A 56,532-nucleotide genomic window follows, 5' to 3' on the forward strand; every position below is an offset into this window, starting at 1 on the left:
GGTGTGAAAGTCGAGTTTCCTCGGCTGAGCCGAGGGAAGGGGTCCTTCACGCGCGGTCGCTGTGACTGCTGCGACTGGTGTTATCGCTGAGGCCGCGGGTGGTGATCGTGTAGTCCGTGAAGGTAGGGAAGGAGGCCTTCACGGACTTGCGATCAACTGCCAGGCTCAGCGGCGCGTGTCCTCCGGCGCCGGAGTCCGGCTCGCGAGCTTCGCCGACCATTCGGTCACCCGCCGCGCCACATCCTGCGCGGTGAGCCCGACGCGGGCCAGCACCTCCTCGCGCGAACCGTGGTCGTGGAACACCTGCGGCACCGCGAGATCGCGCAGCGGCACGTCGCATTCGGCGTCGCGGAACAGCGCCGCCAGCGCGGAGCCGAAGCCACCGTGCCGCCCGCTGTCCTCGACGGTCACGACGAGCTTGTGCTGCTCGGCCAGCGCCACCAGTTCGGCCGGGGCCGGGACGACCCAGCGCGGGTCCACCACGGTCACGCCGATGCCCTGGTCGGCCAGCCGGTCCGCGGCGGCGAGCCCGAGCATCGCGAACGCGCCCACCGCGACGAGCAGGACGTCGGCGTCGCCGGCGGGCTTGCGCAGCACGTCCACCGTGCCGACGCGTTCCACGGCGGGCACCGAGTCGATCACGCCGCCCTTGGAGAACCGCAGCGCCGTCGGCCCGTCCTCGACCGCGACGGCCTCCCGCAGTTCCTCGCGCAGGGTTCCGGCGTCACGCGGAGCGGCGACCCGCATCCCGGGCACCATGCCCAGCAGCGACAGGTCCCACATGCCGTGGTGGCTGGGGCCGTCCGGGCCGGTGATGCCCGCGCGGTCCAGTACCAGCGTCACCGGCTGGCGGTGCAGCGCGACGTCCATCAGAACCTGGTCGAAAGCCCGGTTCAGGAAGGTCGAGTAGACGGCGACCACGGGGTGCTTGCCGCCCATCGCGAGCCCGGCGGCCGAGGTCACCGCGTGCTGCTCGGCGATCCCGACGTCGTACCAGCGGTCCGGGTACGCCTCGGCGAACTTGTGCAGCCCGGTCGAGCGCAGCATGGCCGCGGTGATCGCGACGACGTCCTCGCGGTCGGCGCCGATCTTGACCATTTCGTCGGCGAAGACCCCGGTCCAGCTCGGGCCCTTGACCGGCGGCAGGCCGGTTTCCGGGTCGATCGGGTCGGTCTGGTGCATCTGGTCGGCCTGGTTGGTGACCGCGGGCTCGTAGCCGTGCCCCTTCTCGGTGACGACGTGCACGATGACCGCGCCGCCGAAGTCACGGGCGCTCTGGAACGCCTTCTCCAGCGCGGCGAGGTCGTGCCCGTCGACCGGGCCGAGGTACTTGAGGCCGAGGTCGGAGAACATCATCTGCGGGCTCAGCGCGTCCTTGAGGCCCGCCTTCGCCGCGTGCAGCGCCGCGTAGATCGGCTTGCCGACGACGGGCGTGTGCCGCAGCAGCTCCTTGCCGCGGTCCAGCACGCGCTCGTAGCCCGGCTTGAGCCGCAGCGACGCGAGGTGGTCCGCGACGCCGCCGATGGTCGGCGAGTACGAGCGGCCGTTGTCGTTGATGACGATGACGACCGGGCGGCGCGGGTTCGCGGCGATGTTGTTGAGCGCCTCCCAGCACATGCCGCCGGTCAGCGCGCCGTCGCCGACGACGGCGATCGCGTGCCTGCCGCCGCCTTCGAGTTCGAACGCCTTCGCCAGACCGTCCACATAGGACAGCGCGGTCGAGGCGTGGCTGTTCTCGACGAGGTCGTGCTCGCTCTCGCAGCGCGCCGGGTAGCCGGTGAGGCCGCCGAGCTGGCGCAGCTTGCCGAAGCCGTCATGACGACCGGTGACGATCTTGTGCACGTACGCCTGGTGGCCGACGTCCCACACGATCGCGTCGTCCGGCGAATCGAAGACGCGGTGCAGCGCCATGGTCAGCTCGACCACACCCAGGTTCGGGCCGAGGTGACCACCGGCGAGCCGCACCTTCTCGACGAGGAAGTCCCGGATCTCCGCGGCCAGCTCGCCGAGCTGGTCCTGGTTCATCCGCTTCAAGTCGGCCGGTCCGTGCACGGACTCGAGCAACGTCACTCTCCCACCTCGCCTGGTTCCTCTTCCGCCGTTCCGACCAGTCTACGGAGGTCGCCTGAGAGTCTTCCGTCCGCCGCGTCACGGGTCACATGTCAGAAAATCACCACTCGACACCCAAGGGTGTGAACATGGTCTCTTTTGCCAAGTAGCGGTCACGTCGCGTGGCCGCGATAATCGCTGATCGACGGTTGAGCAGGAGCCGGTTCGGAGGGCTTGATGGCGGACTTTTTCATCGGTGGCGAGTGGGTCGACGCGGTCGGCGGTGGTCGCCGGGAAATCCGCTGTCCCGCCGACGGGTCGCTGGTCGCGGAGGTCGCCGAGGGCACCCGTGAGGACACCGAAGCGGCCATCGCCGCCGCGCGGAAGGCGTTCGACACCGGTCCCTGGCCGCAAACGCCCGCCCCGCAACGCGGTGATCTGCTGCTGAAGGCCGCCGACCTGCTCGACCGCGACGCCGCCGCCTTCGCCCGTGCCGAATCGCTCGACACCGGGAAACGGCTGGTCGAGAGCGAATACGACATGGCCGACATCGCCGCGTGCCTGCGTTACTTCGGCAAGCTCGCCGCGAACGACGCGGGCCGTGTGGTCGACACCGGCAACCCGGACGCGTTCAGCCGGATCGTGCACGAGCCGGTCGGCGTCTGCGGGCTGATCACGCCGTGGAACTACCCGCTCCTGCAGACCATCTGGAAGGTCGCCCCGGCGCTCGCGGCGGGCAACACCTTCGTCCTCAAGCCCAGCGAGCTGACCCCGCACACCTCGATCATGCTGATGAAGCTGCTGACCGAGGCCGGTCTCCCCGGCGGCGTCGCGAACCTCGTGCTCGGCGCCGGCGCGCAGGCCGGAGCACCGCTCTCGGAGCACCCCGACGTCGACCTCGTGTCGTTCACCGGTGGCCTCGCGACCGGCAAGATCATCGCCGCCTCCGCGGCCGCGACCGTCAAGAAGGTCGCGCTGGAACTGGGCGGCAAGAACCCGAACGTCGTGTTCGCCGACTCGGATTTCGACACCGCCGTCGACTACGCGCTGACCGCGGTGTTCCTGCACTCCGGGCAGGTCTGCTCGGCGGGCGCGCGCCTGATCGTCCAGGAGGAGTGGCACGACGAATTCGTCGACGAACTCGTCCGCCGCGCCGAACTGATCCGACTGGGTGGACCTTTCGACCCGAAGGCTGAAACCGGTCCGCTGATCTCGGCCGCCCATCTGGAAAAGATCGAACGCTACGTCGCCGCGGCGCTCGAAGAGGGCGCCGTCCTGCGCACCGGCGGCAAACGCCCCGACGATCGCGAGCTCGCGAAGGGGCACTACTACCTGCCGACCATCCTCGACAACGTGAAGCAGGGCAGCAGCGCCGTCGTCGACGAGTCGTTCGGCCCAGTGCTCACCGTCGAGACGTTCACCGACGAGGACGACGCCGTCCGCATCGCCAACGACACCCACTACGGCCTCGCCGGTGCGGTGTTCACCTCGGACGCCTCCCGCGCGCAGCGGGTCGCGAACCGGCTGCGGCACGGCACGATCTGGATCAACGACTTCCACCCGTATCTGCCGCAGGCGGAATGGGGCGGCTACAAGCAGTCCGGCTTCGGGCGCGAACTCGGCCCGACCGGGCTCGCCGAATACACGGAGGCGAAGCACATCTACCAGAACCTCCGGCCCGCTCCACAGCGCTGGTTCTCCGGGGAGCCCGCGTCCAACTAAAGAGGGGAACATTGCCGATGAGCAATCCTTCCGACGACGGCTTGGCCGGTTTCGGCTACAAACAGGAACTCGAAAGAACGCTCGGCAATTTCCACACCTTCGCCGCCGGGATCAGCTACATCTCGATCCTGACGGGCACCTTCCAGCTGTTCTACTTCGGCTTCAGCTTCGGCGGACCGGCGTACTGGTGGTCTTGGCCGATGGTGTTCATCGGCCAGCTGATGGTGGCGCTGTCGTTCGCCGAACTGGCGGCGCACTATCCGGTGGCCGGGTCGATCTACAACTGGTCGAAACGGCTCGGCAGCCCGCACGTCGCCTGGATGGCCGGGTGGATGATGCTCACCGCGTCGATCGTCAGCATCGCCGCCGTCGCGCTCGCTTACCAGATCACGCTCCCCCAGATCTCGTCGTTCTTCTCCTTCTCCGGCGACAGCGCGGTGAACGCGGTCATCCTCGGTACCGTCCTGATCCTGTTCACCACGCTGGTGAACGCCTGGGGCGTCAAGCTGATGGCGCGGATCAACAGCGCCGGGGTGTTCATCGAGCTGATCGCCGCGGTCCTGCTGATCGTCGCGCTCGCGGTGAACATCACGCGCGGTCCCGAGGTCGTCATGCAGACCAACAACACCGGCGCCGACCAGCCGTGGGGATATTTCGGAGCATTCCTGGTCGCTTCACTCGCGTCGACCTACGTCATGTACGGCTTCGACACCGCCAGCTCGCTCGGCGAGGAGTCGCACGACCCACGCAAGAACGCGCCCAAGGCGATCCTGCGCGCGCTGATCGCTTCGTTCGTCATCGGCGGGCTGATCCTGCTGCTGGCGCTGATGGCGGTCGGTGACATCAACAACCCGGAGATCGCCACCGGCGGGCTGCAGTTCATCGTGCTCGACGTCCTCGGCAGCACGATCGGCACGATCTTCCTGCTCGCGGTGGTCGTGGCCATCACGGTGTGCAACCTGGCCGTGCAGTCGGCGTCGATCCGGATGATGTTCGCGATGGGCCGCGACAACAACCTCCCGGCCGGGAAGCACTTGGCGAGGGTGTCGCCGAAGACCAAGACGCCGGTGATCCCCGCGATCGTGTCCGGTGTGATCGCGGTCCTGATCCTGGTGGTCAACGTCGGCCAGCCGCAGATCTTCACGGTGATCACCAGTATCGGCATCATCATGATCTACCTGGCGTACCTGCTGGTCACCGTCCCGATGCTGGTCAAGCGGCTGCGCGGGCAGTGGCCCCCGCCGAAAGGGAAAGGCACCCAGTACTTCTCCCTCGGCAAACTGGGGTTGCCGGTCAACATCCTCGGCGTGCTGTGGGGCGGCGCGATCGTGGTGAACCTGGCCTGGCCGCGGCGTGCGGTCTACAACGCGACCGAGCCCTATCACTGGTACCTCGAATGGGGGGCCGTGCTGTTCGTCGGCGCGGTGGCGGTCGTCGGTTTCGCGTATTACTGGTTCGTCCTGCGGCACAAGAGCGGCGTCCTGGCCGATCACGCCGCGGAAGCACATCCCGAGGAGGCAGCACAGTGACCGGAGAGTTCGACTACATCGTCGTCGGCGGCGGGACGGCGGGTTCGGTGGTCGCGGCGAGACTCTCGGAAGACCCGGACGTCACGGTCGCCCTCCTGGAAGCCGGACCGTCCGATGTGGACGATCCGGCGGTGCTGGAACTGACGAAGTGGATGGCCCTGCTGGAATCCGGCTACGACTGGGACTACCTGGTGGAGCCGCAGGAATCCGGCAACTCGTTCCTGCGCCACGCCCGCGCGCGGGTGCTCGGCGGCTGCTCGTCGCACAACTCGTGCATCGCGTTCTGGGCGCCGGCGGAAGACCTCGACGAATGGTCGTCGCTCGGCCTGCCCGGCTGGGCCGCGAAGGACATCTTCCCGCTGTACCAACGTCTTGAGACCAACGACGGCCCCGGCGACCACCATGGCCGCTCGGGTCCGGTGACCATCCGCTCGGTGCCGCCGAACGACCCGACCGGTGTCGCGCTGCTGCAGGCGTGCGAGCAGGCGGGGATCCCGAGGACGGAGTTCAACTCGGGCAAGACCGTGACGCACGGGGCGAACTGGTTCCAGATCAACGCGCGCGAGGACGGCACGCGGTCGTCGGCCTCGGTGTCGTACCTGCACCCGATCATCGGCAAGCGGCCGAATCTGGAGATCATCACCGGTGCCCGCGTCCGGCGGCTGCTCTTCGACGGCAAACGCTGCACCGGCGCGGAATACCTGGCCGACGACCTGATTCACGGCGTCCAGCTGCGCGCGCGGCGCGAGGTGATTCTCTCGTCGGGTGCGATCGACACGCCGAAGCTCCTGATGCTGTCGGGAATCGGCCCGGCCGAGCATCTGCGCGAGGTCGGCGTGGACGTACTGGTGGACTCCCCCGGCGTCGGCGAGAACCTGCAGGATCACCCCGAAGGCGTCATCCAGTGGGACGCGCTGCAGCCGATGACGACCGAATCCACGCAATGGTGGGAGATCGGCATCTTCACCACCACGGAGGAAGGCCTCGACCGGCCGGACCTGATGTTCCACTACGGCTCGGTGCCGTTCGACATGAACACCCTCCGGCAGGGCTATCCCACCACGGAGAACGGCTTCTGCCTGACCCCGAACGTCACGCGTTCGCGGTCGACCGGGACCGTGCGGCTGCGCAGCCGCGACTACCGGGACAAGCCGAAGGTGGACCCGCGGTACTTCACCGACGAGCACGACATGCGCGTGATGACCTACGGGATCAAACTGGCGCGCAAGATCGCCGAACAGCCCGCGCTGGACGAATGGGCGGGCACGGAACTGGCGCCCGGCAAGGACGTCAAGACCGACGACGAGATCGCGGACTACCTGCGCAAGACCCACAACACGGTCTATCACCCCTCGTGCACCGCGAAAATGGGCGGCGACGGCGACCCGATGGCCGTCCTGGACGCCCGGCTGCGCGTGCGCGGCGTCGAAGGTCTGCGAGTCGCCGACGGTTCGGCGATGCCGTTCCTGGTCGCGGTGAACCCGTGCATCACGACGATGGCGATCGGTGAGAAGTGCGCGGACATGCTGAAGGAGGACGCGCGCTCCTAGCACTCACTCGTTCGGCCCCCTGGTTTCGGCCAGGGGGCCTTCTTCTTGCCCGAAAACCGGTGGAGCGGCCGCCGTCGGGCCATTACCGTGCTGCCGGACCACGTCGCCGATCCGAAGGCCTGCCGTTGTACACCCTGTGAGACCTCCCGAGCGCTGATTTCGTCGCGCGTCGCGCCTTTCGCGCCGCGCTTCCTTTTGCTGCGGACTTCTCACTGAACGGGTGTACTTCCCATGCTCGAAAACTGGGTGGTCGTTCCCACCTGCCTGCCAGTCGTCCTCCGCCGTTGCCATGCCTGCGGGTCCGGGCGTTTCCGGGCGAACGGCAAATTCCGCGTCAACGCCAACCACAAACTCATCGACGTCTGGCTCCTCGTGCACTGTGTCGCGTGCGGGGACACCGCGAAACTCACCATTCTGGAGCGGGTGAACGTGCGCTCCGTCCGGCCCGACCTGCTGGAGCGGCTGCACGAGAACGACCTCGGCCTGGCCGCCGAACTGCTCCAGGATCCGGCCGTGCTCCGCCGTAACCACGTCTCCCTTGATTGGGAGGGCGCCTGGCAGCTCGATACCGGTTCCTTGTGTCATGGGGACTTTCGCGATGTCTCGGTTCGTTTCGAGGCCCGGATTCCGCTTCGGCCCGTGCGGCTGATCGCCGAAGGGTGCGGTCTTTCGCGGGGTGAGGTCGAGAGGCTGATCGAGGAGGGGAAGGTGGTTTCGGCGGTGCGGTTGCGGGGGAAGGTTTCCGGGGACTTCACTTTTACGCTGAAGCGCTGATCTTGGGTGTCGTGAGCGTCACGACGCACAGCGCCCGAATCACCCATCAGTGGCAAATGTGCAATTACCGTTGTCGCTTGAAATCACGAATGATTCCCATGGCGATTTTCGGTAATATGGAGATGTGCCCGAGACGACCATTCCCGAACTGCCGCAGGAGTTGTGGCGCGCCGGCAAGGTAGAGCTTGCCCACGGCGTGACGCACCTGCTGCAGGTCATGAGGGTGGCCTCCGCCAGTCTGGGAAAGCACCTGGCGGAGATCGAGTCGCGGGGTGCGGAAGACCTGTTCGGCCACGGGAGCGCGGCATCGTGGTTCGCCGAAGTCGCCCGGATCTCCCGAGGCGACGCACAAGACATGGTGAACCGGGCCTTGGCCCTGAACGCCACGTCGGGCGTCGGTGGTGAGGGTGCCGTGTTCGCGCCCGCGACCGCCGCCGCGGCCGAGGACGGCGCGCTCGGGGAGCAGCACATCGACCTGATCCTGGAGATCCTGCGCAAGATCCCATCCGACGTGCCCGTGGAGGACCGAGCCGGGGCGGAGAAGATCCTCGCCAACCTCGCCCGGGACGCCGGACCAAAACAGATCGCCGAGGCCGGAGCCGATCTGCTCGCACACCTCGACCCCGACGGGAACGAGCCGAAAGACCCCGAGCCCGCCCCGCCGCGCCGCGAGGTGTTCGTCGAGCGCCGCAAAGACGGCTTCTGGAAGCTCTCCGGCCTGCTCGACCCCGAGACCGGCGCCCGCACCGCGGCCGCGCTCGACGCCTATGCGGCGAAGCGGCCGGTCGACGAGTTCGGTCAGGCCGACCATCGCACCCTGCCCCAACGCCGGGGCGACGCGTGGGCCGAACTACTCGACCTCGCCATCGCCTGCCCCGACCAACCGGCGACCTCCGGCTACCGCACGCTGGTGCACGTGACCGTCGGGCTCGACGACCTGAAGACCGGCCTCGGGACCGCGTGCCTCGACTTCGTCGGCCGGATCAGCGCCCGCGAAGCCCGGCTGGCCGCCTGCGACTGCCTGATGATCCCGGTGGTGCTGGGCACCTGCGGGGAACCCCTCGATGTAGGGCGGATGAAACGCTTCGTCACTCCCGGCCAACGCCGGGCCCTGAACATCCGCGACGGCGGCTGCGCCTTCCCCGGTTGCCATCGAGCGCCGAAGCACTGTCACGCCCACCATATTCGGCACTGGGCCGACGGCGGCCCGACCGACCTGCGGAACCTGGTCCTGCTCTGTTCCTTCCACCACCGGCTCATCCATCACGGTGACTGGCAGGTCCGGATGGCTCCGGAGGGGAGACCGGAATTCGTGCCGCCCCAATACCTCGACCCACTACAGGTGCCACGGCGCAACACCCTCCACCGCGTCGTGACCTGACCCCTGTTTCCGAGGAGCCCGCCGACCGCACCGGCGACGGGCTCCTCGGCATGCCCATCGCCCGAAATCTCAGATCAGAACAGTGGCCGGAGTCCCCCGATCACCGGTGATCTGCTCTAGCGCCCAAGCTCTGCCGAACTCGGCCAGCGCCGGACCCGACCAGTAGGCGGGAATCCTGATTCCGGACCACAGCGGCATTTTCGGCCCGCTCAGGGTTCCGTGACTGACCTGGACGCGGACCGCGCCTTCCACCCAGGTGAAGACGAAATGGGCGTACATGAACATCCATGCCTGCCTGCCCATCGCGTCCCGCACGAGGACCGGCCCTTCGGACTGGTACGGCGCCGTGTAGATGACTTGTCTCCGGCCGTTGCGGTAGCTGATCTCCTGGGCGGTGACTCCCGGAGGAAGCATCAACGGTTCCACTCGGTCAGTCCTCCACGATGGTGATCGTGCCGTGCCCGTCGCAGCCGACACAGCCTTTTCCGTCGCAATCACCACATACCGAAGTAAGATAATCCATTGTCCGGAAATCCGTTCGCGTCGAAGGAGAAGTGCCCGAAGTACCCGAATTACCTCGTGAACACGAGGCTCAAGTTAGCGAGCACGACGACACCCGGACAAGCCGAACGAAGCCACTCCATTCCGACGGATTACAAATCCGGAATTATTGCAACAACGCAACACATTCGACGTGGTGGGTCATCGGGAAAGCGTCGAAAGCGCGCAGATCCACCAGCCCGTATCCGTGCTCCTTGAACAGCGCGATGTCGCGCGCCAAAGCGGCCGGGTCGCACGCCACGTAGACGATCCGGTCAGGGGATCCCTCCACAATGGACTCCACGACCGCCTTGCCCGCGCCCTTGCGCGGCGGGTCGAGGACGACGACGTCCACCGGTTTGGGCGCGTCGGCCAGCAGGTGCTCGACGCGGCCGGAGCGCCAGCGGACCTGCGGGAGGTCGGCCAGGTTCTCCTCGCCGTCGGCGACGGCACGCCGGCCGGATTCGATGGCCAGGACCCGTCCGCGCGGGCCGACCTGCGAAGCGAGCACGGACGCGAAGAGGCCGACGCCGGCGTACAGGTCCCAGGCCACGCCGTCGCGCGGCGCCTCCGCCCATTCCGCGACAACGGCGGCGAGCGCGTCCGCGGCGGCCGGGTGGACCTGCCAGAAGCCGTGGGCGTCCAGACGCCAGTCGCGGCCGGCGGCGTGCTGCACCGCGATGCCACCTGCCAGCTGTCGTGACCGGGTCTTCCCGTGGACCGTCGAAAGGTCGCGAAGGTGCACTTGCCCCTCGCCGTCCTTGGTGACCTCGATTTCGCTGCCGGGCCGCCAGTTACGCGACACGACGTCGTCCAGCGCGCCGGGGACGGTGATCGGGCAGTCGTCGATCGGGATCACGCGATGGCTGTGGTGCGCCCGGAAGCCCGCCTTGCCGTCCTTGCCTGCGACGAGCCGCACCCGGCTGCGCCAGTCCAGCGGGCCACCGTCGAGCGCTTCGACGACGACGTCGCGCTCGATCCCGGCGAGCCGCTTCAGCTGCTCCATGACGACGGCGGCCTTGAGTTCACGCTGATGCTTGGGCGTGGCGTGCTGCCAGTCGCAGCCGCCGCACTCCCCCGGCGCCGCGAGCGGGCACGGCGGCTCCACGCGTTCGGGCGATGCCTGCAGGACCTCGATCGCGTCGGCGCGGCAGAACGAGCCGCCCTTGTCCTCGGTGATCGAGGCCAGGACCCGCTCGCCGGGCAGCGCGTGCCGGACGAACACGACCCGGCCCTCCGTCCGCGCGACGCAGTGCCCGCCGTGCGCGACCGCGCCGACCTCCAACTCGATCGTTCGTCCGAGCCAGGTGCCGGTCGACGCGTCCACACTCATTCTGCTTTGTCCTTAGTTTTCTCGGGTTGCTTGACGACCGGGGTGAACCCGCGCCGCACGTCACCGGCCGCCGGGCGGGCCTTCCGGTCGCGTTTGATCGCCTTTTCCGACGATTCGAGCTGCCACGGCACGCTGGTCACCATGACGCCGGGCTGGAACAGGAGACGTCCCTTCAGCCGCAGCGCGCTCTGGTTGTGCAGCACCTGCTCCCACCAGTGCCCGACCACGTACTCGGGGATGAACACGGTCACCACGTTGCGCGGATTGTCGCCGCGGACGCGTTTCACGTAGTCCAGCACCGGTTTCGTGATCTCGCGATACGGCGATTCGATCACCTTCAGCGGCACCTTGAAATTGTGGTCGTCCCATTCCTGGACGAGTTTGCGGGTCTCGACGTCGTCGACGTTCACCGTGACGGCTTCGAGGACGTCCGGCCGCACCGCCTTGGCGTAGGAGACCGCGCGCAGGGTCGGCAGGTGCAGTTTCGAAATCAGCACGATCGCGTGGTTGCGCGAAGGCAATACGGCCGGTTTCCGGTCCATTTCGCGCAATTCCTCGGCGACCCGGTCGTAGTGCTTCCGGATCGCGGTCATCAGCACGTAGATCGCCACCATGGCCGCGATCGCGATCCAGGCGCCGAGGAGGAACTTCGTCACCAGCACGATGATCAGCACGGTGCCGGTCATGGTGAGGCCGATCGCGTTGACCGTCTGCGAACGCCGCATCCGCCGCCGCACCGCCGGATCGGTCTCCCTGGCCAGCAGCCGGTTCCAGTGCCGGATCATGCCCGCCTGGCTCACCGTGAACGAGACGAACACACCCACGATGTAGAGCTGGATGAGCTTGGTGACCTCGGCGTCGAACGCGATGATCAGCACCAGCGCGAACGCCGACAGGAACAGGATGCCGTTGGAGAAGGCCAGCCGGTCGCCGCGGGTGTGCAGCTGGCGCGGCAGGTAACGGTCCTGCGCGAGGATCGAACCGAGCACCGGGAAACCGTTGAACGCGGTGTTCGCGGCCAGCAGCAGGATGATGCCGGTGGCGAAGGAGATGTAGTAGAACGCGGGGGTGAAGTCGGCGAACACCGCCTGCGCGATCTGCGCGACGATCGTCTTCTGCTCGTAGCCGGCCGGAGTGCCGGTGAGCTGCGTCTCCGGGTGCTCGGCGAATTTGACGTCGGTGATGATCGCCAGCGTGATGATGCCGACCAGCATCGTCACCGCGAGCACACCCATCATCAGCAGTGTGGTCGCGGCGTTCTTCGATTTCGGCTTCTGGAACGCCGGGACACCGTTGCTGATCGCCTCGACCCCGGTCAGCGCCGCCGCACCGGAGGAGAACGTGCGCAGCAGCAGGAAGAAGAAGGCGAAACCGGTCAAAGAGGCTTCTTCGTGCAACTGGAAGTCGGCGCTTTCCGCGCGCATGTCGGCGCCGGAGGCCGCCTCGATCAGGCCCCAGATCACCATGCCGAGGATGCCGATGATGAACCCGTAGGTCGGGATCGCGAACGCTTTGCCCGATTCGCGAACTCCGCGCAGATTCAGCGCGGTCAGCACGACCACGATGATGACCGCGGCGATCACCTTGTGCTGCGCCACCCACGGAATGGCGGAGCCGATGTTCGCCACGCCGGACGACGTCGACACCGCGACGGTGAGCACGTAGTCGACCAGCAGCGCGCTGGCCACGGTGAGGCCGAATTTACCGCCCAGGTTGGTGTTCGCGACTTCGTAGTCGCCACCGCCACTGGGATAGGCGTGCACGTTCTGCCGGTAGGACGCCACCACGACCAGCATGACGAGCGCGACGGCGACGCCGATCCACGGCGCGAACGCGTACGCCGACAAACCGGCGACGCTGAGGGTGAGAAAGATTTCCTCAGGCGCGTAGGCGACGCTCGACAACGCGTCGGACGCGAAAATCGGCAGCGCGATGCGCTTCGGCAGCAGCGTATGCGAGAGGCGGTCACTCCGGAATGGACGTCCGAGGACGAGCCGCTTCAATACGGTCGGGAACTTCGACACCGCAGAAGACTAACGGTCGCCCCCCAAGGTAGGTTCGGCGCTGGTATGTCTGGGTACCTGCGGACGGGTGAACGTCCGACGACTAAGGAGGCAGGGCGTGCACGTGGTGATCATGGGATGCGGCCGGGTAGGCGCATCCCTGGCCGCGGCGCTGGAGCGGCTGGGGCACGAAGTCGCCATCATCGACAAGACCCAGCAGGCGTTCCGGCGGCTCGGCAGTGATTTCCACGGTCAGCAGGTGGTCGGCGTCGGCTTCGACCGGCAGGTGCTGATCGAGGCCGGGATCGAACGCGCGGGGGCCTTCGCGGCGGTGTCCAGCGGCGACAACTCCAACATCATCTCGGCGCGGGTGGCCAGGGAGAACTTCGGCATCGACAAGGTCGTCGCCAGGATCTACGACCACAAGCGCGCGGCGGTCTACGAACGGCTCGGCATCCCGACCGTGGCGACCGTGCCCTGGACGACCGACCGGTTCCTGCGCACCCTGCTCCCCGACGGCGTCGCCTCGGAGTGGCGCGACCCGTCGGGCAGCGTGGCGCTGCTGCAGCTGCCGCTGAACGAGGGCTGGGTCGGGCACAGCGTGCGTGATCTGCAGGACACCACCGGCGCGCGGGTCGCGTTCATCATGCGGTTCGGCACCGCCGTCCTGCCCGACACCAAGGCCGTGATCCAGGCAGACGACGTCGTGTACGTCGCCGCGAAATCAGGCACTGTCAGCGACGTGACCAGCGTCGCCGCTCGCGAACCGGAAGAGGAGAACTGATGCGGGTCGCGATTGCCGGGGCCGGCGCGGTCGGCCGGTCGATCGCCGCGGAGCTGATCGACGGGCGTCACCAGGTGATGCTCATCGAACGCGAGGCCGACCAGTTCGAGCCGCACACCGTCGAACAGGCGGACTGGGTGCTGGGCGACGCGTGCGAGGTCTCGATCCTCGAGGAGTCCGGGATCGAGGAGTGCGACGTCGTGATCGCCGCGACGGGCGACGACAAGGCGAACCTCGTGGTGTCGCTGCTCGCGAAGACCGAGTTCGCGGTGCGCCGGGTGGTGGCGCGGGTCAACAACCCGGCCAACGAATGGCTGTTCAACGACGCCTGGGGCGTCGACGTCGCCGTCTCGACCCCGCGGATGCTCGCGGCGATGGTCGAGGAGGCGGTGAGCGTCGGTGATCTGGTGCGGCTGATGACGTTCCGGCAGAGCCAGGCGAACCTCGTCGAACTCACTCTCCCGGAGGAGACGCCGCTCGCGGGCAAGGCGGTCAGCGAGATCAACCTGCCGCGTGACGCGGCACTGGTGACGATCCTGCGGGGTGACCGGGTGATCGTGCCGCAGCCCGAGGACCCGCTGGAGCCGGGCGACGAGCTGCTGTTCGTGGCGACGTCGGACGTCGAGCCGGAGATCCGGACCGCGCTGGGTTATTAGTTGTCGACGGCGGGCGCCTGCGCGTACTTCGCGCGCAGGCGGGCCTCGATCTCTTCGTCGGTCTCTTCGCGCGGGGCCTCTTCGGCCAGCGCCTTGAGGTGCTTGTCCGACCGCCGCACCGCCCAGACGACGGTGAGCAGGCCGAGCGCGTACAGCGGGTAGCCCATGGCGATCTTCGCGAAGGCCAGCCAGCCGGTGTAGTCCTCGTCGTAGAGCCAGCGCTGCACGACGAACCGGGCGCCGAAGATCAGCGCCATGGCGGCGGTCGCGATCGAGTACGAGATCAGCGACTTCTTGTCCTTGCGCCAGGCGTGCCCGCTGCCGTTGAGCGCGTTCCACACCACGCCGGCGAGCGGCCAGCGGACGACGATCGACAGCACGAAGACGCCGCAGTAGACCAGGCTCGTCCAGATGCCGAACAGGAAGAATCCCTTGGCCGAACCGGTCCGGTAGGCGATGAACGCCGCGATCGCGACGCCGAAGAACCCGGAGATCGCGGGTTGCAACGGCTCCTTGCGCACGATCCGCAGCACGGTGATCGCCACCGCGCTGCCCACCGCGGCCCAGATCCCCACCGTGAGCCCGAAGATCGCGTTCGCGATCACGAACACGATGACCGGCAGCGAGGAATAGAACAGCCCCGACAGCCCGCCCATCTGTTCCAGCAAGGTGGGCTGGGGCTTCTTGTCTTCGGTCTTCTCTTCGCCGCCGACGGGTTCAGTCACGATGCGGGATCAACTCACAGGGCTCTGAAGTTCGTAATAGGGGTTGTAAAGCACCTTCTGACCATCACGTTCGGCCATCCGGCCGCGCACCTTGATGGTTCGCCCGGGTTCGATCCCGGGGATCCGGCGGCGTCCGAGCCAGATTAGCGTCACACCCTGTGTGCCGTCGAACAGCTCGGCCTGCAGGGTCGCCGCCTCGTTGGTCGGGCAGAGCTCCACGCTGCGGAGTCTGCCGAGCACCGTCACCTCTTGACCCGACCGGCAGTCGCAGGCGCGCTGCGCTCCGCCGGCCTCGGATTTTTCGGACAGATCGTCGGCGTCGAGATCCTCGACGTCGCTGGTCAGCTTACGGACCAGCCGGCTGAAGTAGCCGCCGTCTTTGGCGGACATAACGGTGCTCCTGTGCTCCGGGGCCCCCGACTTGAACGGCCCGTGCGTAATCCAGCGTAACTGTGCTCGGACCAGGACAACGGGTTTGGGAGAAGATCGCAACGTGACCTCCGCTATTCCGCCTACGACGGCAGTAGTACTCCCCGGCACCGGGTCCGACGAAGTGTTCGTGCGCGCCGTGTTCGACGGCCCGCTGCGGGCGCTCGGCATCCGGTTGCTCGCCCCGCCGCCACCTCCCGGCGAGAGGCTCGCGGAGGGCTATCTCGAGGAGCTGGACAGGCTCGCCGATGAGCACGGTCCGCTGCTCGTGGGCGGCATCTCGTTCGGCGCGCACCTCTCGGCGGAGTGGGCGGCGCGGAATCCGGGCCACTGCACCGGCCTGCTCGCCGCGCTCCCGGCCTGGAACGGCCCGGCCGGGCGAGCACCCGCGTCGCTCGCCGCGCGGCTGTCAGCGGATCTGGTGGCCGAAAACGGGGTCGATGGCGCGCTGGCGAAATCCTCCGACGGCGTCCCGGAGTGGCTCGCGGCGGAACTCGGCCGCGCGTGGCGGCGGCACGGCGACGGACTGGCGGCGAGTCTGCGCTCGGCGGCGGCCCACCCCGCGCCGTCGCTCGAAGACCTCAAGGGCCTCGACGTGCCCGCGGGGATCGGCGCGTGCGTGGACGATCCGATCCATCCGGTGGAGGTCGCCCGTGCCTGGGCGGAGGCCCTGCCGCGCGCCGAGGTCGGCGAGTCGACGCTCACCGCCCTCGGCGCGGACCGGGAATCACTGGGCCGGACGACCGTCCTGGCCTGGCTGAGGGCGCGTTAACCCTGCTGCTCGGCGATGTGCTGCGCGACGGCGTCGGGCAGCGTGATGGTCAGCGGGGTGCGGACCGGCATCGGCGCGTCACCGCGGTCGACGATGGTGTGCCGCACGATCTCCCGCAGCACGGCGGGCGCCTGCGACGCCTGCGACTGCGGCCCGGCGATGACGCCGCGGAGCATCCAGCGCGGGCCGTCGACCCCGACGAACCGCAGCGCGACGTCGCCGACGATCGCCGACAGCTCCAGCCCCCACTCCCCCATGCCGACCGAGACCTTGGCGCCGTCGGCCCGCAGCTGCTCGGTGAGCTCGGTGCTGACGTCCTTCCACAGGCCGCCGGACCGGGGCGCCGCGTAGCCGCTGACGGTGATCTGGCCCTGTTCGGTGACGACGTGCACCGCGCGGACGCCGCCGCTCTCCGGGTCCATCTCGACCTGGACCTGGGAACCGTCGGGCACCGGCACCTTCACCGAGCCGAGGTCGATCCTCGGGATGCCGTCCTCGGGCGCGTCGGCGAGGTCGAAGGGGCCGTCGGAGGTCTCCGACAGCTGCGACTCGATCTCTTCGTCGGCGTCGTCGGCAACTGGACGCTCGTCGACCTCGGGCGCGGCGTGCCGTCCGGTCGGCTTCGCGCGCTTGCGTCCGAAAATCCCCACTAGTTCTCCGTTCCTTCCCTGGCTCCGGCTCCCAGTGTGGCGTGTCCGCCCGTGGAGCCATACCCTCCCTCGCCGCGCTCGGACGGCTCGAGCTCGGCGACCTCGACGAACTCGGCCTGTTCGACCCGTTGCACGACCAGCTGCGCGATCCGGTCGCCGCGGGTGAGCACGACCTTCTCGGAGAGATCATGGTTGATCAGGCAGACGCGGATCTCACCGCGGTACCCGGAGTCGATCGTGCCGGGGGTGTTGACGACCGAGAGGCCGACGCGGGCGGCGAGACCCGACCGCGGGTGGACGAAGCCCGCGTAGCCGGGCGGCAGCGCGATCGCGACGCCCGTGCCGACGACGCCGCGTTCACCGGGCGCGAGCACGAGATCCGAGGTGGTGACGAGGTCGGCGCCCGCGTCGCCGGGGCGCGCGTAGGCGGGAAGGGGGACCGACGGATCGATCCGGGAAAGCAGTACCTGAACGGTGGACACGGGCGGCGAGACTACCCTGACGAGGTGGTTGAAAGTGTGAGCGCGGCCGAAGGCGGCGACGTCAAGCATTCAGAGCGGCTCTATGTCCCGTGGTGGGGCTGGCCGTTGCCGCTGCTGGGCGGCGGGCTGCTGGCGGCGGAGATCGACATGGGCTACCCCGGGCTCCGCGGGTGGCTGCCGTACGTGGTGCTGATCCCCGCGGTGATCGCGCTGATGATCTCGCTCGGCCGGTCCCGCGTGAAGGTGACCGGTGGCGACGAGCCGGAGCTGTGGCTGCGCGACGCGCACCTTCCGCTCGAGTTCGTCGGCGACGTCGACGTCATCGACAAGGAGGCCAAGCGCAAGGCGCTCGGCCGCGACGCCGATCCGGCGGCGTTCGTGCTGCACCGGGGCTGGGTCGGCCCGGTGGTGCGGGTCTGGCTCACCGACCCCGACGACCCGACGCCGTACTGGCTGTTCAGCACCCGGCATCCGGAGAAGGTGGCCGCGCTGCTGCGCCACCCAGCCTCGAAGTCCTAGAGCACAGGAAAGGGGGCCGGCCACCAAGGCCGGCCCCCTTTATTCCTGTTTCAGTCCCCGAAGCCCCTGTCGCGCCGTCCCCTGTGCCCGTAGGCTCAGGCGCAGTCGCGGCAGATGAGCCGTCCGCCACTCTCCTCCGCCAGCCTGCTGCGGTGGTGCACCAGGAAACAGACGGAGCAGGTGAACTCGTCGGCCTGCTTGGGCACGACCTTGACGGTCAGGTCCTCACCGGAAAGTCCGGAGAGGTCCGCGCCCGGCAGCTCGAAGTTCTCGGCGGTCGCGTCCTCGTCGACGTCCACGACGCCGGACTGGTTTTCGTTACGCCGTGCCTTCAGCTCTTCCAACGAGTCTTCGGCCAGCTCGTCGGCTTCGCTGCGGCGCGGAGCGTCGTAGTCGGTCGCCATTAGTCCCTCACCCCTGCGATGCTTTCGATGTCAGATGGCCCGGACCCGCGAGCGCGCGGCTCGTGAGTCCTTCGTGCCGCTGGTTAACGTCCCAGCGCCCCTGTTTGTGCCCGGCTGGGCAGTGAGCGAGGTCTCTCTTTTGCGCCTCTTACTGCCGCCTGAGCCCGCGAAGGGTAGCTCACGCCGATACCGTCTCTGCAACGAGTCAGACATTGCCGCGATTACGTCACCCAACAGGGGGAACCCTGCTGTAAAGACGCCTGTCGTCCGAATGGGTTGCGCCCGCGTCGGGTACCTCACCCCTTGGGCCCGGCCGCTTGCCCGGAGTGGCCATCGCGTGGTGCTATCCGGAGGCCCGCGCCGATCACCCTCGCCGCAACGCATAGGCTGATCGGACACGATGGTGAGATGAAGCACCGTCCGGGGATCCGGGCTTTGGGGAAGGGACTGGCAGGTGGCGTCGGGGAACGGCATCGGGGACCGCGGGGCGAGGCCGTATCGCAAGCACAATCCGCTGCCCGCGCTCATCGTCATCGGGGTGATGGCCCTCGGCGCGGTCATCGTCTGGGTGAACGTCGTGGCGAGCAAATCCGACATCGACGCCAGGGTCCGCTGCGATCCGCCGCCCGTGGCGCCGCAGGGTGTCACCTACACGCCGCTGGCGCACAACGGCCTCGACGACCGCGCGCCGGTCCCGCCGGACAAGGTCGCCGTCCAGGTGCTCAACGGCTCCCAGGTGCGCGGCCAGGGCGGCATCGTCACCAGCACGCTCCGGGAACTCGGTTTCTCCCAGATCGTCGAGCCGGACGTCGACCCGGCCTACAAGAACGCGGAAGCCAAGTGCCGCGGCCAGATCCGCTTCGGCGAGAACGGCGCCGCCGCGGCCCGCACGCTGAGCCTGGTGGTCCCGTGCGCCGAACTGGTCAAGGACAACCGCAAGGACGCTTCGGTCACCCTCACCACCGGCACCCTGCTCGGCGACGTCCGCCCGAAGGCGGAGGCGCGCCAGGTCCTCGACCAGCTCACCCAGTGGTCGAAGGCGCAGCAGGGCAGCGGCGGCGGTGAGCAGTCCGCCGGCGGTGGTGCCCCGGTGATCGACCAGGCACTGCTGAAGGCCGCTCGCGAAGCCTCCTGCTGACCCGCTTTCAAGCGCTATGAACGGTCCGTTCCTTGCAAATTTTGCAAGGAACGGACCGTTCATAGCATTCAGATCGTGCCCACACCCGAGTCGACGAGCGCCTGACGCAACGGCGTCGCGATCGACGGCGCCACCGCGAACGTCGCGTCCGGCCCCAGCTCGGCGTCCTCCCCCGGCAACGACACCTCAGCGCCCGCCTCGGCCGCGATGAGCGCCCCGGCGGCCCAGTCCCAGTGCCCGAGGCCGTGTTCGACGTAGGCGTCCAGCCAGCCCGCCGCGACGGCGCACAGGTCCAGCGAGGCGGCGCCGTTGCGCCGGACGTCCCGCACCCGGGTCGCCAGTTCCGCGACGAACCGGGCCTGCTTCGTCCGCCGTTCGACCTTGTAGGCGAATCCGGTGCCGACGAGCGTCAGATCGAGCCGGGAAGGGGCGTTGACCGCCAGCGGCCGTCCGTCGAGGAACGCGCCCTGCCCGCGGGCGGCGGTCCAGCGGCGCCCGCTGACCGGTTCGACGACGGCGCCCGCCACGGACACCCCGCCGACCTGCGCGGCCACCGAGACGGCGAACCACGGCAGCCCGTAGAGGAAGTTCACCGTTCCGTCGATCGGGTCGACCACCCAGGTCACGCCGTCGCCGGCGATCCCGCCGCCCTCCTCGCCGAGCACGGCGTCGTCCGGGCGCAGTTCGGCGAGCCGCGCGCGCACCAGCCGTTCCGACTCGTGGTCCACCGCGGTCACCACGTCGGTGTCGGCGGATTTGGTGTCCACCCGCACCTCGCGGCCCGCGTTCATCCCGGTCCAGGCCTCGCGGACCAGTTCGGCGGCCTCGCCCGCGACACGCTCGGCGACACCCTTCAGCAACGTCTCGTCAACTCCCACGTCCGCCATGTCACCACATCCGGTTAAAGTCTCCGAGGCAGGCTTCTGAATCGTGCGAGAAGGGACCACGTCCGTGGTGGAGGCGACCCGAGGGTTCGGTATCGACATCGGCGGCAGCGGGATCAAGGGCGCGCTGGTGGACTTGGCGCAGGGACAGCTGATCGGCGACCGGATCCGCATCGACACGCCGAAGCCGTCGACCCCGGAGGCGGTGGCGGACGTCGTCGCCGAGATCACCGGCCAGGCGGGCTGGGACGGCCCGGTGGGGGTCACCCTGCCCGCGGTGGTCAAGAAGGGGGTCGCGCACACCGCGGCCAACATCGACCGCAAGTGGATCGGCACCGACGCCGACGCCCTGTTCGCCAAACGCCTCGGCCGCGGCGTCGACGACATCGCGATGCTCAACGACGCGGACGCCGCCGGCATGGCCGAGATCCGCTGGGGCGACCCGGCGGCGCGGCGCGGCGTGACGGCGCTGCTGACCTTCGGCACCGGTATCGGCAGCGCGGTCTTCCAGGACGGCAAGCTCGTGCCCAACACCGAGTTCGGCCACATCGAGGTCGACGGCTTCGACGCGGAGAAGAAGGCCGCGGCGTCGGTGAAGGACAACGAGGAGCTGTCGTATCCCGAATGGGCGGAACGGGTGAACAGGTATCTCTCCGTGCTGGAAAACCTGATCTGGCCGGATCTGTTCATCGTCGGCGGCGGAGTCAGCAAGAAGTCGCACAAATGGGTCCCGCTGCTGGACATCCGCACACCGGTGATCGTCGCGTCGTTGCAGAACAACGCGGGCATCGCCGGCGCGGCGGCCGCCGCGGCGGAGGGCATCGAGCACTGACGCGACGGCGCTGACATCGGCCCCGCGGATGTCACTTCGGCGCGTCGCACGGCGTGTCGCGCCCGCCGGTCGGTGGTCCGCTCCGCGACGCTGTCACGTATCGTCGTTACAATGGAACACGGCCCCCGGCGGCGGCACTCACGAGAACGAGGGAAACCGCAGGCCGAGGGGTGTTCCCCGAAGTTTGAGGCAGCCGAGACCATCACGCCTCGGCTCGTCATGATCGACCGCTGCGAAAGGGCGTAAGTGGCAGCCGCAAGAACCGCAACCCGAAGCGGGACGAAGACAGCGACCGCAGCCGGCGAGCCGGCCGACGAGGCAGCCACCGACGCGGCGAAGCCCGCGGCGCGCAAGACCGCCGCCAAGGCGGCCGGCGCGAAGAAGGCCCCGGCGAAGAAGGCTCCGGCCAAGAAACCCAGCACCAAGAGTGCGAAGACCGAAGACGGCGACCCGGAAGACGGTCCCGGCGACCTCGACGAGGCCGACCTCGAGACCCCGGATCTGTCCGACCTCGAAGAGGTCGAGGTGGATGTCGTCGACGCGTCCGTCACCGAGGAGACGGACGAGGACGCGGAGTCCGAGGAGGACGTCGAAGAGACGCCCGCCCGCGGGCGCCGCACGTCGACCGACAAGAACGCCGGCAAGTCTTCCGACAACCCGGACTTCGTCTGGGACGAGGAAGAGTCCGAGGCGCTGCGCCAGGCCCGCAAGGACGCCGAGCTCACCGCTTCGGCCGACTCGGTCCGCGCGTACCTCAAGCAGATCGGCAAGGTCGCCCTGCTGAACGCCGAGGAGGAGGTGGAGCTCGCCAAGCGCATCGAGGCCGGGCTCTACGCCGCCGAGCGCGTCCGCAACGCCGAGGAGGAGGGCGAGAAGCTCGTCACCCAGATGCGGCGCGACCTCAAGTGGATCGTGCGCGACGGTGAGCGGGCGAAGAACCACCTCCTGGAGGCGAACCTCCGGCTCGTGGTCTCGCTGGCCAAGCGCTACACCGGCCGTGGCATGGCGTTCCTCGACCTGATCCAGGAGGGCAACCTCGGTCTGATCCGCGCGGTCGAGAAGTTCGACTACACCAAGGGCTACAAGTTCTCCACGTACGCCACCTGGTGGATCCGTCAGGCGATCACCCGCGCGATGGCCGACCAGGCCCGCACCATCCGTATCCCGGTGCACATGGTCGAGGTCATCAACAAGCTCGGCCGCATACAGCGTGAACTGCTGCAGGACCTCGGCCGCGAGCCCACCCCCGAAGAGCTCGCGAAGGAAATGGACATCTCCCCGGAGAAGGTCCTCGAGATCCAGCAGTACGCCCGGGAGCCGATCTCGCTCGACCAGACCATCGGCGACGAGGGCGACTCGCAGCTCGGTGACTTCATCGAAGACTCCGAGGCCGTCGTCGCGGTCGACGCGGTGTCGTTCACGCTGCTGCAGGACCAGCTCCAGTCGGTGCTGCAGACGCTGTCCGAACGTGAGGCGGGGGTGGTGCGGCTGCGGTTCGGCCTCACCGACGGCCAGCCGCGCACGCTCGACGAGATCGGCCAGGTGTACGGGGTGACCCGTGAGCGCATCCGGCAGATCGAGTCGAAGACGATGTCGAAGCTGCGTCACCCGTCGCGTTCGCAGGTGCTGCGCGACTACCTGGACTGAGCCCAGGGTTCACGGAAGACCCCGTCACCGTTTCGGTGGCGGGGTTTTTCGCGTCCGGTGTCGAATCGCGGCCCGCCCGTTCGACGCGTGGGTATGACGAAACCTCACGCCACCAAGAACCTCGACCGCTACGGATCCGCGGAACTCCCCTGGAGCCGCGCGCGGGACGTCCTCGCCGAGGACACCCCGACCGCCGACCTGACCTTCTTCGTGACGACCGTGCGTCCCGACGGACGTCCGCATTCGGCGGGCGTCGGCGCCGTCTGGGTGGACGACGCCCTGTACTTCAAAGGCGGGCCGGGCACGCGCCGGTCCCGCAACCTGGCCGCGAACCCGGCGTGCGCCGTTTCGGTGCGGCTGCGGGGAATCGACCTCACGATGGAGGGCGAGGCGCACCGGGTCACCGATCCGGCGACGCTGGAACGCGTCGCGGCGGTCTACCGGACGGGCGGCTGGCCCGCGACGGTGGAGGGCGACGCGCTCACCGCTCCCTTCAGCGCGCCCAGCGCGGGCGCCCCGCCCTGGTATCTCTACCGCCTCACCTTGCGCCGGGCCATCGGCGTGGCGGGCGCCGAACCCCATGGCGCCACCCGCTGGGACTTCACCCCGTGACCGGCCGGTTTGAGCCAAAGGGCGGCTTAGGCACGTACTGCCGATGTGTGGGCGGCCGTTTCGCGTGACTGAACGGACGACACACGTGATTGGACGGACGACTCGCGGCGGAACCCCGGTCGCGGTCGTGTCGTCCATTCAGTCACGCGTGTCGTCCGCCGGATCACGCGTGTCGTCCGGTTGGTCACAAGACTTGACCACCGCGGTACCGGTGTCCCCTCGCCGGCCTGAGGTACATGAAGTCCGGCTTCAGGGCCGGCCGGTCAAGGTGGTCCACGGGACGTGCACGGTCACCCGCTCCCGCAGTTGTTCGTTCATCAGCCACAGCTCCCCCGTCGCCGGCCAGTACGACAGGTTCTGCGAGTTCACCGGCGCCCGGCCGCTCAGCCGCGACGTCGACGTGCCGCCGACCCCGCCGTGCAGGCACGAAGGATGGTCGCCCGCCACCCCGGCGTACTCGGGGCACACCCCGGTCAGCACGAAATATCCGTTGCGCGACACCGCTCCCTGCATGCCCCACACCGGCGACACGAAGCCTTCCTTCGCGTGCACGGTGCCGTCGGCCGACAGCTTGGGCAGCCCGGTCGCGCGGTCGAACGGCCACCGCAGCACCCGGCCGCCGGCCGCGTTCGGGATGTGCTCCGCGGTCACGATCGAGCCGTCGCCGTGGTCGAACGACATCGTCGCGAGACACGGCCGCGTCCCGGGCGCGTTGGTGCAGGCACCGCCGCCGGGGTACCAGTACGCGCCGATCTGCGGCATCGCGTAGTCGTAGAACGCCGCGTGGTACTTGCCGTCCGGCCCTTTGCCGACGACGCCGGAGCTGTCGTCGACCTTCCAGAAATGCGTGGTGTCGAAGACCCGCACCACACCCCCGGTCGTCGCGACGAACAACCGGTTCCCGATCCAGGTCATGCCGTGCCCGTGTCCTTGCACGACGGCGAAATTGTCGTCCGACGTCGGTTCGACGAGCAGCACGTGCCGGTAGCCCAGCCCGGTCGCGTCCACAAAGGACAGACGGACCATGGTGTCGCCGGGGGTGTGCCAGGACGTCGCCACCACCCGTTTGCCTCCGACCTTCCCGGTCGCCGCGTCGGCGTCACCGGAGCCGGTGAGTCCTTGCGGGATCCAGTCGTTGGTCCTGTCGTCGTTGGCGTCTTCCCAGCAGAATCCGGCCGGTTTCAGCGCCGTCGCGAGATGAGTGGCGTGGCACAGCGGCCGTGCCTTCCGGTTCGCCGACGACAGGATCTCCGGCAGCCCGCGGGCCGGGAGGTGTTTCTCCAGCGCGGCGATCCGGGCGCCGTAGGTGCCGAAGGTCGAACCTGAGGTCCAGCGGAAACCGTCGACCGTGGCCGCGTCCATCTTCGGGAAGGCGGCCGCGGCGGAGGCCACGCCCGGGAGGAGCGCGAACACCAGCAGGAGTGAAGCGAGAAGTCCCAGCCTCTTCATGCCCGCGAGCCTTCCGGCCGCGCGCATACTTTCGATACAAACCTTGTCAGGACACGGAAAGCCCACGCTCGGCCAGGGATTCCTCGACGCGCAGCCGTTCGATCTCCCGGTCGAAGCCCTCCGGCAGTTCGCCCAGCCGGTGCTCGACCTCGACCTCACGGCAGGCCTGGACGAGCAGCGCGTCGTACGCCTGCCGGGTGCCGTACCGGCGGACGGCGGAAGCACCGGACGGGAGCTCCGCCAGCAGCCGGTGCACCCGGCGGAGGTCGGCGGCGAGTTTCTCGATGGGCGGCCCGGCCGGGAGTTCCGGTCGGCGGCGAGCGCGCCACCACCGCACTCCGGCCGGTACTTTCAGCGCGCACCAGAAAAGCACCGAAGGCGCCACGGCGACAACGGCGTACAGCGCGACAGGCCCGATGGCCATGGCTCATGGTAATCCCGCGCGGAGCGCCGGAGAACCCGCGAATCCGGGCTATATTCGCGACTGTGCTGACCGAGGGCTACCGCTACCCGGACGCCGGCGACCACGTCACCGGCGTGTTCATCCGACGGCACGAACCCTACGACGGCTACTGGACGGCCAGCGAGGACCGCGCGCTCGGGAAGGTCGCCGGGCGGCTCACCGCGATCCTCGGCCCACGCGACAGCGTGAAAGCACTCGACGCCGGTTGCGGCGAAGGCCGCCTTCTCCCCTGGCTCGCCCGGTTCTCCGCCGACGTCACCGCCGCGGATCCCGACCCGGACAGGCTGGCCAAGGCACGCGAGACCGTCGTCGAGGACACTGGGTTCTCCTTCGCCGTCTCGCCGATCACGGATCTGGACGGCGGCCCGTACGACCTCGTGGTGTGCAGTCACGTCATCCAGCACGTGCCGACCCCGGACGTCGGCCCGATCCTGCGGCGGCTGGCCGGGATCACCGCGCCCGGCGGCGTGCTGGTGCTCGCCTACAGCCGGTCGCCGATCGGGCAGGGCGCGTTCAGTCTCGACAGTGTCGAAGCGGGCGGCGAAGTCCGCTCACGCCGTGTCTCGCGCGAAGAGTTCGACAAGGCGCTCCACGACGGCGGCCCGGCGCTCCCGATCCGTTATCTGGACCCGGCGGAGATCGCCGACGACGCGGCCGAAGCGGGCTGGCGTACCGAGTGGGAGTGGACGTACCACGTCCTCGAAGATCTCGGTCCGGCCGACGAGCACATCGACCGCGACGAACTGGTCAACGCCTCCGGCCCGCTGCGCCGCCACCTCGGCCGGGACCTGATCACCCTGCTGCGCCGCATATGACCGCGGTGCTCCTCACCTTCGCGTGGGCGGTCCCGCTGTCGGAGCGGGAGGCCGGGAAGGTGCTGGACGGCGGACGGGACCGCGGCCTGCTGGCCCACCTCGACGGGAAACTCGGCGACGAGTGGACGGCGGCGGAGAACTTCCTGGCCAGTTACACCACACCGCCGCGAAGACGGGTGCTGCGCAAACGCAGGCTCGCGATCCGCGCCGGCGAGACCAGCCTGCCGTGCGAACTCGTCGTCACCTGGCATCCCGCGTATCACGCGATGACGCTGGTCCTCGCCACCACGATCACCGGCGCGGCGGCGGGCGGGCCCGCCGCCGAGTTCGACCTCGCCATCGCGATCCTGCAAAGCCTTCAGGGCCGGGAGGCGTCGAACGGGGAACGAGGGCTGCACGGCGCTTACGGCGAGAAGACGTTCCCGTCGCTGCTCAAGGCCGTCACCCATGTCTTCGAGGACCTGACCAAGGGCTGCGGCCTCACCGAAGGGCTCGGCCGCAAGGGCTGGTGTGTCGAGCTGCGCTCCCACGACGGGCATCCGCCCGCCCAGCGGGTCGCCTCCGACCCCCGGCCGTTCTACGGGCTGGCGACGAGCGACGAGGGCTGGCGGTTCGTGCCCCGCGAGGTCGCCAGGGACGCGCTCGGCCCGTCGTGGGGCACGCGGTCGTTCGTCGCCGCGTACACGATGGCGGGCGGGATCGTCTGTCTCAACAGCAAGGACGCCGAATACGTCGAGCACCAGGCCGAGCTGACGCGCGGCCCGTTCGGCGACGCCGAGCCGTATTTCGGCATCGACAGCGAGATCGGCGGGCTCGACCACGGGATGCTCTTCATCCTCGAACGGGTGCTGATCCGGATGGCGCTGGCCGACCAGTGGCTGGCGTCGATGAAGAGGACCGGGAGCCGCACCCGGCTGTTGCGCGGCTCGCTCGACGACATCCTCGAAATGCTGCATTCGGTGCTGCCGCCCGAGATCGACTCGCTGGAGCGCCGCCTGGTCACCAGCATGGGCGTGGAGCGGATCATCGCCCAGCTCGACCGCCAGGCCGAGGCGATGGACGAAGAGACCAGGTACGCCTACGAGAACACGGTGAGCGCGCGGGTCACGCGGCTCACCGTGGTGACCGTCGTGCTGACGGTCGTCACCATCGTCCTCGGGGTCCTGCAGGTGCTCGTCTCACTCTGACCGGCGGCGCTGCTTGCGGGCGCGTTCGGCGAACAGCACCCCCACCCCCGCGGCCACCATCAAGGCGCTTGCCACCACGTGCATCCCCGGCGGGAGCAGGTGGAGCTGGACGAACCAGCTCGGGTTGTTGCTCCCCAGCAACCTGTTGATCAGCCCGCCCCCGCCCTGCACCAGCAGGAGGATCCCCAGCAGTTCGATCATCGTCGTACCCCTTCCCCGACCTTGTCCTTGGGTGACAACTCCTGCCACAGCGGCCCGGTGGCGAACCAGATGGCGGTCACGACCCCCAGCCGTGGCAGCCAGCCCCACAACGGGTCGACCTGTGCGGTGCCACCCGCCATGGCGATCAGCAGGAGCAGCACCCCGGCGGCCAGCCCGCAGGCCAGCACGCATTTGAACCAGTCACGCCATTCGGCGCGCAGCTTCTCCCGGCCCCTCGGTTTGGGCGGCGGTGGCGGCCCGCCCGCGAACCGGTGCGCGAACCGCACGTCGGCCCACTTGATCATCGAATGCCCGAACACCACGCTGAAGCCCAGGTACACCGCGGCGAGGCCGTGCACGAAATTCGCCGTGGCCCCGTTGCGCAGATCGACGACGGTCGCGACCAGCACGACGATGTCGATCACCGGGGTCAGGAGCAGCAGCGCGACACCGGTGCGCTTGAGCTTGAGCGGATAGCGGGCCACGAGGCCGGCGAGGATGGCGACCCAGAAACCGATCTCCCCGCCGGCGATCACGGCCGCCATCGGGTTTTCCGCGATGAAGTCCCAGATCTTGTTCACGAGCCGAGTCTGTCCCGGGAGACGGCGGGGCCGCGTCGGCGTAGGGCACGAGATCACCGTCATCAGTTCGTAGGACCCCGTGACGGGTGCCGGTGTGCTGGGATGGAACGGTGCCCACGTTCGTCCCGCGCCTGAACCACCTCGCCGAATGGAAACAGGACCTCGTCATCGCCTTCGGCACCTGGGTCCTCGGCGTGCTGGTCTACCTCAGCGGGATGCACGTGCTGCTCAACGGCAAGGACGACACGCCACTGTGGATCCGGCTGACCGAGCTGACCGTGTTGTGCCTCCTGCAACTACTGCGCCGCAAGGTCCCTTTAGGACTGCTGTGCGGGCTCATCGTCCTCGCCGTGGACATCGTGTTCGGTCCCTCGCTGCCGATCTTCGTCATCTTCACCGACTTCCTCTACGCGACGACGCTGTACGGCTCACGACGGGTCAGCCGGGTGATGATCGGCGTCGTCGCGGTCGGGACGCTCGCGGCGGTCTGCCTGGCGCTCCTCTTCTCCGCGCAGTGGCGTACGGCGATCCTCGTCGCGTTCGCGTTCCTGCCGTTCCTGGTCACCCCGGTGTGGTGGGCGGCCAACGTCCGTCAGCAGCGGGACATCGCCCACAACGAGCGGGCGAACGCGGTCCAACTGGCCACGATCGGCGAACTGGACCGGAAGGCCGCCGTGGCCGGGGAACGGTCGAAGATGGCGCGGGATCTGCACGACGTCATCGCCGGGCATCTCTCGGCGATCGCGATCCAGTCCGAAGCCGCGCTGTCGATGGCCACCGCCGACCCGAAGCTGTCCAGGAAGGTGCTGGAATCGGTGCGGGAGAACAGTGTCAGCGCACTGGAGGAGATGCGCGCGATGATCGGGCTGCTGCGCGCGGACACCGAGATCGAGCCGACCGCGCCCGCCCGGCTGGCCGAACTGTCCAAACTGGTCGAATCGGCGCGGGCGAGCGGGCTGGCGGTCGAGCTCGGCGCGGTGCCGGACCCGTCCGCCGACCTGCCGGCCGCGGTCGACCTGACCGCGTACCGGATCGCGCAGGAGGCGCTGACCAACGCGATGAAACACGCTCCCGGCGGGCGGGCCGTCCTCGACGTCCGGTCGAGCGGCGGCATACTCACCGTCGAGGTGCGCAACGATCTTCAGCCGGGCCGTCCCGGCGACGGCGGGACCGGCCTCGGCCTGCTGAACATGCGGGAACGCGCCGCCGCGGTGGGCGGCACCTTCACCGCCGGGCCGTCCGGCGGTCGCTGGCTGGTCCGCGCCGAACTGCCTCTGGAGGGGTCTTGAGCGACGGGAACATCAGGGTGCTGGTCGCCGACGACCACGGCGCGATCCGGGCCGGGCTGATGATGATCCTCGGCAACGCCGAGGGCATCGAGGTGGTCGGCGAGGCCGCGGACGGCGCCATCGCCGTCCGCCAGGCGAAGGCGCTGAAGCCGGACGTCGTGCTGATGGACGTGCGGATGCCCGGGGTCGACGGCATCGCGGCCACCCGGGAACTGACCGCCGAAGGACTGTGCGAGGTCCTCGTGCTCACCACCTTCGATCTCGACGAATACGTCCACGCCGCGCTGCGGGCGGGCGCGGCCGGGTTCCTGCTGAAGTCGGTGGAGGCGTCACGGCTGATCGAGGCGGTGAAACTGGTCGCGGCGGGCGAAGGAGTGCTCGCGCCGCAGGTCACGCGGAAGCTGATCGCCGCGTTCGCCGCCGGGACCCGTGAACCTGCCGCCGTCCCCGCAGGGCTCGAAGACCTGACCGAACGCGAACGCGAGGTGCTGGCGTGCCTGGGCGGCGGCCTGTCCAACGCGCAGATCGGCACGCGGCTGCACATCGGCGAGACCACGGTGAAGACACACGTCTCCCGGGTGCTGACGAAACTGGGGCTGCGGTCACGCGTGCAGGCGGCGATCCTGGCGCAGGAGAACGGTGTCTTACTGGAGGAGTGAACTCCCACCACGACTGTCGCGCGTGGGCTGAAGGCTCCCTTCACCGCGTCTGATGCGGCGAAAGCTCCCTTCGCCTCCGCCGGGTACCGATCCCACCGATCTGCGAGGTGGACGGCGATCTTCTAGCGTGACCCTTCATGCGGCGAACTCTGGACGTGGACGAGGTCCTGAAACGGCAGGATTCCGGTGAGCTGAAACGCCGCCTGCACGGGCGCGACCTGATCGGGTTCGGGGTCGGCATCATCATCGGCACCGGCATCTTCACCCTCGCCGGGGTCGAGGCGAAGACCCACGCGGGCCCGTCGGTGACGCTGTCGTTCGTGCTCGGCGCCGTCGTGGCCGGGATGGCCGCCCTCTGTTACGCCGAACTCGCCTCCAGCGTGCCGACGGCCGGAAGCGCCTACACCTACGCCTTCGCCACCCTCGGCGAGACCTTCGCCTGGATCATCGGCTGGGACCTGCTGCTCGAATTCGCCCTCGGCGCGGCCGTCGTGTCCCGCGGCTGGTCCGGCTATCTCGCGAATCTGATGGGGCTCTCCCCCGACTGGTTCGGCGAAGACGCGAAGGTCAACATAGGCGCGGTCGTGATCATCGCCGTGCTGACCGTGATCGCCGTCCTCGGCATCAAGGAGTCGGCGCGGGTGACGAATCTGCTCGTGCTGGTCAAGGTCGCGGTGTGCGTGCTGATCCTCGCGGTCGGCGTGTTCTACATCCGCGGCGAGAACCTCACCCCGTTCATCCCGGCCGCGCAGCCGCCGACGGAGACCGCCGGGACACTGCATCAGCCGATCGTGCAAGCCGCGCTCGGGCTCGAACAGTCCGTCTACGGCATCGCCGGGATGGTGACCGCCGCGGCCGTCGTCTTCTTCGCCTACACCGGTTTCGAGGCGCTCGCCAACCTCGGCGAGGAGACCGTGAACCCGAAACGCGATCTGCGGGTCGGCATCCTCGGCGCGCTCGGCGTCTGCGCGCTGCTCTACATCGGCGTCTCGCTGGTGCTGACCGGGATGGTCCCGTTCGCCGAGATCGACGCGGGCGCCCCGCTCGCCGACGCCTTCGACCGGGTCGGCCAGCACTGGGTGGGCGCGCTGATCTCGCTCGGCGCCGTCACCGGGCTGACGTCGGTGATGATGGTGGAGCTGGTGACGATCGGCCGGATCGGCTTCGCGATGGGCCGCGACGGGCTGCTGCCGAAGAAGTTCGGCACGGCGCATCCGCGCTGGGGCACCCCGCACCGGATGACCATCGCCGGCGCGGTGCTGATCGCGGCGCTGGCCGCGTTCGTCCCGATCTCCGAACTCGCCGACATGGTCAGCATCGGCGCCCTCTCGGCGATGATCATCGTCGCGCTGGCCGTCCCGGTGCTGCGCAAACGGCGGCCGGACCTGGAGCGCCCGTTCACCGTGCCGTTCTCGCCGTATCTGCCCATCGTGGCGGCGCTGGCGTGCTTCTACCTGATGCTGAACCTCGACGTGATGACGTGGCTGCGGTTCGCCGCGTGGCTGGGCCTCGGCATGCTGATCTATCTCTTCTACGGGCGCAAACATTCCCGCTTCGCGAAGGACGAGCTCAGCTCCACAGACCGGCCGTCGTGATCGCGGCGACGGCGGCCTCGGTGTCGCCATCGTCCACCACGACCAGCATCCGCTTCAGCGCCGCGGCCATCCATTCCACCGGCTGGTCGTGCAAACCGTTGTCCCCCAACGACGGATAACCGTCCATAATGGACACCAAGGTGCCCTCGGCACCGATCCGCATCCCGGCGGCCAGCACGTGATGCCCGGCGGGCGGACGCCAGCGTGACGACCACAGCGGCGGGATCCCGGTGTCGAGATAGTCGAGCAGTGCTCGCGCCGGGGTGTCGTGCGCGCCGAATTCGCCCGCGTCGACCTCCGCGATCAACGCGACCCTCGGCAGCCGCCACAGCGCCGCCAGGAGCATGAACAACGAATGCGGAGCCCAGTTCCCGGTGGCGGGCACGGCGACGAGCCGCCCGCCCGACAGCGTTTCGATCGCCCGCGCGAGGCCTTCGTACTTGGTGCCCGCCAGCGCCGCGACCTCGTCCTGGCCCGCGACGTCGAAACCCGCCGCGCGGAGGGCGGCCAGCGCGGTGAACGGCCCGGCCAGCCCGTCCCGCTGCGGCAGTTCGGCCCGTGCGACGGCGACGAGGTGCTCGCCCCCTGGCAGCCAGCGGCGATCGGACAGCCCCGTCCGGTCGCCGTCGATTCCGGACGACATCAGTCTTCGAACGTCCACGACTGCATGATGAACGGCCCGTCGTTCGACGCACCGGCCGAGGTGTAGGTCGCCAGCGCGGCCTTGTTGTCCGTTTCGACCCCGACCCACATCCCTCGGCAGCCGCGCTCCCGCGCGATACCGGCCAGCGCGTCGACGAGGTCGCGGCCGATCCCGCGCCGCTGGTAGTCCGGGCTGACGTCGAGTTCGTTGAGGAACATCTCGGTGCCCTTGTCCGGATGCGTCACCTCGGTACCGGTGATCATCCCCGCGGGTTCGCCGTCCTCGTAGGCGATGAGGAGGTGGTTCTCCTCCCCCGCGAGGAACTTCTCGGACGCCTCCCGTTGCGCGGGGCCGTCGAACAGATGCTGAGCGGCGACGACCTCCTCGACGGTGCCCGCCCGCCGGATCTCGGCCACGTGTCCTCCCGGTGCTGAAAGCGCCACAGACCGCTCAGTATCCCGCTCAGAGGGGCGCCGAGTCATCACGTTTCCCCGGAGAGCGCAGCGCCACCCCGGCGACGACGGCCAGCGTGCCGAGTGCCTCGGGCAGGGCCGGGACCTGACGGAGCCAGAGGAAGCCGATCACCCCCGCCGTGACCGGCAGCAACGCGAGCAGCAGCGCGAACCGCGCCTGCCCGGCCTTGCGCAGGACCACTTGGTCGAGCGCGTACGGCACGACGGTCGAGAGCACGCCCACCCCGACACCGAGCAGCAGCAAACGTGGCGAACCCCACACCGCCCCGGTGCCGAGCGCCAGCGGCGACAGCACCACGGTGCCGACCGCGAAGCCGACGGCCAGCCCGTCGATCCCGTTCCCGCCGACCGCGACGCGCTTCCCGAGCAGGATGTACCCGGCCCAGGCGGCTGCCGCGCCAAGGGCGAACAGCACGCCGAGCAGGCTGCCTTCGAGCCGGACGTCCGCGATGGCGACCACCCCGGCCGCCACCAGCAGCAGCGCGAGGACGTCGCGACGGGTCCGCGAGCCGAACGCGGCGACCACCACGGGCCCGGCGAACTCGAGGGCGACCGCGGTGCCCAGCGGCAGCCGCGCGATCGCCTCGTAGAAGAGCACGTTCATCCCGGCGGTCACGACACCGAAGGCGCCCGCGAGCAGGAACGTGCGGCCGGTCCACGCGGAGCGGGGTGGCCTGCGCCACGCGAGGAGGACCACCGCCGCCCCGAGACAGCGGAGCCAGGCCACCCCCGCGGGGGAGGCGACCGAAAAGAGACCTACGGCGACGGCCGCACCGGCGTACATCGAAATTCCGCTGAGAACGAACAAGACCGGCGCAGGCACGCTCGCGACACGGTTCCGGACGACTGCGATTCCCACCCCTGCATGGTGCCTGACATGGGAAAAGAGCCTTCGGCGGGGAGTCTTCTCCCACGTTGCGTGATTACGCTACGGCATCCGAGGTAATTACCAGTGACAAATGAGACACCCGCACGGGAACACTTGCGGGCCGCCAAACGTCTGGAAGAGTGGAAGCACGAACACGGCGGGGCCGGGAACGAACGTTGCCGGCATCAGTGCCGAAGTGGTCGTAGCTGGATCGATGGCACCGGGCCACCGGTGCCGGGACGGAGGGAGACTCCAATGACTTCACCGACGCTCACCCGCCCCGAACTGACCGCTGCCGACCGATGCGACCGGTGTGGAGCTGCAGCCCAGGTTCGAGCCATTCTCAGCACCGGTGGCGAGTTGCTCTTCTGTGGTCACCACGCCCGCGCACACGAGACGAAGCTCAAGGAAATGTCCGCGGACATTCAGCGGTAACCCACCAGTCCACGACCACCGGCGGCCGGCTACTCCCCTCGGGGAGAGAGCCGGCCGCCCTGTTTTTGTCGTTCAAAAACATACAGACAGCATGTATGTTGGTTCCATGACGACCAGCGACCTCCTCGGCGAAGCCCACGTGGTGGATCTCGGCGACGCCCGCATCCGCTATCGCGACCGTGGCGACGGCCCTCCCGTGGTCTTCGTGCACGGCCTGCTGACCAACGGCCTGCTCTGGCGCAAGGTGGCGCCCGCGGTGGCCGACGCCGGCTTCCGCTGCCTGACCCCGGACTGGCCGCTGGGTTCGCACGAGATCCCGGTCCCGAACGCCGAGCTGAGCCCGCCCGGGGTCGCGGCGCTCATCGCGCGGTTCCTCGAAACCCTCGACCTGACCGACGTCACCGTGGTCGCGAACGACACGGGCGGCGCGCTGACGCAACTGCTCATGACCACGAACCCGGAGCGGGTGGGCCGGGTCGTGCTCACCCCGTCGGACTGCTTCGAGCGCTTCCTGCCGCCTTTGTTCGCGGGGCTGAGCCCGCTGGCGCGGATCCCCGGCGGCGTCGGGCTGGTGACCGCGGCGCTGCGCCGGCGGTGGCTCCTGAAGGCGACGGACTTCCTCTGGCTGGCCAAGCACCCGGTCCCGGACCACATCCTCGACGCGTACCTGCTGCCCAGCCGCCGGAGCGCGGAGATCCGCGACGATCTGCGCCGGTTCATGGCGAGCGTCCACAATCGCTACACCCTGACCGCCGCCGAGCGGCTGCCCGCGTTCACCAAGCCCGTGCTGCTGGCCTGGGCGCCCGAAGACCGGCACTTCCCGTTGCGGGTGGGCCGCAAGCTCGCCGGGGTCCTGCCGAACGCCGAACTGAAGACGATCGAGGACTCCTACGCCTTCGTGCCGGAGGACCAGCCGGAGCGGCTGAGCGGCATGATGGTGGAATTCCTGCGTGCCCACGCCACGACGTAGCCAGACCGAACGCTCGCAGTCGACGCAGGCCGCGTTGATCACGGCGGCGCGGACGCTGTTCGCCGAGCAGGGTTACGCCGCCGTGCCCGCCGACGAGATCGTCCGGGCGGCGGGTGTCACCCGCGGCGCGCTGTACCACCACTTCGGTGACAAACAGGGGCTGTTCCGTGCCGTGATCGAGCAGATCGAAACGGAGATCACCGAGGATCTGCAGACCGTCCTGGGCGCCGCGGGCGACCCGTGGACGGGGGCGCTCGGGGTGCTGAGCCGGTTCCTCGACCTGTGCCTGCGGCCCGAGGTGGTGCGGATCGCGCTCACGGACGCCGTCTCCGTCCTCGGCTGGCAGGAATGGCGGGAGCTGGAGAACCGGTACGGGCTGGGCCTGATCACGGAGATCCTGGAGTCCGCCGCGGCGGACGGGCTGCTGATCGACGCGCCGATCCCGGAGCTGGCGCAACTGGTGCTGAGCGCCTGCGCGGAGGCGGCGCTGATGATCGCGCACGCTGAAGACCGCGAAGCCGCGAAGGAGAAGTCCCTGGCCGCGCTGGTGGCCCTGCTGTCCGGCCTCGTGAAGCAGCCGGGCTAGTCCTCCGGTCACCAACGCCATGAACGGTCCGTTCCTTGCAAAATTTGCAAGGAACGGACCGTTCATGGCACGCGAGTGTGGCCTCAGACGGTGTCCAAAATCATCTCGAACGCAGCCTCGGCCGCACCCAGCAGCTTCACGTCCGCCCCGAGCGCCGAGCTCACGATCTGCGTCCCGCCCACGGCCCGGCTGACCAGGCTCCGCCGCCGGACCTCGGCCGCCACCGACTTCACGACCGAATCGGGCAGCACGGTGAGCAGATCGCCCAGCACAACCAGCTGCGGGCCGAGCAGGTTGACCACGTTCACCAGGCCCAGCGTCAGCCATTCCGCGAACTCCGACAGCCGCTCCTCGGCCGCGTGCGGATCCCGGCCCAGCTCGCGCAGCTCGAACAGGATCGCCCCGCGCGGGGTGTCCTCGGGCAGCTCGAGGGCGCGGCACAGCGCCGCCTCGCCGACCTCGGTCTCCCAGCAGCCACTGGACCCGCAGTAGCAGGGACGGCCGCCCGGCCGGATCGCCATGTGCCCGATCTCGCCGACGTAGCCCGCGCCGCCGCGCAGCGACGAGCCGTCCGCGATGATCCCTCCCCCGACACCGACGTCGGCGGAGACGTACACGGCGTCCGACGAGCCCCGCGCGGCGCCGCGCAGGTGTTCGGCGATGGCGCCCAGTTCGGCGTCGTTGCCGACCAGGACGGGAATGCGCAGCACACCGCCGAGCCGTTCCCCGAGCGCCACATCGGTCCAGCGCAGGTTGGGCGCCTCGTGGACGTGCCCGTCGGCCCGGCGGACGACGCCGGGCACGGACACGCCCGCGGCGATCGGCTGGACACCCAGGTCACCCGCCAGGACGGTGGTCGACTCGATCACGTGCGTGATCACCTCGTCGGCCTCCCGCGTCCGGCCGTGCAGGTTCCAGCTGTTTCGCCCGAGGATCTGGCCGCCGAACCCGACGAGCGCGATCGCCACGTGTTCGACCTGGAGATCGACCGCGAGCACCACCGCCGCGTGCGGCTGCGGCAGGACCAGGAGCGAGGGGCGGCCGGCCCCTCGTCCCGGCCTCGGGACCCGCTCCTCGACGACCCCGGCTTCCGCGAGGCCGTCGACGAGGGTCTTGATGGTGCTGCGGTTGAGCCCCAGCTCGGTGGCCAGCGTCGCCCGGGTGCTCGGGCCGCTGACGTGCAGCAACCGGAGCAAGGTCGTGCGGTTGTGCCTGCGCACCTCGTCTGGTCGTGCAACGGGTGTGCTGGTCACGGGCTTCATCATTCCATGCGGACTCAGCGCGGCGACGCAGCCGCGCGGCGACGGGACAACGCGTCCACCGTGGCCGCGAGAAGCAGCACCAGACCGGTGACGATGTTGACCACCGCCGCCGACTGCTTCAGCAGGCCCAGCGCGTTCTCGACGACCGCCAGCACGAGACCACCGATCACCGCGTCGACGACCCGGCCCTTGCCGCCGAACAGCGACGTACCGCCGATGACGGCGGCACCGACCGCGAACAGCAGCGTGTTGAGGCCACCGGCCTGCGGGTCGACCGAACCGACCTTCGACGAGTAGACGATCGCGCCGACCGCCGCCACCGCCGAGCAGATGACGAACACCGAGGCGCGGATCTTCTCGACGTTGATACCGGCGCGGCGGGCCGCCTCGCGGTTGCCGCCGACGGCGTAGATGTGGCGGCCGTACTGGGTGCGGTTGAGCACGTAGGTGCCGAGCACCAGCAGGCCGAGCACGATCGGCACGACGTACGGGACACCCGAGATGACGATGTTCGGGTTCGGCGCGCGGTTCAGCGTGAGCAGGTAGGTCGCGATCGCGGCGACCACGCCGATCGCGCCGACCTTGAACAGCACCATCGGCGTCGGCTGGGTGACCAGGCCGCGCTTGAGCCGCGAGAAGTGCTGGCCCAGTGTCACGGCGGCGAAACCACCGGCGGCGATCAGGAACAGGATCCAGCTGCCCACAGTGGACAGATTGCCGTTGGCGACCTTGAACAGCACGTCGGAGGTGCTGATGCCGAGCGTGCCGCCCTCACCGATGAACTGGAGGATGACACCCTGCCAGGCGAGGAAGAGCGCCAGCGTCACGACGAACGAGGGCATGCCGATCTTCGAGACGAGGAAGCCGGTGAGGACACCGATCGCGCCACCGACGGAGATCGCGAGCAGCATCTCGATCCACGCGTTGGCCGCGGTTCCCGACAGCACGAGCGCGATGGCGAGCACGGCGAACCCGACACCCGCCCAGATCCGCAGGACCACACCGAGCAGCGCGGCGATGGCGAGCACGACGAGGAACGCGATGAACACGCCGTTCCCCATACCGCCCAACAGGTTTCCGTTGCGCACGTAGTGCATCGCCAGCACCGCGGCGGTGACGCCGGACGCGGTACCCGCGGACAGGTCGATCTCGCCGAGCAGCAGCACGAACACGATGCCCATCGCGATGATCGCCTTGCCGGCGCCCTGTGCCATCAGGTTCGCGATGTTGTTCATCGTCAGGAAGGTGTCCGACAGCGAGGCGAACACGATCACCAGCACGAGCAGGCCGAGCAGCGCCGGGAGCGAACCCAGCTGGCCGGCCTTGAGCCGGGAGAAGTAGTCGCCGACGGCTTCGCGCGTCGACATCGATGTCGTGTCGATGCCGAAGTCCGTGATGGCCGCCGACGGGTTGAGCGCGGCGGCCGCCGACTTGCCCCCCTCCGGCGAGGCGGGCTTTGCAGGTGTCTCAGTCATTTCCGGTTCTTTCTCGCCTCTGCTCAGAGGACGGCGGCTTCGGGGCGGGCAAGGCCGAGGTCGCCGGAGCGACCGGCGGTGATCAGTTCCACGACCTGGCCGTGGGTGACGTCCTTGGTGTGCACCTCGGCGACGAGACGGCCGAGGTAGAGCACCGCGATCCGGTCGGCGACCTCGAAGACGTCGGCCATGTTGTGGCTGATCAGCACCACACCGAGGCCCTGTTCGGCGAGGCGGCGGACGAGGTCGAGCACCTGACGGGTCTGCGCGACACCGAGCGCGGCGGTGGGCTCGTCGAGCAGGACGACCTTCGAGTCCCACAGCACGGATTTCGCGATCGCGACGGTCTGCCGCTGCCCGCCCGAGAGGGCGGAAACGGGCGTGCGGACCGATTTCACGGTGCGGACCGAAAGCGAAGCGAGCGTCTCGCGGGCGGCCTTCTCCATGCTGGCCTCGTCGAGCAGCCATTTGCTGCCGCGTTCCCGGCCGAGGAACATGTTCTGCACGATGTCGAGGTTCTCGGCGAGCGCGAGGTCCTGGTAGACGACCTCGATGCCGAGGTCCGCGGCGTCGCGCGGGCCGTGGATGTTCACCTGCTTGCCCTGGAACGTCACCGTTCCCGAGTCGTAGCCGTGGATCCCGGCGATCGACTTGACCAAAGTGGACTTACCGGCACCGTTGTCGCCGACCAGCGCGGTGACCTCGCCGGCGCGCACGTTGAAGTCCACGTCGTGCAGGACGTGGACCGGCCCGAAGCTCTTGTTGAGCTGCTTCAGTTCGAGGATGGGTTCACTCATGGGGTTCTCCCGGCTGGGTACCGGGCCGGTGCGCTCCGTCGGGGGAACGCACCGGCCCGGTCGTCTGGATTAACGGGTCAGGAGATACCGAGCTGCGTGCACGCCGCGGCCAGGTCGCCGCCGCAGATCTCGGCGGCCTTGACGTAGCCCTGCGTCACGACCTCCTTGACGCCGTCCTTGGTGGTCAGCTTCGGCTCGAGGAGCACGGACTTGACCTCGCGGTTGCCCTTCGGGTCCTTCGCCTTGCCGGTGGCCAGCGCGTCGGCGCCCGCCTTGTCGCCCTTGGCCAGCAGGACGGCGAGCTTCGCCGCGGCCTCGGCCTCTTCCTTGATGGGCTTGAAGACGGTCATGTACTGGTCGCCGCGCAGGATGGCCATGAGGCCGTCCGCGGTGGCGTCCTGGCCGGTGACCGGGACCTTGCCGTTGAGGCCGTTCTTCTTCAGCACGGTGATGACCGCGCCGGCGAGACCGTCGTTCGCGGCGACGACGCCGTCGACCTTGCCCTTGTTGTCGGTCAGGATCTGCTCGAAGGTCTGGCCGCCCTTCTGGTTGTCCCAGTTGTCGATGGCCTGCTCGCGCACGAGCTTCAGGTCGCCGCTGGCGAATTTCGGCTGCAGGACGGACTTCTGGCCGTTGGCGAACAGCGTCGCGTTGTTGTCGGTCGGGGCACCCTCGATCATGACGACCTCGGCACCCTTCTTGTCCTTCAGCGCGTCGGCGAGGCCCTGGCCCTGGAGCTGGCCGACCTTCTCGTTGTCGAACGAGACGTAGTAGTCGGAGCTGCCGCCGAGGTTGAGACGGTCGTAGTCGATCGTCGGGATGCCCGCGGCCTGCGCCTTGCGGGCGACCGCCGCGCCGACCTCGCCGTTGATGGCGGCGATGATCAGGACCTTGACGTTCTGCGCGATCATGCCGTCGGCCAGGGTGGTGAACTTCTGGACGTCACCCTGGGCGTTCTGGACGTCGGCGTCGAAGCCCGCGTCCTTGAGCGCCTTGGTCAGGAACGGCTTGTCGAAGGACTCCCAGCGCGCCGAGGTGGCGGTCTCCGGCAGGATGACGCCGACCTTGCCACCGGCGGCGGCACCGCCCGGGGCGGGGGCGGACTGCGAGGAGTTGCCGCTGCCCGAGTCGGCGGTGTTGGCGCCACAAGCGGAAAGCACCAGGCCGGCGCCCACCGTCGCGGCGAGGAGGGTAAGGGTTCTGCTGCGCATCCTCGTTCCTTCCGGATCTTGCTCGCGGGCGGCGATCCTCGAGGACCGGTCGCACCATCGCGCATATGTTGTGGGCGACAACATATGCCGCCGAACGGGTTTCGCGGAAGACGGCTGAATCGATTAAGCCTCATCAAATGGACACGGTTTGGCAACGTGGCCGTAGCAAGGCGTATGAAGTCTAGGTGCGCTGACGGTGTGACCGCCACCACTCACTCAGCGTGACGTTCAGGGCGATCCCAGCCCGTTGACCGGGGATTCCGGTGGAGATCATCGGCAGGCGAGGGACGACATGGCTGAGGAGGAAGCGAGATCACCCTGAGTGAGGGCCTCGTCTTTGCTTACCCACCGGTGTGGGTCGAGTCTGAGAGGTTCGGGGCGTCGTACGTCCTGGCTCTCCACACAGGGAGTCGTTGATGAAGGATTTGGGACACTGAACGTCCCAAATCCTTCATCGACAACGCTCGCCCCGGTCTGGAACCCACCCCAGTCCACCTGAAGGCGCACACGGGGCGGTCACCAGGAACGCAGGGTGACGATCCGCTCTTCCAGCTGCTCCACCGAAGCCATCGCGGTCGGCGGCCCGCCGCACACCCGGCGCAGTTCGTTGTGGATCGCGCCGTGCGGCTTCTTCGTGCGGTGGTGGTGCACGCCCACCAGCGCGTTCAGCTCCTTGCGCAGGCTGCCGAGCCGCTCGCTGACCGACTGCGGCCGCGCGACCGGCGCCGCCTCCTCGGCCTTGGGCTTGCGCCGCTTCTCGTCGGAGAGCTGCTCCTCCTGCCGCTTCCGCAGCAGGGCGCGGACCTGGTCCGGTTCGAGCAGCCCCGGCAGGCCGAGGTACTCCTGCTCCTCGTCGGAACCGGAGAACACCGCGGTGCCGAACGAGTTGCCGTCGTAGATCACCTGGTCGAGTTCCGCGGAGGCGCCCAGCGAGGTGAACGCCTTCTCCTCCTCGCCCGGCTCGTCCTCGGTGCGGTTGGCCTGGGCCAGGAGCTCGTCGTCCCAGCCCTCCTTCTCGCGGTGCGGCTTGCCGAGGACGTGATCGCGCTGCGCCTCCAGCTCGCTGGCCAGTTCCAGCAGCACCGGCACGCTCGGCAGGAAGACCGAAGCCGTCTCGCCGGGTTTGCGCGAACGCACGTACCGGCCGATGGCCTGCGCGAAGAACAGCGGGGTCGACGCGCTCGTGGCGTACACACCGACCGCCAGGCGCGGGACGTCGACGCCTTCGGACACCATCCGGACCGCGACCAGCCAGCGGTCGGTCGAATCGGAGAACTCCTTGATCCGGCCCGACGCCTTGGGGTCGTCGGAGAGGACGACCGTCGGGTTCTGGCCGGAGATGCGCTGCAGGATCTTGGCATACGCGCGCGCGGAGTCCTGGTCGGTGGCGATCACCAGACCACCCGCGTCCGGGATGCCGTTGGCGCGAAGCTGCGCGAGACGCGTGTCCGCGGCCTGCAGCACCGAAGGGATCCACTCGCCCGCCGGGTCGAGCGCCGTGCGCCAGGCCCGCGCGTTCTGCTCGGCGGTCAGCGGCTCGCCGAGCCGCGCGGTGAACTCCTCCCCCGCGCTCGTGCGCCAGGAGGCCTCACCGGAGTAGGCGAGGAAGACGACCGGCCGGACCACGCCGTCGGCGAGCGCGTCGGCGTAGCCGTAGGCATGGTCGGCCTTGCTGCGCTGGAAACCCGAACCGTCGGCCTCGTAGGTGACGAACGGGATCGGCGAGTCGTCGCTGCGGAACGGCGTCCCGGTGAGCGCCAGACGGCGGACGGCGGGGGTGAACGCCTCGCGGATCGCGTCGCCCCACGATTTCGCGTCGCCGCCGTGGTGGATCTCGTCGAGGATGACCAGCGTCTTGCGGTTCTCGGTGCGCACACGGTGCAGTGACGGATGCGCGGCGACCTGCGCGTAGGTGAGCGCGACACCTTGGTAGTCACGCGAGGTGACGCCGGTGCCGTTGCGGAAGTTCGAGTCGATCGCGATACCGGCGGCCGCGGCCGAGGCGGCCCACTGGTGCTTGAGGTGCTCGGTCGGCGCGACGATGGTGATCCGCTCGACGGTCCGGTCGCTCAGCAGCTCGGCGGCGATCCGGAGACCGAACACCGTCTTGCCCGCGCCCGGCGTCGCCACGGCCAGGAAGTCCTGCGGTTTCTTCGTGAGGTACTTCGTCAGCGCTCGCCGCTGCCAGGCACGCAGCGGGCGGGCCGTGCTGTCCTTCGCCGCGGGAGGCGCGCCCAGCTCGCCTCGATCGCGTTCAACGGTTTCCGACATGCAGGTCCCCCTCCTCCCTCATCCGAAACGCCTGGTCATCCACCCTGACACAAGCGAAAACCCCCACTTGGGTATCCGGCCGCGACGCCGGCGCCTGAGGTGAGGGCACTCCGAGGAGCCTACCTCGCAGCCCCGTGGAACGCCGGAAGCGCCACCCCCGTTGTCGGTTTACTCACCCGAAAACCCAGGGGTGGCGAGCCGAATGGCGCGGCATGGACCATGCTGGACACCGTCAAGGGCGCTCGGCGCCGGCGGAGGAGCTGCATGAGCGAGGAGAACGGCCGTCCCGACACGGCCGCCGAGGTCGCGAAGGGCCGCAGGGGGCCGTTGCGCCTGCTCAGCCGCACGCTCAGCAAGGCGTGGGACGGCAACATCTTCTCCGAGGCCGCCGAAGCCGCGTTCTGGCAGACGCTGTCCCTGCCCCCGCTGCTGCTCGGTCTCCTCGGTTGCCTCGGCTTCGTCGGCGACTGGTTCGGCCAGGAGGTCGTGACCGCCGTCCACGACCGGATCATCACCTTCAGCAAGACGATCTTCAGCGACAACGCCGTCCACGACATCATCGAGCCGACGGTCAACAGCATCCTCACCGTCGGCAAGGGCGAGATCGTCTCCGTCGGCTTCCTGATCTCCCTGTGGGCCGGTTCGTCGGCGATGTCGTCGTTCGTCGACGCGATCACCGTGGCGCACGACCAGTACGGCGTCCGCAACGACGTCTGGCAGCGGATCTTCGCGCTGCTGCTGTACCTGGCCGGGCTGGTCATCCTGGTGGTCGGGCTGCCGCTGCTGGCGATCGGGCCGGACCTGCTCCCCCAGTTCTTCCCCACCGACTGGCGCGACACGGTGTCGTACTGGGTCGGCACGCTGTACTACCCGGTGCTGGCCGTGATGATCGTGCTGGCGCTGACGACGCTGTACAAACTGGCCCTGCCGCGCCGTCTGCCGTGGCACCGCGGGCTGCCGGGCGCGATGCTCGCCATGGTCGTGTTCCTGCTCTCCAGTATCGGGCTGCGGATCTACCTCAACTGGATCACCAAGACCGGCTACACCTACGGCGCGCTCGCCGCGCCGATCGCGTTCCTGTTGCTGATGTTCTTCATCGGGCTCGCGGTGGTCGGCGGCGCGTACTTCAACAGCGCGATCCAGGAACTGTGGCCCGCCAAGGCGACGAAACGCCAGCGCCGGAAATGGCGGCGGCTGGAAATGGAACGCGCCAGCGAACGGATCCGTGCCGAAGAGGGTCGCAAACTGTGGGAACGGACGACCGTCCCGCTCCGGCGTCCCCGCCAGGACGACGAGACCGAATCAGAACAATCGGTGAACGAAGAGACGCAGAGCGAAGCCGATCAGGTGACCGAACGGCGAAGTTGAGCAGGACCTCATCCCGAAGTCGTACTCCGATTCCACCCGTGGTGTGAATCCAGTCCACCCCCGGCCGTGAAAAGCTCGCGGTAATCCGCACGTTCCCGAGCTGTCTTCCTGGGGGATCCCGTCATGTCCACGCTGGCCAGACTGAGCCTGCGCAACCGAAGTCTGATCGGGCTGCTCGCCCTGGTGGTGATCGGCTTCGGTGCCTTCGCCCTGCCGCAGCTGAAGCAGCAACTGTTCCCGTCACTGCAGTTCCCGCAGGCGCAGGTCATCACGCCGTATGCGGGCGCGTCGCCGGACGCGGTCGACCGTCAGGTCACCGAGCCGCTCGAAGGCGGCTTGCAGGGTTTGAAGGGGCTCGAAGAGCTGAGCTCGACCTCGTCGGAGGGGCTGTCGCGGATCACCGCGCAGTTCGAGTTCGGCACGGACATCGACGCGGCCGTCGGGCAGATCCAGCGCGTCATCGACGGGCTCAAGGCCCGCCTGCCGCAGAACAGCGAGCCGACGGTGTCCGCGGGGTCCACCGACGATCTCCCGGTCGTGCTGCTCGCCGCCGGCACCACCGGTGACCCGCAGGCGCTCGCGCCCGCGCTGACCGGGGAGGTCGCGCCGGAACTGCGCAAGATCGACGGCGTCCGCGAGGTCGAGGTGACCGGTGCGCGGCAGCCGCGGGTCACCATCGCGCTCGACTACGCGAAGCTGGCGGCCGCGGGGGTCGACCCGTCGTCGATCGCCACCACGCTGCAGACCGCCGGTGCCGCCGTCCCGGCCGGGACACTGACCGAGGGCGACAAGACGCTCACCGTCCAGGTCGGCGGCGGACCGACCACAGTGGACACGATCAAGAACCTGTACCTGACACCGGATTCCCGTCCCGGGGCGCCGGCGGGCAAACCGGTGAAGCTCGGCGATGTCGCGGACGTCCAGGCGGGCTTCGCGCCGCCGACGTCGATCACGCGCACCAACGGCAAGCCGAGCCTCGGGCTCTCGATCACCATGGTGGAGAACGGGAACGCGGTCGCGATCTCGGAGGCGGTGCGGGACAAGCTGCCCGAGCTGTCGAAGAAGATCGGCGCCGAGATGAGCGTCGTGTTCGACCAGGGCACCCCGGTCAAGGACGCGATCAGCGGCCTGACCACCGAAGGCCTGCTGGGGCTGGCGTTCGCGGTCGTGGTGATCCTGCTGTTCCTGATGTCGGTGCGCTCGACGCTGGTGACGGCGGTGTCGATCCCGCTTTCGGTGGTCGTGGCGCTGCTGGCGTTGTGGACGGGTGATCTTTCGCTGAACCTGCTCACCCTCGGCGCGCTCACCATCGCCATCGGGCGGGTGGTCGACGACTCGATCGTGGTGCTGGAGAACATCAAACGACATCTGGCCTACGGCGAGGAGAAGCAGCGCGCGGTGCTCGACGGCGTGCGCGAGGTCGCGGGCGCGGTGACGTCGTCCACCCTCACCACGGTCGCGGTGTTCCTGCCGATCGCCTTCGTGGGCGGGTTCGTCGGTGAGTTGTTCTCGCCGTTCGCGATCACGGTCACCGTGGCGCTGCTGGCGTCGTTGCTGGTCTCGCTGACGATCGTGCCGGTGCTGGCGTACTGGTTCCTCAAGCCGCCCAAGGCCCCGGCGGACGAACGCGAGGCCGAACTCACGCGCCAGGCCGCCGAGGACAAGGAACGCCGCGGGCTGCTGCAGCGCGGGTATGTGCCGGTGATCCGGTTCGCCACCCGGCGCCGCGTCACCGTCGTGCTGCTGGCGCTGATCATCTTCGGCGGCACGGTGGGGCTGGCCTCGCAGCTGAACACCAACTTCCTCGACCAGTCCGGCTCGACGACGCTGAGCCTTTCGCAGAAGCTGCCGCCCGGCACCAGCTCCGAGGCCAAGGAGAAGGCGGCGGGCGCGGTGGAGCAGGCGCTCGCCGCCGAACCGGCCGTCGAGACCTACCAGGTCAGCATCGGCGGGGGCAACTTCTTCGGCGGCGGGACGGCGACCAGCATCCAGGTCACCGTCGCCAAGGACACCGACCTCGACGCGCTGTCGGATCGCTTGCGGGGCAAGCTGGACAGGCCGGAACTCGGCGAGGTGAAGATCGGCGCGGAAGCGAGCGGGTTCAACTCCGACCAGATCTCGATCACCGTCACCGCGCCGGACGAAGCGGCGCTGAAACCCGCCGCCGAGCAGGTCCGCCAAGCGTTGTCCGGCATCCCGGACCTCACCGAGGTGACCAGTGACCTCGCGCAGGGCTCGCCGCGCGTGCAGGTCGAGGTCGACGCCGCCAAGGCCGCCGCGAGCGGGCTTTCGGCGACCACGATCGGCCAGATCGCGAACCAGGCCATCGCCGGCCGCACGGTGACCCAGCTGCCGGTCGACGGTCAGCGCACGGACATCGTGCTGCGCGCGGGCACGGCCCCGGTGTCGGTCGACGCGGTCAAGGCACTGCCGATCCCGAGCGCGACCGGCGTCGTGCGGCTGGACTCCGTCGCCACCGTGTCCACAGTGGACGGCCCGGCCGCGGTGCACCGCACCTCGGGCGAGCTGAGCACCACGGTCACCGCCAAGAACACCGGTGCGGACCTGGCGGCCACCACGAAGGCCATCCAGTCCAAACTGGACGGACTGACCTTCACCAGCGGCGCGGCGTACAAGCTCGGCGGTGTCAGCGAAGATCAGCAGGAGGCGTTCGGGAACCTGTTCCTCGCGCTGCTGGCCGCGGTCGCCATCGTGTACCTGATCATGGTGGCGACGTTCCGCAGCCTGATCCAGCCGCTGATCCTGCTGGTGTCGATCCCGTTCGCGGCGACCGGCGCGATCGGGCTGCTGCTGGCCACCGGCACCGCGCTGGGCCTGCCCGCGCTGATCGGGATGCTGATGCTCGTCGGCATCGTGGTGACCAACGCGATCGTGCTGATCGACCTGATCAACCAGTACCGGGCTTCGGGGATGAGCGTCGCCGACGCCGTCGTCGAAGGCGGCAGGCGACGGCTGCGGCCGATCCTGATGACCGCGGCGGCGACCATCTTCGCGCTGATCCCGATGGCGCTCGGGCTGACCGGGCAGGGCGGGTTCATCGGGCAGCCGCTGGCGATCGTGGTGATCGGCGGGCTGGTCAGCTCGACCCTGCTGACGCTGATCCTGGTGCCGACGCTGTACACGATGGTCGAGACGCGGAAGGAGAAGCGCCGCGCGAAGAAGGCGGCCCGCCGGTCCCCGTCGGAAGCGCCGTCGTCGGAGACGCTGACGCCGGAGCCGAGCGCGTAGACCTGGGGCCGGGGGGGAGGAAGGCACGCCGGGGCCGGGTGGGCGCCCGGCGTGCCTTCCGCATTCAGCCGACCAACTGCATGGTGCGCCGTCAGGACCAAGTACGTGAAGGCCCCCTTCACGTACTTGTCGGTGCGAAATCGGCGTCTCTACGGCGGAGGCACTTCCTCGGGGAGCCGGCCACGTTGCCGCAACCCGTAACTCGCGTGATTGGAGCCGTGACTCGCGTGATTGGAGCAGGTACGCCTCCAATCACGCGAGTCACGCGTCTGATCACGCGAGTCACGCCTTCCGGAACCGCCAGGTCTTGCTGTCGAAGGCCACACACCACGACGGCGACAGCATGACGACTCGCAGGGTCCCGTCGGCGGCGACGTCGATGCCCTCGGTCTCGAAGTTCCCGCTGCAGGTGCTCTTCAGGGGCAGTTGCCCCAGCGACGTCACCCGCCCGGTCACGTCCGAACCCGACAGCGCACCGGAAAGATCCACCTGCAGCAGCGGCTTCGTGGTCCCGAACAGCGAACCCTCGGGGTCGTCGGACGCGCAGAGCAGCCTGGTCGCGGTGAGGAAGTCACAGCCCTGGATGTCCCGCACGGCCTTGTCGAGCCGGATCGCGGACGAGTACGGCAGGTTCGCGGACGGGTTCGTATGCGCGACGCCGGGCATCGGGTGCACGAGGAACCGGTCCATCGTTCCCCACTCGCCCGCCACCATCCAGCGGGCATCGGGCGTCACGGCGGCGAACGAGTTGTTGTTCGCCTCCCACGATTCCAGCGCGTGCGTGTAGTTCGCCCACTTCCCGTCGGGCGATTCGACGCGGAAGAGCTTCGCTCCCCGGTCGTCGCGCTGGTACGGCTCGACGTACCAACCCTGCGCGGAGCCAGGGTCACCGACGTGGTTCCAGCCCTGGGTCGAGAGGCTCATCGGGACGGTCGCGATCCCGGTGTAGCGGTAGATCGTCCCGGACGGCCGCTCGATGGTGGCCAGGCCCTGACCCTCGTCGAGCGGGCGGGCATTGTCCGAGCCGACGGTGGTCCAGCCGGTGACGGCTTGGGCGGCGGCGGGTGAGAACACCGCGACCAACGCGGCGATGGCGAGCACGATCCCGGTTCTACGCATGAAGGCTCCGTCCCGGCTGGGTTTCGCTGGCGCGTACTGATTACCAGCGAAGACCGGGACGGGCAGCCGCCATGTGAAGGATTTTCAGATTTTGTCCGGTTTCGGACACCGGACGGACACTCAGTCGCCCGGCTTGAGACCGTCGTAGATCTTCTTGCAGTCCGGGCAGACCGGCGAACCGGGCTTCGCCGACTTCGTCACCGGGAAGACCTCACCGCACAGCGCCACCACGTGCGTGCCCATGACCGCGCTCTCGGCGATCTTGTTCTTGCGCACGTAGTGGAACATCTTCGGCGAATCGTCGTCGGTGCCGTCGGTGCCCTCGGGACGGGTATCCGGCTTCGGAAGGGTCTGAGTACTCACCCCTCCATAATGCCCCAAATCCTCCTGCGCACACCGACGACCTGGCAGGATCTCGCCCATGTTCCAGAAGGTGCTCGCGACGTTCGGCTCGGGCGGGGCGAAGATCGACGCCCGGCTGCTCGACCGCACGGTGTCCCCCGGCCGCCCGTTGCGCGGCGAGGTCCTGCTGCTCGGCGGCGAAGTCGATCAAGAGATCAACGGCCTCTCGGTGAAGCTGCTCGCCAGGGTCACGGTCCCGGACGAGCGCCGCCCCGGTGTCGAGGACCTCGAGTTCGGCGTCCAGCAGCTGGCGGGCAAGGAGCGGATCGGGCCCGGCCAGCAGGTCCGGATCCCGTTCGAGGTGGCCCTGCCCTGGGAGACGCCGATCTCCAGTGTCTTCGGCAAACCGCTGAACGGGATGGCCGTCGGCCTGCAGACCAGCCTCGACATCGCGAACTCCGTCACCGACCCGGTCGACGTCGACGCCGCCGCGATCGAGCCGCTACCCGCGCAGAAACGGATCCTCGACGCCTTCAGCCGGATCGGCTTCGTCTTCCGCGAGGCCGTGCTGGAACGCGGCCGCGTCGACGGCGCGGTCCAGCAGCTGCCGTTCTTCCAGGAGATCCGCTTCACCCCCTCGCCGCGATTCGCGCCCGTCTTCACCTCGGTGGCGGTGACCTTCCTGTCCTCGCCGTCGGAGACCCAGGTCGTACTGGAGGTGACCAAACGGGTCCGGGTGTCCAAGAGCGGCGGATTCGGCGGACGCGGCCAGGACTTCCTCGGCCTGTTCAAGGTCGACCACGCCGCGCTGGAGCGGGTCAAGTGGGAGCCGCAGCTCGAAGGCTGGCTGCACGAGGTGGCCAAGGCGCGCGGGATCTTCGACTGATGGACTGGCCGACCGCGATCACCCGGCTCGGTGGCGATCACCGGATCGCCGCCGTCGCGTGGAACGACCTCCAGACCCGGTACGCCGAACCGCACCGCCGCTACCACGATCTCCGGCACGTCACGGCCGTCGCCCGGGACAGCGGCGCCCTCGCCGTCGCCTTCGGCCTGGGCGCTCGCGAGCGCGCGCTCGTCGCCATCGCGGCGTGGACGCACGACGTCGTCTACGACGCCCGCCCCGGCGAGGACGAACAGGCGAGCGCGGCCTGGACCCGCGACGAACTCACCAACGCCGGGGTCCCCGCGGCCGACGTCGAACGTGCCGGGGAACTGGTCCTCAGCACGATCCACCACGCCGCCCCCGACGAAGACCTCCTCGCCACGGCACTGCTGGACGCAGACCTCGCGATCCTCGGCGCCGCGCCGGAGGACTACGAGCAGTACGCCAACGGTGTCCGGGAGGAGTATTCGATCTACTCCGACGAGGACTGGCGGGCCGGCCGCGCGGCCGTGCTCGAGAACCTGCTGGCCAGGCCGCGGCTGTACCGCAGCGACATCGCGCGGGCACGCTGGGAGTCCAAGGCGCGCGAGAACCTCTCGAACGAACTGACCCGATGGCGTGACGCGGACCCACATCACCGATGATGTTCGTTCGTGACTCCGCAACTGTCCCTTCACGAAGAGGTCGCCTCCGCCCTCGCCGCCGGTGACCCCGTCGTCGCGCTGGAGAGCACCATCCTCTCCCACGGTCTCCCGCCCGGCCGCAACCTCGACGTCGCCCGGCGGCTGGAGAAGGTCGTGCGCGACGGCGGCGCCGTCCCCGCGACCATCGCCGTCCTCGACGGCGTCCCCCTGATCGGCCTCACCGGCCAGCAGCTGGAACGGGTGTGTGCGCCCGGCGCGGACTTGGACAAGCTCTCCCTGCGCGACATCGGCCCGGCCGTCGGCCTCGGCCGCTCCGGCGCGACCACGGTCGCGAGCACCGCGGCACTGGCCGCCGCGGCCGGGATCGGCATGTTCGCCACCGGCGGGCTCGGCGGCGTGCACCAGGGCGCGGCGCAGAGCTGGGACGTGTCGGCGGACCTGGGCGTGCTCGCGAAGGTGCCGACCACGGTCGTCTGCTCGGGCGTGAAGTCGGTGCTCGACATCGCCGCGACCCTCGAGGTGCTGGAGACCAACTCGGTGCCCGTGCTGGGCTACCGCACCGGCGAGTTCCCGGCGTTCTACCTGCGCTCGTCCGGTTTCGAGGTGCCGTGGCGGGTCGACGACGCCGCACAGGCCGCCGCGGTCATCGCCGCCCACCGGGCGCACGCGACTTCCGGGGTGCTGCTGGCGAATCCGATCCCGGAAGCGTCCGAAATGGACCGGGCGCTGCACGACCGGCTGCTCGCCGAGGGGCTGGAACTCCTCAAGACCCGTGGCGTGCACGGGAAGGACGTCACACCGGTGCTGCTGGAGCACTTCCACACCGCCAGCGAGGGCGTGAGCCTCGACGCGAACGAGGCCCTGGTCCTGTCCAACGCGGAACTGGCCACCGAAGTCGCCGTCGCGCTCGCCGGGACCGCCGCATGAGCGGCATCGTCGTCGTGGGCGACGTCGGCCTGGACGTGGTCGCGCGGCACGAGGGCCCGATCCCGCACGGCGGCGACATCCGCGCGAAGGTCCACTTCACCAGCGGCGGCGCCGGTGCGAACACCGCGCTGTGGCTGCGGGCCGAGGACACGGAGACCACGCTGGTCGCCCGGATCGGCGACGACTCCGGCGGCCGCATGGTGAAGAGCGAACTGGAGGCCGCGGGCGTCCGCTGCGAGTTCGCGGTGGATCCCGAGGAGCCGACGTTCTGCGTCGTCGTGCTCGTCGACGGCGCCGGCGAGCGGAGCATGCTCGCCGACCGCGCCGCGAACGCGAAGTTCAGTCCCGAGGACGTCACCGAGGCGGCGCTGGCCGGGGCGAGTCACCTGCACCTCTCGGGCTACGTCCTGCTGTACCCGTCGTCACGGCCCGCGGCGCTCGCCTCGCTGGCCGCGGCGAAGAAGGCCGGGCTGACGACGTCGGTCGACCCGCAGGCGGCGACGCTGATCACCGATCCCGCGGCCTTCCTCGACGACGTGCGCGGCGTCGACCTGCTGATGCCGAACACCAGCGAGCTGGTCGCGCTGACCGGGTCGAGTGATCCCGAAGCGGCGAAGGAACTGCTGGACTACGTCGGCGAGGTCGTGGTCACCGCCGGTCTCGACGGCGCCAGCTGGGTGGACGCGAGCGGCACCATCACCTCGGTGCCCGCGCAGCCGGCGGAATGCGTCGATTCGACCGGTGCCGGGGACGCCTTCGACGCCGGTGTGCTGGCGGCGTGGCTGCGCGGCGAGTCCACCGTGGAGGTGCTTCGGGCGGGGACGCGGCTGGGGGCTCGGGCGGTCGCGAAGGTCGGGCCGCAGCCGTAGCCGAATGCTATGAACGGTCCGTTCCTTGCAAATTTTGCAAGGAACGGACCGTTCATAGCACGTGCGAAACGAGTCAGCCGCCGTCGATGACGCGGTGACCGGAGCTCTCGATCCGCGTCGGCTCGGCCTGGTACCGGTTGACCTTCTCGCTCTTGCGCGGCGGCCGGTCGTTGGCGATCAGGACCGCGACCCACGGCAGCGGGATCGAGATCGCGATCAGCGCCAGTGCGAGCCACCAGGTCTGGTAAAAGATCCCGGCCAGGATCAGGCAGGGGATGCGGAACGACATCATGATGATGTACTTCCGCTTCCGCTTGGCCAGCTGGTCTTCGTAGGACGGGGCGGCTTCGGTGATCAGCACCGGAGCGGGTTCCCTCGGTTCGGGACCGTGGGCGGGCGCGTTCACAGCACCACCTCCGGCTTCCATGCTCCCACTCCCCCGGCTCATCCGACACCCGGGTGGGTGAGCCGGTGCAAAGCCGCGACCACGAGCGTCTCGACGCCGGCCGAAAGCGTCGGATGCGGGACCGGCGCGAAGAGCGGCGAGTGGTTCGACGGGATGTCCTGTTCGAAGCGCCCGGCGGTCATCGCGGCGATCACCTTGCCCTCGTCCAGCCCGCCGACCAGCCAGAACACCGACGGCACCCCGGCGGCGCGGCCGAATTCGCTGAAGTCCTCGCTGCCGGTGACCAGCGGCGCGGGCATCACCCGGCCCTCACCGAAGTGGTCGCGGAAGGCGGCGGTGAGCCCCTCGGTGGCCGCGTCGTCGTTCTCGGTGACCGGGAACGCGCCGATCCGCTCGATCTCCGGCGGTTTCGGCGCGCCCGCGGTGGCCGCCTCGCCCTGGACGATCCGCTCGACCGCCGCGACGACCTTCTCCCGCACGGCCTGGTCGAACGACCGGATGTTGACCTCGAGTACGGCGTTGTCGGCGATGATGTTGTGCGCGGTGCCGACGTGCAGCGACCCCACGGTCACCACCGCCGATTCGGTCGCCGAGATCTCCCGCGACACGATGGTCTGCAGTTTGAGCACCACGGACGCGGCGAGCACGGCGGGATCCACCGTGGTCTCCGGCCGCGAACCGTGCCCGCCCCGGCCGTGCAGGGTGATGCGGAGCGCGTCGGTGGCCGCCATGATCACGCCCGGCCTGGTCAGCACCCAGCCCGCCGGGCCGGGGACGACATGCTGGCCGAGCACGACGTCGGGCTTGCCGGCGGGTTCGAAGACGCCGTCGCGGACCATGCCGGCGGCGCCGTCCCCGGCCTCCTCCCCCGGCTGGAAGACGACCATCAGCGTGCCGGACCAGTGCTCGCGTCCGGCCGCGAGCAGCGACGCGGCGCCGGAGAGCCAGGTGGCGTGCATGTCGTGGCCGCAGGCGTGCATCACCGGGACGTCGCGGCCGTCGGCGTCGACCCCGCGCGCGGTGCTCGCGTACGGCAGGCCGGTCTTCTCCTCGACCGGCAGCGCGTCGATGTCGGCGCGCAGCATCACCTTCGGGCCGGGGCCGTTGCGCAGCACGCCCAGCACACCGGTACGCCCGATGCCGGTGTGCACCTCGTAACCGTCGGCCTCCAGGCGCCGCGCCAGTTCGGCGGCGGTGCGGGTTTCGGCGAACGACAGCTCCGGATGCCGGTGGAGGTCGGTGTACAGGTCTTCCAATCCGGGCAGCGCCGCCTGCAGCGGTGCCAGGACACTTTCGAGGCTCACCACGTCATCCTGGCAGTATTACCGACCGTGAGCACACGAGCGGCCCTCCCCGACCTGTCCGACGACGTTTGCGCGAGGCTCCGTGACGCCTTCCGCCGGACGGGTTACGACGCCGACGGCGTGGTCGGCGCCCTCGGCTCCGCGCACGGCGCCCTCGGGCGCGGCGAACCCGAACTCGCCTACCGCGCGACACGCGACGCGGGTGAGCTCGGCACGCTGATCCGGCTGTTCCTCCTGGGTTCGACCGAACCGGAGAAGGACGTCGAGGCCGCTTTCGCGCCGCTTTCCCTCGATGATGCGGTCGCCGCCACCCTGCTCGTGCCCGTGGCCGACGGCTACCGCGCCGGGCTCGACGTCCGCCCGCACGGCGACGACGAAGGCTCGTGGTGGGTCGTCGCCGACCTCGACGCCGACATCCTGGGCCGCACCGTGCCCGAAGACCACGTGCTCGGCGTCGGGCACGCCTCCCTCAGCCTGATCCGGGCCACCAGCCGCCGCGAGGTCGGCAGCCTGCTCGACGTCGGCACCGGCAACGGCGTCCAGGCGCTGCACGCCACCCGGCACGCGAAGAAGGTCACCGCGACCGACGTCTCGGCCCGTGCGCTGGCGCTGGCCGCGGCGACGTTCCGGCTCAACGAACTGGACGTCGAACTCGTCCGCGGCGAATGGTTCGCGCCGGTCGCGCGGCGCCGGTTCGACCAGATCGTCTGCAATCCGCCGTTCGTGGTGGGCCCGCCGCGGGTCGACTACACCTACCGCGACTCCGGTCTCGCCGGTGACGACGCCAGCGCGCTCGTGGTGCGGCAGCTGCCCGGGTTCCTCAACGACGGCGGCACCGGCCAGCTCCTGGCGTCCTGGCTGCACGTCAAGGGTGAGGACTGGGGCGACCGGGTGACCCGCTGGCTGCCGGCCGAGACCGACGCGTGGTTCGTCCAGCGGGACATCGCCGATCCGGGGCTGTATGTCGGCACATGGCTGCGTGACGCGGGTATCGACCCCCGCTCTCCCGAAGGCCGCGCGAAATCCGGAGCGTGGCTCGACTGGTTCGACGAAAACGACGTCCAGGGCATCGGGTTCGGCTTCGTGACGCTTCGCCGGGCGGACGGCGCCACTCCGACGATCGTGTGCGAGGACCTGCGCCAGGCCTACGACGACCCGCTGGGCGCCGAGGCCGCGAACTGGCTGGATCGGGTGGAATGGCTGCGCACCAACGGGGATTCGCTCCTCGATGTCCGGTTCAGGGTCCCGGAGACCGTTCTTCTGGAGAGCGTCGCCGAGCCGGGTGAGGAGGGCTGGGCCACGACCGTACAGCGGCTGCACCGCACCGACGGTCCCGGTTGGTCGCACGAAGTGGACGAACTCGCGACACGGCTGCTCGCCGGTTGCCAGGGCGCATTGCCCTTGGAGGACCTGATCGTGCTCCTGGCGGCCGCTCAGGGCCTGGAACCGGAGGAACTGGCCGAGGCCGCGCTGCCCGTCGTCCGGGAACTGGTCCGGCACGGCATGCTGCTGCCCGCCGTCTGATGCGGGCGGTGGTGGCGAGGGTCACGGAAGCGAGCGTGACCGTCGGCGACGAGGTGACCGGCGCCATCGACGAGCCGGGTTTGCTGGTGCTGCTGGGAATCCATGTCGACGATGACGTGTCGAAAGTGCCGACGATGGCCCGCAAACTGCACGAAGCTCGCATACTTCGCGACGAGGAGTCGTGCGCCACCACCGGCGCCCCTCTTCTGGTGGTAAGCCAGTTCACTCTTTACGGCGACACCCGCAAAGGCCGCCGTCCGTCCTGGACCGCGGCCGCCCGTCCCGAGGTCGCCGAACCGCTCGTGACGGCGGTCGTCGACGCGCTGCGCGAACGCGGCGCACGGGTCGAAACCGGTCGCTTCGGGGCCATGATGGCGGTCCGGAGCGTGAACGACGGTCCGTTCACCCTCCTCATAGAGGTCTAGACCACGTTTCTTTCTCCCCCGCACGGGCATTCTCAGGAAAAGCTCAGGGTTGGTCGAGCAACGCCCCAGGTCGGCCACCCGTCTCCTCTGTAGCGGCCGGGAACGTTTTCGGACCTCCCGGCGTTGAGCCAAGTGTCCAGCCAAGCTGGGCCGACGAGGAGTAGCGGGTTTTCCACAGGGCCTGCTACGCCGAGGCGGATCCGGCGGACACATCGCAGCACGTTCAGCCCGTGACCGGGGAGGCAGAATGTCAGTCCAGACTCTCGAACGCGAAGCGCGCGGGATTCGCGAGCGCCGTATCCCGGCGCAATCCACCCAGGAGCCGGTGAGCACGGGGGCGCTCACCGACGCCGACCTCGACGCCCAGAGCCCGGCCGCGGACCTCGTTCGCGTGTACCTCAACGGAATCGGCAAAACGGCGCTGCTGTCCGCCGCCGACGAGGTCGAGCTGGCCAAGCGCATCGAAGCCGGCGTGTTCGCCCAGCACATGCTGGACACCGCCGAGGGCCTCACGCCGAAGCGGCGTTCGGAGATGTCCGCCCTCGTGCGTGACGGCCACAGCGCGAAGAACCACCTGCTGGAGGCCAACCTCCGCCTCGTGGTCTCGCTCGCGAAGCGCTACACCGGCCGGGGGATGCCGCTGCTCGACCTGATCCAGGAGGGGAACCTGGGTCTGATCCGCGCGGTGGAGAAGTTCGACTACTCCAAGGGGTTCAAGTTCTCGACGTACGCCACCTGGTGGATCCGCCAGGCCATCACCAGGGGGATGGCCGACCAGGGACGCACCATCCGGCTGCCGGTCCACCTGGTGGAACAGGTGAACA

General features: G+C 69.2%; 56 protein-coding genes (1 of these 56 cut by a window edge). 30 read left to right on the forward strand and 26 right to left on the reverse strand.

Features of this window, described 5'->3' with window-relative positions; translation table 11 throughout:
- Positions 1-165: 165 nt before the first annotated feature.
- Complete coding sequence (gene dxs / locus AVR91_RS31320) at positions 166-2,070, reverse strand: 1-deoxy-D-xylulose-5-phosphate synthase (RefSeq protein ID WP_016332970.1); 1,905 nt, start codon at positions 2,068-2,070, stop codon at positions 166-168.
- 216 nt (positions 2,071-2,286) lie between these two features.
- On the opposite strand from dxs, the gene AVR91_RS31325 reads away from it, so the two are divergent.
- From AVR91_RS31325 to AVR91_RS31345, 5 genes are all read left to right on the forward strand, one after another.
- Positions 2,287-3,771: an aldehyde dehydrogenase family protein gene (locus AVR91_RS31325; RefSeq protein ID WP_016332969.1), complete on the forward strand. Its 1,485-nt coding sequence runs from the start codon at positions 2,287-2,289 to the stop codon at positions 3,769-3,771.
- 17 nt (positions 3,772-3,788) lie between these two features.
- Positions 3,789-5,300 carry an APC family permease gene (locus AVR91_RS31330; RefSeq protein WP_063274502.1) on the forward strand — a complete coding sequence of 504 codons (1,512 nt, stop codon included), beginning with the start codon at positions 3,789-3,791 and terminating at the stop codon, positions 5,298-5,300.
- A complete protein-coding gene (locus tag AVR91_RS31335; protein WP_063274503.1) occupies positions 5,297-6,850 on the forward strand; it encodes a GMC family oxidoreductase in 1,554 nt (517 codons plus the stop codon). The genes AVR91_RS31330 and AVR91_RS31335 overlap by 4 nt, the downstream gene beginning before the upstream one ends.
- A 231-nt stretch (positions 6,851-7,081) precedes the next feature.
- Positions 7,082-7,624: a DUF1062 domain-containing protein gene (locus tag AVR91_RS31340; RefSeq protein WP_063274504.1), complete on the forward strand. Its 543-nt coding sequence runs from the start codon at positions 7,082-7,084 to the stop codon at positions 7,622-7,624.
- A 124-nt stretch (positions 7,625-7,748) separates the two neighbouring features.
- Entirely contained in the window at positions 7,749-9,005 is a 1,257-nt protein-coding gene (locus AVR91_RS31345) for an HNH endonuclease signature motif containing protein (protein WP_063274505.1), read from the forward strand.
- Positions 9,006-9,074: 69 nt separating this feature from the next.
- Here the strand turns inward: AVR91_RS31345 and AVR91_RS31350 are convergent, their stop codons facing one another.
- From AVR91_RS31350 to AVR91_RS31360, 3 genes are all read right to left on the reverse strand, one after another.
- On the reverse strand, positions 9,075-9,419 hold the full coding sequence (locus AVR91_RS31350) for a hypothetical protein (protein ID WP_228709397.1): 345 nt from the start codon (positions 9,417-9,419) through the stop codon (positions 9,075-9,077).
- Positions 9,420-9,672: 253 nt separating this feature from the next.
- Positions 9,673-10,878: a class I SAM-dependent RNA methyltransferase gene (locus tag AVR91_RS31355; protein ID WP_063274507.1), complete on the reverse strand. Its 1,206-nt coding sequence runs from the start codon at positions 10,876-10,878 to the stop codon at positions 9,673-9,675.
- Entirely contained in the window at positions 10,875-12,902 is a 2,028-nt protein-coding gene (locus tag AVR91_RS31360) for an APC family permease (RefSeq protein ID WP_016332963.1), read from the reverse strand. The genes AVR91_RS31355 and AVR91_RS31360 overlap by 4 nt, the downstream gene beginning before the upstream one ends.
- A 97-nt stretch (positions 12,903-12,999) precedes the next feature.
- Here AVR91_RS31360 and AVR91_RS31365 point away from each other — a divergent pair, with 97 nt between their 5' ends.
- A complete protein-coding gene (locus AVR91_RS31365; protein WP_016332962.1) occupies positions 13,000-13,665 on the forward strand; it encodes a potassium channel family protein in 666 nt (221 codons plus the stop codon).
- Positions 13,665-14,321, forward strand: a complete 657-nt coding sequence (locus AVR91_RS31370) for a potassium channel family protein (RefSeq protein WP_016332961.1) — start codon at positions 13,665-13,667, stop codon at positions 14,319-14,321. The genes AVR91_RS31365 and AVR91_RS31370 overlap by 1 nt, the downstream gene beginning before the upstream one ends.
- Here AVR91_RS31370 and AVR91_RS31375 read toward each other — a convergent pair.
- Together AVR91_RS31375 and AVR91_RS31380 are read right to left on the reverse strand one after the other, a co-directional pair.
- Entirely contained in the window at positions 14,318-15,046 is a 729-nt protein-coding gene (locus tag AVR91_RS31375; protein WP_063274508.1) for a DUF3159 domain-containing protein, read from the reverse strand. The two genes, AVR91_RS31370 and AVR91_RS31375, sit on opposite strands and share 4 nt — an antisense overlap.
- Before the next feature lie 9 nt (positions 15,047-15,055).
- Positions 15,056-15,436, reverse strand: a complete 381-nt coding sequence (locus tag AVR91_RS31380) for an OB-fold nucleic acid binding domain-containing protein (RefSeq protein WP_034316985.1) — start codon at positions 15,434-15,436, stop codon at positions 15,056-15,058.
- 103 nt (positions 15,437-15,539) lie between these two features.
- Between AVR91_RS31380 and AVR91_RS31385 the strand changes: the two genes are divergently transcribed.
- Positions 15,540-16,247, forward strand: coding sequence for an alpha/beta fold hydrolase (locus AVR91_RS31385; RefSeq protein ID WP_211282794.1), 708 nt, complete (start codon positions 15,540-15,542; stop codon positions 16,245-16,247).
- Here AVR91_RS31385 and AVR91_RS31390 read toward each other — a convergent pair.
- Together AVR91_RS31390 and dut are read right to left on the reverse strand one after the other, a co-directional pair.
- Entirely contained in the window at positions 16,244-16,897 is a 654-nt protein-coding gene (locus AVR91_RS31390; protein ID WP_037343736.1) for a DUF3710 domain-containing protein, read from the reverse strand. The genes AVR91_RS31385 and AVR91_RS31390 overlap by 4 nt on opposite strands.
- Positions 16,897-17,379, reverse strand: coding sequence for a dUTP diphosphatase (dut, locus tag AVR91_RS31395; RefSeq protein WP_007033571.1), 483 nt, complete (start codon positions 17,377-17,379; stop codon positions 16,897-16,899). Before dut ends, AVR91_RS31390 begins: the two co-directional genes overlap by 1 nt.
- Before the next feature lie 24 nt (positions 17,380-17,403).
- Here dut and AVR91_RS31400 point away from each other — a divergent pair, with 24 nt between their 5' ends.
- Positions 17,404-17,898, forward strand: coding sequence for a DUF3093 domain-containing protein (locus tag AVR91_RS31400; protein WP_063274509.1), 495 nt, complete (start codon positions 17,404-17,406; stop codon positions 17,896-17,898).
- Positions 17,899-17,993: 95 nt separating this feature from the next.
- Here the strand turns inward: AVR91_RS31400 and AVR91_RS31405 are convergent, their stop codons facing one another.
- Positions 17,994-18,302: a DUF4193 domain-containing protein gene (locus AVR91_RS31405; protein WP_005164528.1), complete on the reverse strand. Its 309-nt coding sequence runs from the start codon at positions 18,300-18,302 to the stop codon at positions 17,994-17,996.
- Positions 18,303-18,756: 454 nt separating this feature from the next.
- Between AVR91_RS31405 and cei the strand changes: the two genes are divergently transcribed.
- On the forward strand, positions 18,757-19,440 hold the full coding sequence (gene cei, locus AVR91_RS31410) for an envelope integrity protein Cei (RefSeq protein WP_063274510.1): 684 nt from the start codon (positions 18,757-18,759) through the stop codon (positions 19,438-19,440).
- Between the two features lie 68 nt (positions 19,441-19,508).
- Here cei and AVR91_RS31415 read toward each other — a convergent pair whose 3' ends face one another.
- Positions 19,509-20,327, reverse strand: a complete 819-nt coding sequence (locus tag AVR91_RS31415) for an inositol monophosphatase family protein (protein WP_063274511.1) — start codon at positions 20,325-20,327, stop codon at positions 19,509-19,511.
- 67 nt (positions 20,328-20,394) lie between these two features.
- Between AVR91_RS31415 and ppgK the strand changes: the two genes are divergently transcribed.
- The 3 genes from ppgK to AVR91_RS31430 all read left to right on the forward strand — a co-directional run bounded on the left by ppgK (position 20,395) and on the right by AVR91_RS31430 (position 23,415).
- Complete coding sequence (gene ppgK, locus AVR91_RS31420) at positions 20,395-21,156, forward strand: polyphosphate--glucose phosphotransferase (RefSeq protein WP_063274512.1); 762 nt, start codon at positions 20,395-20,397, stop codon at positions 21,154-21,156.
- Between the two features lie 246 nt (positions 21,157-21,402).
- Entirely contained in the window at positions 21,403-22,803 is a 1,401-nt protein-coding gene (locus AVR91_RS31425) for an RNA polymerase sigma factor (protein ID WP_016332951.1), read from the forward strand.
- 93 nt (positions 22,804-22,896) lie between these two features.
- Entirely contained in the window at positions 22,897-23,415 is a 519-nt protein-coding gene (locus tag AVR91_RS31430) for a pyridoxamine 5'-phosphate oxidase family protein (RefSeq protein WP_063274513.1), read from the forward strand.
- 249 nt (positions 23,416-23,664) lie between these two features.
- Here the strand turns inward: AVR91_RS31430 and AVR91_RS31435 are convergent, their stop codons facing one another.
- Positions 23,665-24,864, reverse strand: coding sequence for a hypothetical protein (locus tag AVR91_RS31435; RefSeq protein WP_228708335.1), 1,200 nt, complete (start codon positions 24,862-24,864; stop codon positions 23,665-23,667).
- Between the two features lie 46 nt (positions 24,865-24,910).
- On the reverse strand, positions 24,911-25,288 hold the full coding sequence (locus AVR91_RS31440) for a hypothetical protein (protein WP_063274515.1): 378 nt from the start codon (positions 25,286-25,288) through the stop codon (positions 24,911-24,913).
- Between the two features lie 62 nt (positions 25,289-25,350).
- Here AVR91_RS31440 and AVR91_RS31445 point away from each other — a divergent pair, with 62 nt between their 5' ends.
- Both AVR91_RS31445 and AVR91_RS31450 read left to right on the forward strand, forming a co-directional pair.
- Positions 25,351-26,142, forward strand: a complete 792-nt coding sequence (locus AVR91_RS31445) for a class I SAM-dependent methyltransferase (protein WP_063274516.1) — start codon at positions 25,351-25,353, stop codon at positions 26,140-26,142.
- On the forward strand, positions 26,139-27,329 hold the full coding sequence (locus AVR91_RS31450; RefSeq protein WP_063274517.1) for a hypothetical protein: 1,191 nt from the start codon (positions 26,139-26,141) through the stop codon (positions 27,327-27,329). Before AVR91_RS31445 ends, AVR91_RS31450 begins: the two co-directional genes overlap by 4 nt.
- On the opposite strand, the gene AVR91_RS31455 is transcribed toward AVR91_RS31450, so the two are convergent.
- Together AVR91_RS31455 and AVR91_RS31460 are read right to left on the reverse strand one after the other, a co-directional pair.
- Positions 27,321-27,530 carry a hypothetical protein gene (locus AVR91_RS31455; RefSeq protein WP_063274518.1) on the reverse strand — a complete coding sequence of 70 codons (210 nt, stop codon included), beginning with the start codon at positions 27,528-27,530 and terminating at the stop codon, positions 27,321-27,323. The two genes, AVR91_RS31450 and AVR91_RS31455, sit on opposite strands and share 9 nt — an antisense overlap.
- Positions 27,527-28,111, reverse strand: coding sequence for a hypothetical protein (locus AVR91_RS31460; RefSeq protein WP_063823146.1), 585 nt, complete (start codon positions 28,109-28,111; stop codon positions 27,527-27,529). Before AVR91_RS31460 ends, AVR91_RS31455 begins: the two co-directional genes overlap by 4 nt.
- A 110-nt stretch (positions 28,112-28,221) precedes the next feature.
- Between AVR91_RS31460 and AVR91_RS31465 the strand changes: the two genes are divergently transcribed.
- The 3 genes from AVR91_RS31465 to AVR91_RS31475 all read left to right on the forward strand — a co-directional run bounded on the left by AVR91_RS31465 (position 28,222) and on the right by AVR91_RS31475 (position 31,654).
- Entirely contained in the window at positions 28,222-29,400 is a 1,179-nt protein-coding gene (locus AVR91_RS31465; RefSeq protein ID WP_063274519.1) for a sensor histidine kinase, read from the forward strand.
- On the forward strand, positions 29,397-30,059 hold the full coding sequence (locus AVR91_RS31470) for a response regulator (RefSeq protein WP_063274520.1): 663 nt from the start codon (positions 29,397-29,399) through the stop codon (positions 30,057-30,059). Before AVR91_RS31465 ends, AVR91_RS31470 begins: the two co-directional genes overlap by 4 nt.
- A gap of 155 nt (positions 30,060-30,214) precedes the next feature.
- Entirely contained in the window at positions 30,215-31,654 is a 1,440-nt protein-coding gene (locus AVR91_RS31475) for an APC family permease (RefSeq protein ID WP_063274521.1), read from the forward strand.
- Here AVR91_RS31475 and AVR91_RS31480 read toward each other — a convergent pair.
- Genes AVR91_RS31480 through AVR91_RS31490 form a run of 3 tightly spaced genes read right to left on the reverse strand, consistent with a single transcriptional unit; the run spans position 31,629 to position 33,554 of the window.
- Positions 31,629-32,297: a DUF6885 family protein gene (locus AVR91_RS31480; protein ID WP_063274522.1), complete on the reverse strand. Its 669-nt coding sequence runs from the start codon at positions 32,295-32,297 to the stop codon at positions 31,629-31,631. The two genes, AVR91_RS31475 and AVR91_RS31480, sit on opposite strands and share 26 nt — an antisense overlap.
- Positions 32,297-32,713 carry a GNAT family N-acetyltransferase gene (locus AVR91_RS31485; RefSeq protein ID WP_016332939.1) on the reverse strand — a complete coding sequence of 139 codons (417 nt, stop codon included), beginning with the start codon at positions 32,711-32,713 and terminating at the stop codon, positions 32,297-32,299. The genes AVR91_RS31480 and AVR91_RS31485 overlap by 1 nt, the downstream gene beginning before the upstream one ends.
- 46 nt (positions 32,714-32,759) lie before the next feature.
- A complete protein-coding gene (locus AVR91_RS31490) occupies positions 32,760-33,554 on the reverse strand; it encodes an EamA family transporter (protein WP_043848707.1) in 795 nt (264 codons plus the stop codon).
- A 339-nt stretch (positions 33,555-33,893) separates the two neighbouring features.
- On the opposite strand from AVR91_RS31490, the gene AVR91_RS43975 reads away from it, so the two are divergent.
- The 3 genes from AVR91_RS43975 (at position 33,894) to AVR91_RS31505 (ending at position 35,629) form a co-directional block, all read left to right on the forward strand.
- A complete protein-coding gene (locus tag AVR91_RS43975) occupies positions 33,894-34,073 on the forward strand; it encodes a DUF7455 domain-containing protein (protein WP_016332937.1) in 180 nt (59 codons plus the stop codon).
- A 106-nt stretch (positions 34,074-34,179) separates the two neighbouring features.
- Positions 34,180-35,043, forward strand: coding sequence for an alpha/beta fold hydrolase (locus AVR91_RS31500; protein ID WP_063274523.1), 864 nt, complete (start codon positions 34,180-34,182; stop codon positions 35,041-35,043).
- Positions 35,024-35,629 carry a TetR/AcrR family transcriptional regulator gene (locus tag AVR91_RS31505; protein WP_063274524.1) on the forward strand — a complete coding sequence of 202 codons (606 nt, stop codon included), beginning with the start codon at positions 35,024-35,026 and terminating at the stop codon, positions 35,627-35,629. Before AVR91_RS31500 ends, AVR91_RS31505 begins: the two co-directional genes overlap by 20 nt.
- A gap of 83 nt (positions 35,630-35,712) precedes the next feature.
- Here the strand turns inward: AVR91_RS31505 and AVR91_RS31510 are convergent, their stop codons facing one another.
- The 5 genes from AVR91_RS31510 to AVR91_RS31530 form a co-directional block, all read right to left on the reverse strand.
- Complete coding sequence (locus AVR91_RS31510; protein ID WP_063274525.1) at positions 35,713-36,894, reverse strand: ROK family transcriptional regulator; 1,182 nt, start codon at positions 36,892-36,894, stop codon at positions 35,713-35,715.
- 11 nt (positions 36,895-36,905) lie between these two features.
- The gene (locus AVR91_RS31515; RefSeq protein ID WP_083715635.1) at positions 36,906-38,366 is read right to left on the reverse strand and encodes a sugar ABC transporter permease; all 1,461 of its coding nucleotides are present in this window, start codon (positions 38,364-38,366) and stop codon (positions 36,906-36,908) included.
- 23 nt (positions 38,367-38,389) lie between these two features.
- On the reverse strand, positions 38,390-39,163 hold the full coding sequence (locus AVR91_RS31520; RefSeq protein WP_005164482.1) for an ATP-binding cassette domain-containing protein: 774 nt from the start codon (positions 39,161-39,163) through the stop codon (positions 38,390-38,392).
- A gap of 77 nt (positions 39,164-39,240) precedes the next feature.
- A complete protein-coding gene (locus AVR91_RS31525; RefSeq protein ID WP_063274526.1) occupies positions 39,241-40,374 on the reverse strand; it encodes a sugar ABC transporter substrate-binding protein in 1,134 nt (377 codons plus the stop codon).
- A 516-nt stretch (positions 40,375-40,890) separates the two neighbouring features.
- Complete coding sequence (locus AVR91_RS31530; RefSeq protein ID WP_063274527.1) at positions 40,891-42,645, reverse strand: DEAD/DEAH box helicase; 1,755 nt, start codon at positions 42,643-42,645, stop codon at positions 40,891-40,893.
- A gap of 264 nt (positions 42,646-42,909) precedes the next feature.
- On the opposite strand from AVR91_RS31530, the gene AVR91_RS31535 reads away from it, so the two are divergent.
- Both AVR91_RS31535 and AVR91_RS31540 read left to right on the forward strand, forming a co-directional pair.
- Complete coding sequence (locus AVR91_RS31535) at positions 42,910-44,013, forward strand: YihY/virulence factor BrkB family protein (protein ID WP_063274528.1); 1,104 nt, start codon at positions 42,910-42,912, stop codon at positions 44,011-44,013.
- A gap of 123 nt (positions 44,014-44,136) precedes the next feature.
- Positions 44,137-47,262: an efflux RND transporter permease subunit gene (locus AVR91_RS31540; RefSeq protein ID WP_063274529.1), complete on the forward strand. Its 3,126-nt coding sequence runs from the start codon at positions 44,137-44,139 to the stop codon at positions 47,260-47,262.
- Between the two features lie 282 nt (positions 47,263-47,544).
- Here AVR91_RS31540 and AVR91_RS31545 read toward each other — a convergent pair whose 3' ends face one another.
- Both AVR91_RS31545 and AVR91_RS31550 read right to left on the reverse strand, forming a co-directional pair.
- Complete coding sequence (locus AVR91_RS31545) at positions 47,545-48,381, reverse strand: hypothetical protein (protein WP_063273716.1); 837 nt, start codon at positions 48,379-48,381, stop codon at positions 47,545-47,547.
- Between the two features lie 120 nt (positions 48,382-48,501).
- The gene (locus tag AVR91_RS31550) at positions 48,502-48,744 is read right to left on the reverse strand and encodes a DUF3039 domain-containing protein (RefSeq protein WP_007033595.1); all 243 of its coding nucleotides are present in this window, start codon (positions 48,742-48,744) and stop codon (positions 48,502-48,504) included.
- A gap of 58 nt (positions 48,745-48,802) precedes the next feature.
- Between AVR91_RS31550 and AVR91_RS31555 the strand changes: the two genes are divergently transcribed.
- The 4 genes from AVR91_RS31555 to AVR91_RS31570 are packed head-to-tail and all read left to right on the forward strand — an operon-like array spanning position 48,803 to position 52,049.
- On the forward strand, positions 48,803-49,609 hold the full coding sequence (locus tag AVR91_RS31555; RefSeq protein ID WP_063273715.1) for a sporulation protein: 807 nt from the start codon (positions 48,803-48,805) through the stop codon (positions 49,607-49,609).
- A complete protein-coding gene (locus tag AVR91_RS31560) occupies positions 49,609-50,253 on the forward strand; it encodes an HD domain-containing protein (protein WP_063273714.1) in 645 nt (214 codons plus the stop codon). Before AVR91_RS31555 ends, AVR91_RS31560 begins: the two co-directional genes overlap by 1 nt.
- Before the next feature lie 9 nt (positions 50,254-50,262).
- Entirely contained in the window at positions 50,263-51,180 is a 918-nt protein-coding gene (locus AVR91_RS31565) for a pseudouridine-5'-phosphate glycosidase (RefSeq protein WP_063273713.1), read from the forward strand.
- Positions 51,177-52,049: a carbohydrate kinase family protein gene (locus AVR91_RS31570; RefSeq protein WP_016332924.1), complete on the forward strand. Its 873-nt coding sequence runs from the start codon at positions 51,177-51,179 to the stop codon at positions 52,047-52,049. The genes AVR91_RS31565 and AVR91_RS31570 overlap by 4 nt, the downstream gene beginning before the upstream one ends.
- A 73-nt stretch (positions 52,050-52,122) precedes the next feature.
- Here the strand turns inward: AVR91_RS31570 and AVR91_RS31575 are convergent, their stop codons facing one another.
- Both AVR91_RS31575 and AVR91_RS31580 read right to left on the reverse strand, forming a co-directional pair.
- Entirely contained in the window at positions 52,123-52,476 is a 354-nt protein-coding gene (locus tag AVR91_RS31575; RefSeq protein WP_043848012.1) for a DUF3099 domain-containing protein, read from the reverse strand.
- A gap of 17 nt (positions 52,477-52,493) precedes the next feature.
- The gene (locus tag AVR91_RS31580; protein ID WP_063273712.1) at positions 52,494-53,759 is read right to left on the reverse strand and encodes an amidohydrolase; all 1,266 of its coding nucleotides are present in this window, start codon (positions 53,757-53,759) and stop codon (positions 52,494-52,496) included.
- A 27-nt stretch (positions 53,760-53,786) separates the two neighbouring features.
- Between AVR91_RS31580 and AVR91_RS31585 the strand changes: the two genes are divergently transcribed.
- From AVR91_RS31585 to AVR91_RS31595, 3 genes are all read left to right on the forward strand, one after another.
- Complete coding sequence (locus AVR91_RS31585) at positions 53,787-55,283, forward strand: DUF7782 domain-containing protein (RefSeq protein WP_016332921.1); 1,497 nt, start codon at positions 53,787-53,789, stop codon at positions 55,281-55,283.
- On the forward strand, positions 55,283-55,708 hold the full coding sequence (gene dtd, locus AVR91_RS31590) for a D-aminoacyl-tRNA deacylase (RefSeq protein WP_063273711.1): 426 nt from the start codon (positions 55,283-55,285) through the stop codon (positions 55,706-55,708). Before AVR91_RS31585 ends, dtd begins: the two co-directional genes overlap by 1 nt.
- A gap of 247 nt (positions 55,709-55,955) precedes the next feature.
- Positions 55,956-56,532, forward strand: partial view of a sigma-70 family RNA polymerase sigma factor gene (locus AVR91_RS31595; RefSeq protein ID WP_016332919.1) — the 5' portion only. The gene runs 455 nt beyond the window's last position; 577 of the gene's 1,032 nt are visible here — the first part of the coding sequence; the start codon lies at positions 55,956-55,958; the stop codon falls past the right edge of the window.

The sequence above is a fragment of the Amycolatopsis keratiniphila subsp. keratiniphila genome, from assembly GCF_001620365.2.
Lineage (GTDB): Bacteria > Actinomycetota > Actinomycetes > Mycobacteriales > Pseudonocardiaceae > Amycolatopsis > Amycolatopsis keratiniphila.

Bases quoted from the DNA above. Each gene is read 5' to 3' on its own strand.
- AVR91_RS31325 (WP_016332969.1), top strand. From the start codon at position 2,287: ATGGCGGACTTTTTCATCGGTGGCGAGTGGGTCGACGCGGTCGGCGGT.
- AVR91_RS31330 (WP_063274502.1), top strand. From the start codon at position 3,789: ATGAGCAATCCTTCCGACGACGGCTTGGCCGGTTTCGGCTACAAACAG.
- AVR91_RS31340 (WP_063274504.1), top strand. From the start codon at position 7,082: ATGCTCGAAAACTGGGTGGTCGTTCCCACCTGCCTGCCAGTCGTCCTC.
- AVR91_RS31350 (WP_228709397.1), bottom strand. From the start codon at position 9,419: ATGCTTCCTCCGGGAGTCACCGCCCAGGAGATCAGCTACCGCAACGGC.
- AVR91_RS31355 (WP_063274507.1), bottom strand. From the start codon at position 10,878: ATGAGTGTGGACGCGTCGACCGGCACCTGGCTCGGACGAACGATCGAG.
- AVR91_RS31370 (WP_016332961.1), top strand. From the start codon at position 13,665: ATGCGGGTCGCGATTGCCGGGGCCGGCGCGGTCGGCCGGTCGATCGCC.
- AVR91_RS31380 (WP_034316985.1), bottom strand. From the start codon at position 15,436: ATGTCCGCCAAAGACGGCGGCTACTTCAGCCGGCTGGTCCGTAAGCTG.
- AVR91_RS31405 (WP_005164528.1), bottom strand. From the start codon at position 18,302: ATGGCGACCGACTACGACGCTCCGCGCCGCAGCGAAGCCGACGAGCTG.
- AVR91_RS31415 (WP_063274511.1), bottom strand. From the start codon at position 20,327: ATGGCGGACGTGGGAGTTGACGAGACGTTGCTGAAGGGTGTCGCCGAG.
- AVR91_RS31430 (WP_063274513.1), top strand. From the start codon at position 22,897: ATGACGAAACCTCACGCCACCAAGAACCTCGACCGCTACGGATCCGCG.
- AVR91_RS31435 (WP_228708335.1), bottom strand. From the start codon at position 24,864: ATGAAGAGGCTGGGACTTCTCGCTTCACTCCTGCTGGTGTTCGCGCTC.
- AVR91_RS31440 (WP_063274515.1), bottom strand. From the start codon at position 25,288: ATGGCCATCGGGCCTGTCGCGCTGTACGCCGTTGTCGCCGTGGCGCCT.
- AVR91_RS31450 (WP_063274517.1), top strand. From the start codon at position 26,139: ATGACCGCGGTGCTCCTCACCTTCGCGTGGGCGGTCCCGCTGTCGGAG.
- AVR91_RS31455 (WP_063274518.1), bottom strand. From the start codon at position 27,530: ATGATCGAACTGCTGGGGATCCTCCTGCTGGTGCAGGGCGGGGGCGGG.
- AVR91_RS31480 (WP_063274522.1), bottom strand. From the start codon at position 32,297: ATGTCGTCCGGAATCGACGGCGACCGGACGGGGCTGTCCGATCGCCGC.
- AVR91_RS31490 (WP_043848707.1), bottom strand. From the start codon at position 33,554: ATGTACGCCGGTGCGGCCGTCGCCGTAGGTCTCTTTTCGGTCGCCTCC.
- AVR91_RS43975 (WP_016332937.1), top strand. From the start codon at position 33,894: ATGACTTCACCGACGCTCACCCGCCCCGAACTGACCGCTGCCGACCGA.
- AVR91_RS31500 (WP_063274523.1), top strand. From the start codon at position 34,180: ATGACGACCAGCGACCTCCTCGGCGAAGCCCACGTGGTGGATCTCGGC.
- AVR91_RS31510 (WP_063274525.1), bottom strand. From the start codon at position 36,894: ATGATGAAGCCCGTGACCAGCACACCCGTTGCACGACCAGACGAGGTG.
- AVR91_RS31515 (WP_083715635.1), bottom strand. From the start codon at position 38,366: ATGACTGAGACACCTGCAAAGCCCGCCTCGCCGGAGGGGGGCAAGTCG.
- AVR91_RS31520 (WP_005164482.1), bottom strand. From the start codon at position 39,163: ATGAGTGAACCCATCCTCGAACTGAAGCAGCTCAACAAGAGCTTCGGG.
- AVR91_RS31525 (WP_063274526.1), bottom strand. From the start codon at position 40,374: ATGCGCAGCAGAACCCTTACCCTCCTCGCCGCGACGGTGGGCGCCGGC.
- AVR91_RS31530 (WP_063274527.1), bottom strand. From the start codon at position 42,645: ATGTCGGAAACCGTTGAACGCGATCGAGGCGAGCTGGGCGCGCCTCCC.
- AVR91_RS31535 (WP_063274528.1), top strand. From the start codon at position 42,910: ATGAGCGAGGAGAACGGCCGTCCCGACACGGCCGCCGAGGTCGCGAAG.
- AVR91_RS31540 (WP_063274529.1), top strand. From the start codon at position 44,137: ATGTCCACGCTGGCCAGACTGAGCCTGCGCAACCGAAGTCTGATCGGG.
- AVR91_RS31545 (WP_063273716.1), bottom strand. From the start codon at position 48,381: ATGCGTAGAACCGGGATCGTGCTCGCCATCGCCGCGTTGGTCGCGGTG.
- AVR91_RS31555 (WP_063273715.1), top strand. From the start codon at position 48,803: ATGTTCCAGAAGGTGCTCGCGACGTTCGGCTCGGGCGGGGCGAAGATC.
- AVR91_RS31560 (WP_063273714.1), top strand. From the start codon at position 49,609: ATGGACTGGCCGACCGCGATCACCCGGCTCGGTGGCGATCACCGGATC.
- AVR91_RS31570 (WP_016332924.1), top strand. From the start codon at position 51,177: ATGAGCGGCATCGTCGTCGTGGGCGACGTCGGCCTGGACGTGGTCGCG.
- AVR91_RS31575 (WP_043848012.1), bottom strand. From the start codon at position 52,476: ATGGAAGCCGGAGGTGGTGCTGTGAACGCGCCCGCCCACGGTCCCGAA.
- dtd (WP_063273711.1), top strand. From the start codon at position 55,283: ATGCGGGCGGTGGTGGCGAGGGTCACGGAAGCGAGCGTGACCGTCGGC.